The following is a 57,671-nucleotide window of genomic DNA, read 5'->3' on the forward strand; positions in this document are numbered from 1 at the left end:
GTCGCGCGACTTCTTCCACGGGGCGACGCGGTCAGGTGTTCCAGCGGCTCCGACGCATTCGCGGTCTGCACGAATTTGTTTCGTTTCTTGTATTGTCCCTGAGTCTGTTCCCTTCCGTCTCCTTCGCTCTGCCCACCGACCCGCAGGTGCAGGCTGGTTCCGCATCGGTCAATCAGGACACCGCGACTCAAATGACGGTGAGCCAGAGTTCGCAGAAGGCCATCATCGACTGGGGTTCCTTCAACATCGGAACCTCGGAGCATGTGGACTTCCAGTTATCGCACGGCGCCAACGGGGTGACGCTGAACCGCGTCATCGGCGACGATCCATCATCCATTCTCGGCAAGCTGACTTCGAACGGCATGTTCATGCTCATCAACCGAAACGGCATCATGTTCGGCAAGGACGCGCAGATCGACGTTCACAGTCTGGTGGCGACCACCAACGACATCAACAATTCAGATTTTTTGAGCGGCAATTATAATTTCAGCATCGCCCCCGACATCGCGGCGACGGTGGTCAACCGGGGAACCTTGTCGGTTGCCCAGGGCGGACTCGCCGCGCTGGTGGCTCCGGGCGTCATTAACGAAGGCGTCATCAACGCGCGACTCGGTCGCGTATCGCTTGCAGGCGCGAATACCTTCACCCTCGATCTCTACGGCGATCAACTGGTCAACCTTGGCATCGGCAGTGAAGTCGCGCAATCGGTCTTCGGCGTGGACGGCGCAAAGCTCGACTCGCTGGTGAAAAACTCCGGCAGTATTCTGGCGGAAGGCGGCATCGTGCGCATGGACGTGGCGGCGGCGCAGGGCATTGTCGATAACGTTATTAATATGAGCGGCATCGTTCAGGCGCAGTCGGCGACGCAACAAAACGGCAAGATCATTTTATCCGGCGGCGACAACGGCATCGTCAGCGTGAGCGGCACGCTCGACGCATCAGGACGCGACAGCGGCGAGACCGGCGGCGACGTGCATATTCTCGGCCAATACGTGGCCTTGATGAGCGGAACCCTGGTCGATGTCTCCGGCGATCTGGGCGGCGGAACGATTCTGGCGGGCGGCGATTATCAGGGACAGGGCACGGTTCCCAACGCCATCGACACCTATGTGGACGCCAACGCGCAATTCTTCGCCGACGCCCTCACCAACGGCGACGGCGGTCGGGCGATTTTCTGGGCGGATCGACGCAATTATTTCTTCGGGCGCGTCAGCGCGCGCGGCGGCTTGCTGGGCGGCGACGGCGGCTTCGTCGAAGTCTCGGGTAAAGAAGAACTCTATTTCGACGGTTCGGTCGATCTGATGGCGGACAACGGCAAGACCGGAACCCTGCTCCTCGATCCGGCGTCAATCATCATCGCCGACGGTTCGGCGTCTTCAGGAACCAGCGGCACGGTCACCTTTGGCGTGAGCGGTAACTCCTTCAGCATCACCGGCTTCACGTCCGGCAGTCAGACCACTATTTTTGAAACGACTCTCGAAGCGATCTCGGCGACGACCAACATCATCCTGACCGCAGACAACACCATCACCATCAACGACCTGAGCGACAACACGCTGAGTCTGGCGCAGACTTCAGGCAATTCCGTTTCGTTCATAACAACGACCGGAAATATCTCATTCGCCGATACCAGTGACACTCTGCAGACACAGGGCGGAAGCATCGAGCTGACGGCGGGGGACGGCACGCTGACGCTGGGAGGATTGACCTCCAACAACGGCTCGATCATTCTGAAGAGCAAGGATATTGATGTGCAGGGTTCGATCAACAGCGGCACGGCGACGACGACCATCCTCGCGCATATATCCGGTAGCAACGCGACCATCGGACTCGGCGACGCTTCCGGCAATACCATGACGATCAGCGGAACCGAGCTGGGACGAATCAGCGCCGGCAATCTGGTGATTGGCGATTCGCTTGCAGGCAACATCACAGTTGACAACGTGACCGCGGCGAACAGCAATAATATAACGGGAACCGTTACCCTCAATGCAAACGCGGATAACTCCAGCGTGACCTTCTCGGGAACCGCATCAACCTTCAACGCGCTGACAGTGAACGCCGACGACGGCATCGCGGTCAACGTAGCTCTGACGACGGATACCGGCGCGCTGACGCTTGACGGCGACTCGGACAACGCCGCCGATTCCAGCGATAACATTTCCATCGCCAGCGGTTTGACCATCACCTCTGCAGGCTCCATCACTCTGGACGCAACGACAGGCGGCATCGCCCCGGCGGGCGCGGTGACTGTGAACGCGGCCAACGGCGTGACTGTGAACGACAATTTCACCTCCGGCGGAACGGTCACGATAGACGCGGATACAGACAATAGCGGAACGGGAACCTTCACGCTGGCGTCGAGTAAAACATTATCCTCTGCGAACAACGCTCTCAGCATCACCGCCGACGACATGGCGATCAACGGTTCGATCACCAGCGGTTCGGCGAACCTGTCCCTGCTCGTTTCCGACGGCGGCACGATTGGGCTGGGCAGCTCCTCCGCAGGACTCAACCTGAGCAATACCGAATTACAGAATCTGACCGCCGCAACGCTGATTATTGGCGACTCCACGGCAGGGGCGATCACCGTGGCGAGCGACGTGACCCCCGGCGCCAGCGCAGGCACAGGCGTGACCTTGTTGCATTTGAAATCCGGCGTGGGCGTGACGGCGACGGCGGGCGGCATCATTGAAGACAATCTGGTCATCAGCACCGCAGGCGACGTGACCTTCAGCGACACGTCGACCAACGTCACCAACTTGGCGATGGATTTATCGAATGGTAATATCGCATTCACCGAAGCCGACGGTTTCACGGTGACGACTCTGGACAGCGTGACCGGCATCGATACCGATAGCGGCTCTGTGTCTCTGACCGCGACGACGGGAACCCTGACGGTTGGCAATGCAATTGAAGCAAGTTCGAATATTTCACTCACTGCTGACAAGATGGCGATTGGAGCTTCGGTGACGGCCTCCGGTCAAACGGTGACGCTGGCCTCTTCGACGGCAAGCAACGCGATCGATCTCGGCTCCGGCACAGACGCGGCGGCGAATACGCTGGAACTGTCCAGTTCGGAACTGAATCAGATTACGGCGACCAATCTGGTGGTGGGATCGACCAGCGCGGGCGCGGCGACGATCAGCGCGGATATCACGCCGAGCAACGCAACGAATTTACATATCAAATCCGGTTCAACGGTCACAGGCACGGCGGGCGGCGTGATCGCTACCGGTCTGGCGGTGACGGCGGCGGGTGATGTGACGATCAACGACGCCAATACCAGCATCAGCAATCTGGCGATGGATTTATCGACGGGCAACGTTGTCTTCTCTCAGGCGAACGGCTATTCCGTTACCACAGTGGACAGCGTGACCGGCATCGATACCGACAGCGGAACGGTTGGTCTGACCTCGACGGGCGGAACTCTGACCGTCGCCAACACGGCGGCGAGCAACGATATCGAAGCGAGTTCAAATATTACGCTGACCGCCGACAAAATGGCGATTGGCGGCGCGGTGGCGGCCTCGGGCCAAACCGTGACGCTGGTTTCCAATACCGCAAGCAACGCGATTGATCTGGGTTCTACGACAGACGCGGCGGCGAATACGCTGGAATTGTCCAGCGCGGAACTGGCTCTTATTACCGCAACGAATCTGGTCGTGGGCACGACCAGCGCAGGCGCGGCGACGATCAGCGCCGACGTGACGCCGAGCAACGCCACCAATCTGCATCTTCGCACCGGCTCCACGGTTACGGGGACTGCGGGCGGCGTGATCGCGACAGGACTTGCAATCGAAGCGGGAAGCACGGTTGCGATTTCCGACGCATCAACGGATGTGGATAATCTGGCGATCTCGGCGGCGGGGCAGACGGTCTCTTTCACCGATGCGGACGGCGTGGATATCAATACGGTCAACGGCGTAGCGGGCGTGACGGCGACAACGTTTAATTTGACGACAGGCGGCGCGATCACCGACACAACGGCTTCAACGATTTCCGGGACGACGACGCTGGCGGCGGGTTCCGCCAACGACATCACCCTCGATCTGTCTACGAATAACTTTGGCACGGTTGTGGTTTCCAGCGGCAACAACGTGAGCCTGCGCGATGCCGATGCGATCACCCTGGGTGCGTCGACGATTTCAGGCACGCTGGGCCTGACGGCGGGAACAGATGTGACGATAGCGGGCAATGTGACCACGGCGGGCGCGACCACCATCGACGCGGATTCTGATGACAATGGAAGCGGCGATCTGACAGTCAACGCTTCGACTACGCTTTCGACCACCAACAATACTTTGTCGATCACCGCTAACGATCTGATCCTCAGCGGCAACATCAACACGGGAAGCGCCGCGACCACGATACTGGTTTCCGACTCCGGGACCATTGGACTCGGCACGACGGGCAACCTGGCGATTTCCAGCGCCGAACTGGCAAACATCACCGCGACGGGCCTGACTCTTGGAAACACTTCAGGCGGGGCGATCACCGTGGGCGACGGCTCCAATACGATTTCTGCGGCAAACAGCGATAACATAGCGGGAACGCTGACTTTGAATTCAGGCGGCACGGTGACCTTCGCCAACAGCACGACCTTCAACGCTCTGGCGGTGAACGCAACCGGCGCGATCACGGTGAACGGCGGCATGACGATTGACACGGGCGCTTTGAGCCTGGCCTCTGCGGCGGGAATCACGATCAATTCCGATTCCAGTTTGACGGGAACCGGAAGCGTGACTTTTGACGCGGACTCCGACAATAACGGATCGGGAGATTTCACTCTGGCGAGCGGGCAGACCTTCACCACCGGCAACAACACGCTTTCGATCACCGCCAACGACATCATTTTGAACAGTTCGAGCGCGATCAACGCGGGAACCGGATCGGCTTCGATTCTGGTCTCCGACGCGGGAACTATCGGGCTGGGAGGTACGGCGGGCGACCTGACGCTGGACGGCGGCGAATTGCAACTCATCACAGCGGGCACATTGACGCTGGGCGATTCGACCAACGGCAACATCACCGTGAACGGTATCAGCTCTGCAAACAGTACAAAGATTGGAACCATGACCTTGGTCGCTGACAAGGCGGGAAGCGCGATCAATTTCGCTACCGCCGCTTCAACTTTTAAAGGTTTGACGATCACCAACGGCACGGGCGGGATTTCTTTCGCGCAGAATGTGACGGCGAACGGCAATCTGTCTGTGACTTCCGGCGCGGCGATCACCGATACCGGAACGTTGACCGCGACGGGAACCGCCAGTTTCACGACCAACGTGGCGGACGCCGCGATCACTCTGGATAATACTTCCAACTCTTTCACCGGCGCGACGACCTTTGCGACGACGGGCAGTTCCGGCAATGTAACCGTAAACACCGACAGCGCCCTCACGCTCGGCGCCTCCACCGTTGGCGGAACCATGATCGTAGACGTGGGCGGCGGTAATTCACTGAATGTGACTGGCGCGGTGACTTCTGGCGGAGCCATGACCTTGTCGGCGGATGACGATGCGATATTCACTGCGGCGGCGGATCTGACCTCCGTCGGTTTGACGGTGACAGCCGATTCAGACGCGACTTCGGATGCGGGCTCTGGCGGGGCAATCACTTTGGTCGATGGAACGGTGTTTGACGCAGGATCGGGAACCATCGCCCTGAGCGCCGATGAAAACATCTCACTTGGCAAGCTGATCACGACCAACGCCACCACTTCGGCGGTGACCTTGACCTCGTCCAGCGGCGGCGTCTTCGACGTCAACACCACGGCTCTGAATATTCAAGCCCCGTCGGGTCGATTGACGGCAAACACGGTCACGGGATTTGGCGCGACCCTGAATCCCATTGAAATCCAGGTGGATTCGGTCAGCATCACCAACAGTTCTTCCGGCAATATCGAAATTTTTGAAAGCGATGATTTGAATATCATCAACGTCACGCAATCTTTTGCAAGCGCGCTCAACAGCGGTGAAGGTAATATCACCATTTCTTATAATGGATCGATCACCGGTCAGGCAAATGCCACGGTCCCATCCGGTTCCTTCGGTCTGGTTTCTTTCAATCAGCGCAAGATTCAGGACGCCAGCCTTCTTCCGTTTGGAACGACGGGCAAGACCGTAGGCGATGTCGCTATTGAAGAGACGGTGCATGCCGCCAACTCTGCCGGCGTTCAGTTTTCTTCGAATTTATCGGGCCTTTCAGGCGGGAGCGGGTCGAAATCGACTTCCAGCAATCTTCCTGGGCTTGGTTTCGATCAAGGCCCCTTCAAGGTCAACGTGTTCTCCGAATCGATGGGTCTGGTGGAAGTTGCGGACGGAGCGGGCGGGGCCTATGAGGATCTGGGCGTGAACACGGTGAACGAAATCTGGGGAAGCCCGGCGCCAACGCAGAAGCGCAGACAACAGCAACGCCGCCCTCTTCAAGAGAACACGGCGGAACAGCGCAACGATTCTGAAATCGGTAATGACGACGGCACAGAAGAAAGAAAAATTTCGCGTCGTCAGCCCAAAGCCGTGGGCGAAGTCAGTCAGCGGGTTCTTCCGGTCCGATAAGAAAATCTCATTCCCACAAGGCCCGGCATTTTGCATCGTCGACTTCAACATGAACGGTGACGGAATGCATCCAGGGATGCGGGATGCAGATGAAATGGTATTCGCCTGAATACAGAAACAGCGAAGAAGCGTCGGCTTCCTTTCCGGCCGGAAGGTCGGCTCCCTGCCCCCATAAATAAATCGTTTTTTTCTTTCCCTTGTCCTGGTATTCAAATTGATGATCGACCTGGTCGATGTTGATGAATTCCACTTCCTGGCAGTCCCTTATCTCAACCCGTTCCTCCGAAAACTGCGAACCGACCACATAGATGGTTTGCTTTGCATGAGCATTGGAAGAAAAGAGAGAGACGGACAGTGCGACGAATACGAGAGTTTTTAATACGCAGAATCGTTTCATGATGACACCTGAGATAAATTTCGAGGATGGTTGAACGGGGAATTTACAAACTAAAACGGGTCAGGAGGTTAATCGGATATTATACTTTTTAGCGAGAATGCCCTGCGTTTGCCGGGCTTTGTTCGCCCAGTTTTTATTTTCCTGATCTGTGTACAGGCGCAGAGATTCCTGAATGTGTTTCACGGCGTTCTCGCCGTCGTTCATTTCATCATAGACCAGCGCCAGATTGAAATAAACCCCGGCGTCTTCATTGTCCAATTGCTGGGCGCGTTCCAGATATTCGCGCGCGCTCTGGTAGTCTTTGACTTTGATATAAGCCGAAGCAAGTTTGTTGAGGCCTTCCACCGATTTCGGATCGTGTTGCACCGCTTCCTTGAGAATGGGAATGCTTTCCTGGATTTTGCCCTGCCTCAGAAAAATCTCGCCGATAACAAGGTAAGCCAATCCGACGGTTGGATCTTTTTTGAGGGCCTCTCTGCAGAATTTCAGCGCGTTATCAAATTGGCTTACCTGGTAGTAGGCGCGACCTTTGATAGCAAGAAAATCGCCTCGTTCCGAGTCAATCTCCAGCGCTTGCTCGGCTATGGCGATGGCGTCATTCACGCGATTCTGAATCAAGCTGAAATGTGCGCTGAGGCGAAGTCCCGCAAGGTCTTGCGGGTGCGCCGCGACATATTCCTTGATGATTTTTCCGGCGCTTTCGTAATCTTTTTTATCGAGGAATTCCTGAGCCTGCGCCAGTTGAATACCAGCGTCGGCTTCCTTGGTTTCGGCGCTTTCTTCACCGCCGCATGCGGTCAACAAGGTCAACAGAATCGCTAGCAAAATACTCGGCAGGAAATGGGGCAAAGCAAAATTTCTCATTTGAATCCAAGGTTGGAATTGGGCTGTTTTCAATGTAATTGAAATCAGGGAAGCGGTCAAATTTAAGGAATGTAATTGAAATTAGAGGCGGTTTTACAATGACTATCTAATTCTCTGCGAAGATGTCATTCGCCGATCAGGTGCAAGAGGAGCGTTCTCGTGTGCGGTGCACGGCGGTGTTCATACAGGTAAAGGCCTTGCCAGACGCCCAGCGCAAGTCGATGATTTCGAAGAGGGATAGACAGTTGCGTTTGCGTGAGAGCGGATCGGATATGAGCGGGCATGTCGTCTGAACCTTCCGTCGTGTGCCGATAGTCGGGGTCGTTTTCCGGGACGAGTTTTGAAAAGAATCGTTCCATGTCATGCAGGACGTCGGGGTCGGCGTTTTCCTGAATCAACAACGATGCGGAAGTATGCGCGACGAACAGAGTGAGAAGTCCTGTATGAAATCCAAATTTCTCGGCCCAGGCCTTGATTTTTTCCGTCACGTCGATCAGGCCCTTGCCATTCGTCGAGACCTTAATTTCTGTAAATTCCTGTTTCATCAAATAGTTCCAGTTTAGCGATAAATTGATTATACTGAAAATCGCGGCTTCGGAAGAGAATCTTCAATGCCGCCATTGTTTCGTCAGGTTTTTTGAGCCACGGCAATCTTCGCAGGAGGAGTCTATGAGCATTCCAGCAGAACAGGAAGTCAGTTTCAAGGACAGCGTGAATTTGAGTTTCGATCTTGCTGTGGCCACCTTGGACATACCCAAGGGCATGGCCGATTACATTCGCAACGTGAACAATGTCTACCAGGTGCGCTTCCCGGTTGTTATCAACGGCCAGATCGAATCCTTCATCGGCTGGCGCGCGGTACACAGCGACCATAAATTACCGTCCAAGGGCGGCATTCGTTTTTCTCCCTTTGTGAATCAGGATGAAGTGGAGGCGCTGGCGGCTTTGATGACTTATAAATGCGCGCTGGTTGACGTTCCTTTTGGCGGCTCGAAGGGCGGCTTGTTGATCGATCCAAAGAAATACGAACGGCAGGATATGGAGCGCATCACCCGACGCTTCGCCTACGAATTGATTCAAAAAGATTATATCAGTTCCGGGGTCAACGTCCCGGCGCCGGACATGGGCACGGGGCAACGCGAAATGGCGTGGATGGTGAGCACCTACATGGCGCATAAGCCGGACGACATCAACCATCTCGCCTGTGTGACCGGCAAGCCGGTTGCGATGGGCGGTATTCGCGGTCGCGTTGAAGCGACGGGGCGCGGCGTGGTCTTTGGATTGCGGGAATTTTTTCGTCATCCTGAAGACGTCAAAAACGCGCGCATGGAAGGTTCTCTGGAAGGAAAAAAAGTCATCGTCCAGGGCCTCGGCAACGTGGGCTATCACACCGCAAAAATTTTACAGGAGGAGGACGGCGTCACCATCGTCGGCGTCATCGAATTCGACGGCGCGATTTATAACGAAGGCGGACTCGACGTTGAAAAAGTATTCCTGCACAAGATCGCCAGTGGCGGCGGCGTGAAAGGCTATCCCGGCGAGTGCGAATATATTGAAGAAGGCGCTCTTCTTCTGGAGAAGGAATGCGATATTCTCATTCCAGCCGCGATGGAGGCGGTCATCAATCAAACCAACGCCGCGCGCATTAACGCGAAACTGATTGCGGAGGCCGCGAACGGTCCGGTGACCTTCGCCGCGGAAGCGATCTTGAAAGAGAAAAAAATCGTCATCATCCCCGACGTGTATCTCAACGCGGGCGGCGTGACGGTTTCTTATTTTGAATGGATTAAAAATTTATCGCATATCCGCTTCGGGCGCATGCAGAGGCGTTACGAAGAGAACCAGAATCAATTGATACTGGAAGCGATCCAGTCCTCGGGCGCCAAGGTCGCGCAGGAGTTGATCGACCGCCTGAAGAGCGGCGCGGACGAGGTCGATCTGGTTCGCTCCGGTCTGGACGACACGATGCGCGGGGCCTTTCAGGCGATTCGCGAACGATACTGGAGCGACGACAAGGTGGACAGCTACCGCATCGCCGGAATGGCTTTGGCGATTGAGAAAATCCACACCGGTTACAACGCGATGGGCATCTACCCCTAAACTCCTATGCCTGAATTGAAGGACAAACGCGGCTCTGCGGGCGCGCGCGATCCCGGTCGCATCGGCTGGGTGTGGGCGGTTTATCTGTTACTCCTGCTGGCGGCCCTGCCGGTCTGGCCCCTGCCGGGTATGATCTGGGGACTGCCCGCCTGGGCGGTTACGACGGTGGCGGTGGCGGCTGTGACGAGCGCCTTCACGGTGTTTGTCTTGCTGAAAGTCTGGGACGAAGCGGAAGAGGATCTTGATGAATCCTGCTGAGTCCCTACCCTTTGGCGTTGGCGCGCTGGTTGCGGTGGGTTTTTATGTGGTCTTCCTCCTTGGCATTGGCGCTTTTGCCTATTCAAAAACGCAGAAAAATAATTTTGGTGATTTTTATCTGGCAGGCCGCAACATGGGCCTGCCTGTGTTGTTTCTGACCCTGTACGCGACACAGTACAGCGGCAACACCTTCCTTGGGTTCAGCGGCGCCGCCTATCGCGAAGGCTTCAGCTTTCTCGTGTCGGTGCATTTCATGATCGCGATCGTCATCGCCTACCTGATTCTCGCGCCGCGCCTGTTCCGCTTGAGTCGCAAGCATTCCTTTGTAACGCCGGGCGATTATATTTTTCATCGCTACCAGAACCACGCCCTGAGAATCATCATCACGCTCTTCATGACCATCGCCGCCTGCAATTTTTTATTGGCGCAGATGAAAACCCTGGGCACCGCCTTCGCCGGAATTTCTCAGGGGCAGATACCCATGTGGGCGGGCGTGGTCGGTCTGGCGGCGATCATGCTGATTTACGAATCGCTGGGCGGCATGCGTTCGGTGGCCTGGACCGACGCCTTGCAGGGCAGTCTGTTGCTGGCGGGCTTCATCGCTCTCATTTTTATCGCGTTTTCGGAAATCGGCGATTTACAGGGAGCGGTCGCCACTCTTGCGGCGAATCCTGAAACGCTCAAAAAATTACAGCCGCCGGAGGGCGAGGGTCTATGGCGCTGGCTCAGCTTCATCTTCATGGTGGGACTGGGCGGAGCGATTTACCCGCAGGCGATTCAGCGGATTTACTCGGCGCGCAACGGGGTCACCTTGAAACGTTCGCTGGCTTTCATGGCGGTCGCTCCTTTGACGACGGCGCTGATTGCGGTGGTGGTCGGCGTTTTGATGGCGGCTCACAGTCCCGGACTGGAAAATGTTGTGCAAGAGGGAACGAGCAAGGCGATTTCTCCATCGGAGACGGTTCTGCCTCTGCTGTGTTTGAAGATCATGCAGTCTTCGGAATGGGGTTACTGGCTGGTGGTGATGATTTTCGCCTCCCTGCTGGCCGCCGTCATGTCCACCGCCGATTCGGCCTTGTTGACCGTCAGTTCGATGGTGTCGAAGGATATTTACGGAGCTTATATTCGACCGAACGCGGATCAAACGCAATTGACGCGCATGGGCAAATGGATTTCCTGGGGGCTGATGGCGCCGGTGGTGTGGATGGCCCTGTCCTATGAAGGAAACCTGATCCATTTGTTAAAGATCAAATTTGAATTGCTGATCCAATGCGTCCCGGCGTTTTATCTCGGACTGCATTGGGAGCGTTTGCGCGCCCGTACCGTTCTTTGCGGCATCGCGGCGGGTCTGGTCGTCACTTTGGGGCTGATCTGGTCCGGTTCTCTGGGGCTGGCGTCTGCCAATCATCCCTTGTGGGGAGGCGTGCATGCGGGCATCTGGGGGCTGGGGGTCAACCTGCTGATCTGCGGCTCGGATTTTTTTAGACAGAAAGCCCCGGCAGAGAGATGACGCGGGTCGCGTTTATGGTATGATACGCTCAAAATTACCGTTCCAACCCGCTCATAGAAAAATCTGCAGAACGATCTGGATCGTCGCGTTTGTGGTATGATACGCTCAAAATTTCAACTCCAACCCTGCTCATAGAAAAATTTTCATGACCGAATCATCGAACGCGGATTCCTCTGAATACGCGAAAAGCGGAGTATCCAGCCGAGGCGCCGAGGACGCGCTGTCCGGAATTTTAGGGCATGTTCTGCCCACGCGCGAGTTCAACCCGCGCAACCCACTGGTCGCCGACATCGGTTATTTCGCCAATGTCATGGATATCGGCAACGGCATGGGGCTGGCCTTTGGAACCGACGGCGTCGGCTCGAAAATCATCGTCGCGGAATTGATGGATCGTTACGACAGCATCGGCATCGATTGCGTGGCGATGAACGTGAACGACGTGATTTGCATCGGCGCCCGCCCGATCAGCATGGTGGACTATATCGCCTGCTCGCACACCGACCCGGAGATATTCACGGCGCTCGGCAAGGGGCTGGCGGAAGGCGCGCGTCAGGCGGATATTCATATCTCTGGCGGCGAAATATCGCAGATACGCGAAATCATCAAGGGCGTCGATCTGGTCGGCGCCTGCGTCGGGCTGGTGCCTATAGACCGCATCAACATTGGCAAGGACGTGGCGCCGGGCGATTTGATCGTCGGCCTGGCCTCCACAGGCGTGCATTCGAACGGATTGAGTCTGGCGCGTCGCGTGTTGCTGGGAGAAGACCCGACGAAACAAAAAGAGCAGGCGCGTCGTTTTGAAGAACGGCTGGGGACGACGGTGGGCGACGAGTTGTTGAAACCGACGCAGATCTACGTCAAGCCGATCATGGAAATGCTGGATAGCAACTTACGCATGAAAGCGATGGCGCATATCACCAGCGGCGGTTTTGGCAATCTCAATCGCGTGGCGGCGGACAATATCCGCTTCGTCATCGACCCGGTTCCGCCGCGTTCTCCGGTGTTCGACTACATTCAGGATTGCGCCGAGATCGAAGATGCGGAAATGTTCGAAGTGTTCAACATGGGCGTGGGATTTTGCGTGGTGGTGGAAGGCGCGAGCGATGTGGAGCAGGTCAACGCTATTTGCAAGCGCCACGGCATCGACTCCTGGGTGATCGGTCAGGTGGAGGCGGCGGTCGGCAAGGAAGTGACGATTCCTGCGCACGGTCTGATCTGCAAGGGACAGACGTTTACAAAAATCTGAATTCAATGCCTTCCTGAATTGTGGAATGAATTGAATTTTTAGAAGCGATTGCGATACGGATGTTTAAACGGGAACCAGGTTATCGAGAGATGCGAAATTTTTTAATGCGATAGATTTTTACTAGAGGCGATTGCCAATGCTGGTGTTCAAACGAGATATAAGCAAACGAGAAACGGGACCTCTGCCGGAAGGCTTGAGCGAGGAAGAAGCGAAGTACGAGAGCTATCACCGCAAATTGTTTCCTTATACGATAGTGCGCGGCGGGCTGGACCTGGCCTACAAGGAGATGGACGACATGATGGACTATGTCGAAAACGATCACACGCCGCCTGCCGGTTCTTCACGACGCGATTTCCCTGCGGATATTCCGGCCTGGTACCGATCTAGATTTCCCTGGTCGGCGAATTTTCTCAGCATGGAAGAGACGCATTCTGCTTTGGTGATCATGGCGAAGGCGATGGATTCCTTCGGCACGCGCGAAAAAATGAAGACCATTCACTGGATGGTCTTGTACGACTGCGTCCATTTCATTGTCGACCTCTACAACAAACTCCTCGAAGATTCTGCCGACAAGGCGCGCGACATCAACCTCAGCAACGGCGTCGCCGTGGACTTTGACGATTTCATCAACCAATACTGGTTCGATATTGATTTCGCCCTGCTCTCCAAACCCGATTACCCGCATCAGGTTCACGCCGAGCGCAAGGGCGAGATTGAATACTGGGTCGATGATTTGATGATCGACGGCACAGAGCCGTTGAAGGCGATGGAAGAAGCCGCGCGCGAGTTCAAACTCGATCCGGCGACTCAGGCGTTACTGCGGCGCGATCCGGTCACGCCGCAAATGCTGGAGTTGGAGTCCGTCCGGCTTTAGCTTCCTTTTTAGAAATTCCTACTGCTCGCGTCGGCCAATGTCGGTGCGGTAATGCGCGTCGTCCCATTGGATGGTCTTCACCGCCTTGTAGGCTGTGTTGATCGCCGATTCCTGGCTGGCGCCCAGGGCCGTCACGCCCAGCACCCGACCGCCGCTGGTGACGATTTCCCCATCCTTCTCTTTGGTTCCTGCGTGGAAGGCGACGACGTCTTTCAACGCGCCGACTGCATCCAGACCTGAAATCTTTTTTCCTTTCTCATACGATCCGGGATAACCGCCGGACGCCATCACCACGCAGACCGCAGTCTCCGGCTTCCATTCAATCTGGCATTGATCCAGCGTGCCGTCGATGCAGGCTTCGAAAATGGGGATCAGATCGCTTTGCAGGCGCATCATCAAAGGTTGGGTTTCCGGGTCGCCAAAGCGCGCGTTGAACTCCAGCGTTCTGGGACCGTCGGCGGTCAGCATCAGTCCTGCATAGAGGATGCCGCGAAAGGGTCGGCCTTCGCTTGCCATCGCCGCAATGGCGGGTTTGAGAATCGTTTGCAGGACCTGTTCGCGCAAGGTCTCGGTGAGGATGGGAGCGGGAGAGAAAGCGCCCATGCCTCCCGTATTAGGGCCTTGATCGCCGTCGAAGACGGCCTTGTGGTCTTGCGCCGAGTCGAGCGGCAGAACCGTCGAACCGTCGGCGAAGGCGAGCACGGACACTTCGTGTCCGATCAATAATTCTTCGATGATGATGCGATCTCCGGCGTCGCCAAAGGCTTTTTTCTGCATGAGTGTTTCCACCGCCTCAACCGCGCTTTTCGCATTCTGGCAGAGCAGGACGCCTTTTCCTGCGGCCAGTCCGTCTGCTTTCACGGCGACGGGATGCGTCAGGGTCTCGGCGTATTGCCGGGCCTGCTCCGGATCGTCAAAGGTTTCGTACGCGGCGGTGGGGATGTGGTACCGTTTCATCAGGTCTTTGGAGAAAGCCTTGCTCCCTTCCAGTTCAGCGGCGGCTTTGCTGGGGCCGAAAGCGCGTAGACCCTCGGCCTGAAAGCGGTCGACGATGCCGAGCACCAGCGGTTGTTCCGGGCCGACGACGGTGAGACCGATGTCATTCTCTTTGGCAAATTTGAGGAGAGCGTCGATATCTTCAGGATCGATAGGCAGATTGCTTGCGATCTGCGCGGTTCCCGGGTTTCCCGGAGCGCAGTATATGTTTTGAGCCAGCTCGCTTTGCGCCATTTTCCAGGCTAGAGCATGCTCGCGTCCGCCGCCGCCTACTATTAAAATATTCATCGGTTCTCTCCAGGGTCGTCGGGGGTGGAATTAATAAGAGGGTGTTATCCCGGCAGAATTTATATAAAATGCCGTCCTGTTGCAAGTTTTTCGGAGAGTTTTTTATGTTGCGTCTGGTTCAGATTGAAAAATCTTTTGGCGACAAGCCCATCATCCGCAAGATTTCGCTGGAAATCGAATCGGGGGAACGCTTTGTTTTGCTCGGGCATAGCGGTTGCGGCAAGACCACCTTGTTGCGCATGGTGGCGGGTTTTGAAACGCCGGATGCCGGACAGGTCTGGTTGGAAGGGGAAGACGTGACGCGCACGCCGGTGGAGCAACGCCCGGCGGGTTTCATTTTTCAAAACTATGCCTTGTTCCCGCATATGTCGGTTTACGACAACATCGCCGTCGGCCCAAGAGTGCGCGGCGTACCGGAGGCGGATATTCGTCGCGAAATCGACGTCTTGCTGGACATCACCCGCTTGGGAGATTTGCAACACGCTTTTCCCGGTCGCCTGAGCGGAGGCGAGTCGCAACGCGCCGCCATTGCCCGCGCACTGGCCAATCGCCCCAAGATATTGCTTCTCGACGAACCCTTGTCCGCGCTCGATCTGGAGTTGCGCAAATCGCTTCGCGACGAACTGGTGGAATTGCAACGTTCCCTGAAAATCACTTTTCTATTTGTTACGCACGATCAGGAAGAGGCGATGGGCCTGGCCACTCGCATGGCGATCATGAAAGACGGCAAGCTCCTGCAAGTGGGCGCGCCGCAGGAATTGTACGACCGACCCAGGAGTTCTTACGTCGCCGGGTTTCTGGGCGAAACGAATCTGTTTCCCGGTCGGGTGGCCGGCGTTGAAGCGGGGAAAGCCACGATTCAGCTAAAATCGGGTCAGCGTCTGATTGCCGATGATGAGGGTGCATTGAAAAGCGGGGATTCGGTGACCTGTCATATACGACCCGAGCGATTGCGGCTGGTTCAAAATGCGGAGGACGCCGCGGCGAATTTTCAACTGAAAGGCATTGTGGAGAATTGCCAGTTTCTCGGAGACGCTTTGCGCCTGACCCTGCAAATGGGCGGCGGGCCCTTTTTCGCGGCGCGACTGCCGCGCGGTTATCTGACGATCGCCAGCGACCAGTTGCGCTCCGGTCAGGAATTATCCTTGTCTTATTTTCCTTGCGATGTGGTTGCCTTTCGCAAGGACTCGGAGGCCTGATCTTCATGCGACGCTCCCTGCGAATTTTGATGGTTTTGATCTGCTTACTCATGGGATGCTCCGACAGGTCCGAGGCGCCGAAAGCGAAGAGTGATGCAGAGGCAACGCGATGGATTGTGGCGACGGACACGACGCTGATTCCCATGTCATTCATTGATGAAGCCAGTCAGCCTGCAGGATTCGAGATTGATCTGATCCGACAGATCGCGCAGAGAGCTGGGGCGGAAATGGATATCGTTTCCGTCGAGTGGCCGGGATTGTTCGGCGGATTGATTACGGGGAAATACGATCTGGTCATCAGTTCGGTGACGATTCTGGAGGAGCGCAAGGAGCGCATGGCCTTCAGCATTCCCTACCTGACCAGCGGTCTGGCGCTGGTGACGCGGCGCGACCGCGAGGACCTGAATTCGCTTGAAGATTTGCGGCGCGGGGGGATGCGGGTCGGAGCGCAAACGGGAACGACGGCTTCTTTTTTTCTGGAGAAGGAGCCGAAAATCCGAAGCAAGGGCTATCAGGCCTACGGACACGCGATCACGGATTTGATAAACGGCGAACTCGATGCGGTCCTTGGAGAAAGCAGCGCGACTTTGTATCTTAAAAACCAGAGCAAGGAATATTTTGAAAAGGTCAAGATGGTTGGGGAGATTCTGACCAAAGAGCATTATGGCATTGTTGCGAAGAAAACGGATACGGCCTTGCTGGATCAAGTCAACGCGGCGCTGGCTGAAATGATTGCGGCGGGAGAGGTGAAACGTCTTCATGAAAAATGGGAGCTGGGTTTATCCTCTGCGCCGCCGGAGTTGGCGGACGCTTCCGCGAATTGAAAAATTTTCGAATGAATACAACCGGGCGATACGAGAATGATATTGACTGAAAACCAGAACAACAAGCGCTCCAACGCTACCGGTCACTGGGCCTGGAATCTGGCGGTCGGCTTCAGCATTTTTTTTCTGATCTACCTGCCCGCGAAAGACGTCTGGCAGGGAGAGAGCGGCGGCGATTATTACACGCTGGCGACGCTCTTGCCGGCAGGCGTCTATTACACGCTGGCGGTGACTTTTCTGGGCAGCGCCTGCGCGATTCTGGTCGGTCTTCTGGTGGCTCTGGGGAAAATGTCGAAGCGTCCGCTGGTGCAGACGCTGGCGTCTTTTTATACCGAAATTCTGCGCGGCGTTCCTTTGCTGGTACTGCTCTTCTATATTTATTATGCGCTGGGTGAATTTTTGAAAATACCGGCGCTGTTTTCTGCGGTGCTGGGCTTCGGCTTTTGTTACGGCGCCTATATGGCGGATGTGTTTCGCGCCGGGGTGGAGTCGATTCCCGTTGAACAAAAGGAAGCGGCGCGCAGTCTGGGCATGACGGAGCGGCGCGCCCTGCGCCAGATCATTTTGCCGCAGGCCATGCGCACGATTTTACCGGCGGTGAGCAACCAGACGCTGGGCATGCTGAAAGACACCAGCCTGGTTTCGGTGTTGGCGATCAGCGATATCCTGAGAGTCGGCAACGAATACGCGACCAAGCATTTCAATTATTTTGAAACCTACACCTATGTGGCACTGATGTATCTGGCTCTTACTTTGCTAATGTCGCGGGTGACTTTGTATGTGGAAACCCGCTTGAAGACCCGGCAGGAATGGAGATAGGCGGGAAGGGATCCAGAAAAACCTATAACGCTAAAGCCACCCTCACCTGTATCCTCTCCCTGAGGGAGAGGGCGGGTTTCACCCGCAGGAATAGGGCCGATGCGTTTCAGTTGCGCTTAACGAGATAGATAGCAATACAAGACCAGCTTTATGTCTCCGGTCACAGGCCGGGAGCGTTGGGTCTCCGGTCACAGACCGGGAGTGGGAAGGGATCCAGCCCCCGAAGGGGCTGGACAAAACTTTAGATTCGGCAGTCTTTCACCAAATCAAGAACGCGCACCGGGCCGGGAAATCGCGCCCACTGCTCTCGTTCCATTTCGTTGAGCTGGGTCTGCAAGGCTTCGATATCTTCCTTCGACACGCCTTCGCTGATGACCAGTTTGGATGCGGCCCAGCAGTCTGCAAGGCTCACCTGATTCCAGCTTTCATAATTGTGCCCATTGTCTCTCAAGGTGTTTCCCACAACGTGTCGCCCACATTCGTAATAATAGGCGTACTGCTTCATCAGGGAATCCCATTCCGCGCCCAAGCCGTCGTTTTCCCAGATGACGGGGTTGCCGCCGAAGGAATAACCGGCAATGGCGATTTTGGTGACCTCGGGAGAGCTTCGAAAATCAACCCGGTCACCCCGGTAGTCGCTGCAATGAAACGAAGCGGCGGATGCGGTGGTGGCAAATAAAATTGCAGATAAAAATCCAAAGAACAAAATCGATCGTTTCATAACACCTCGTGATTGGTTTGCTGAACAAGACCGTGTCGCTAATTAATGATAATAAATTGTGCGCCCAATATAAAGGAAGCCTCGATATTTTTCAATTATATAGAGCCTGAAAACGGGTTTTTTTGCTAAATCCCCCCTATTTTCCGGATTGTTTCATTTCATTCACCAGTTGACGCAGGGCGGCGCTGTCGCCTGCATTGGGTTCCAAACGCAGATAGGCTTCGAAATGCGGGATGGCTTTCTCCGGTTGATTCTTGAATTGCAGGTAAATGATGCCCAGATTTTTTTGGACGCCGCCGATTTTGGGATGGCGTTCTGCGAGCTTGAGAAAGGTTGCCAGCGCGTCGTCGATATTGCCTCTCTGGATTTGCAGACTCCCGGCGTTGATATGCGGCGAGAGGAAATCGGGATCGGCGGCGGCGGATTGCTGGTAGGCGGCAATCGCGGCTTCAACATCGTTCTTTAACATGTGAGCGTTGCCAAGTCCAAAATAGGCTTTCGCGTTGCGCGGTTGCATCTCAAGAAAGGCCTTGAAATTTTTGATGGCCTCGTCGGGCTGTCTCAAATCCAGCAGGATGAATCCCAGATTGAAATAGGCTTCCTCGAAATAAGGATTGTGCTTGATGGCCAGGCGATACGATTCGGCGGCGGCTTGTTTGTTTCCCGTCAGGTCGCGGGCCTTGGCGAGATTGTAATGCGCCGGGGCGTAGCTCGGGTCGAGCTGAATCACTTTTTCGAAAATCGGGATGCTCTCCTGAAACTTCCTTTGCTTGCCGTAAATATTGCCGAGGTTGCTGAGCGCCTGCACGTAATTGGGATTGAGCGCCAGCGCGGATTTCAATTCTTTGATCGCGTTTTCGTAATCGCCCTTTTTATCGTAGGCGCTGCCAAGATTGTTGATGGCGCGCAGGTGGTTCGGGTATTTCTGTTTCACGTCGGTCCATAGCGTCACTTCATCCTTCCAGACTTCATTGCGCAAAACCGTTCCCGCCGTCAACAGCAGGAGCAGGGCGGCGATCCCGCAGGCGAAAGCGGCTTTTGCGATGGCGGTTCGCGTGGCGGCTATTTGCGAAGCGGCGCGCGTCAGAAGAGCCGAGGCCAGCAGGCAAAAGCCGATCATCGGCAGATAGGTCCGGTGTTCGACCATCACGTCGAGCAGAGGAATCACGCTGGAGGTCGGCGCCAGCGCGACGAGAATCCACAGCAAGGAAAAGCCGGAAAGAGCGGCAAGGGCGTTCGACTTGCGCAGGATCAGCCAGCCGCACAGAGCAATATAGAAAACGAGGATCAATATTCCCGGTAGAAGTTTCAGGCTGAACGCTCCGGCGACCAGATCGGAGTCCAGAGACAAATTCAGGGGAAGAAGCATCTTGCGAAAATATTCCAGCGGGATCACTTGCGTCTGAATCAGAAAATAGGCCCAGGGCGTGGCGTCGTTTTCCGTCGCTGTGACCAGCCCGCCGCCCCAGCGCGCTTTATAAATGATCGCGGCAAGGATCGTCAGAGCGCCGCCTGCAAGCCAGCGCCAGGAGGCTCGCAACCATTCGCTGGGGCCGGAGCGAGACACGAAGAAATAATGGAACAGAACCATTGCCGCGGGCAGGGTGACAACGATCTGTTTGGACAACATTCCCAAGGCGAAAAAGAATCCTGCGCCCAAAGCAGGGCTGAGCGAAGGCGCGTTTGAGGATTCTTTTGCCGTCGTTCGGGAAAAATAGAAAAGGATCGCGCTCAGGTAGAACACCGTCGCCATGACAGAAGAGCGGCTTGAGATATAAGTGACGGATTGCGTGTTGAGCGGATGAAGCGCAAACAGGCAGGCCGCGAGAAACGGAAATCCCGAAGGAAGCGGCTCGACCAGAAGGCGCTGGATCAATTGCGCGAATCGGTAGAGCAGGAACACCGCGACGATATGCATCGCGATATTGAAAGCGTGATAACTCCAGACCTCGAACTCGCTCACGGCGTAGTTCAGGTTGAAGGACAGGATCACCAGCGGTCGTTGCCAGAAACTGAAAATGAAATCCGGGATTTTGTCGAGTCCGCGAATCCAGGGCTTTTCGAGAATGGAAGGGATGTCGTCGAAATGAAAAGAATGCCGCCAGGTGTTGGCGTAAGCCAGCAGGGTCAGGAGCGCAAGGCTGATGTAAGGGGCGGCGCGTTTCACGTTCGTTTCGCGAGTTCGTAAAAATGCGATTGAATTTTTTCCGCCGCCGCGTCCCATGAAAATTCAGCGACGGCGCGTTGACGGCACAAAGGGCCCAGATCGAGAATCGTTTGCGGATCGTTCAGGAATTGCAGTAGCCCGTCTCGCATCGCCTCCGCCGAAGCGTCGCGAAAGAGCAGGCGATCATCCACCGCGCCGAGCAATTCGCGCGTCGCTCCGACCGGCGTGCCCAGCACGGGCAGACCGGAAGCCATCGCCTCCGCCGTCACCAGCCCAAAACCCTCGATGCGCTCCGTCGGCAAAACGAAAACATCAGCGGCCTGATAATACAGTGGAAGCTCCTCTCTGCTGAGCAGGCCCATCAGACGCACCTTGTCCTGCAGGCGCCACTCGACAATGCGACGCTCCAGGGTTTCGCGCACCGGCCCCTCCCCGGCGATCAGCGCCAGAAAAGTTTTATCCGGCTCCTGTTCGCAAACCTGCGATAACGCCCGCAACCAGTTCTCCAGACCCATGCGATGATGCAGGCGCCGCACCGTCAGCAAGATCGGTCGATCCTCCGGCAGATTCAGTTTGCGCCGCAAGGCGCTTTTTTGCTCCGCCGATTGCGGCGGGTGAAACTCCTCCGCATCGACGCCGCTGGAGACCACCCGCGCAGGTCTGTCATGAAACGGGAAATAGCGACGCAGGCGCCGCTTCGAATATTCGCTCAACACCAGAAAGAGCCGCGAATGCGACAGGCAGACCCACTCCATAAAGCGCACCGCCAGCAGAGCGGGCGCCGCCTTCAACCAGTCCAGCCAGACCGGAGCGTGTTGCTTTGTTAGTTGGCGGTTGATGATTTCCTCATCAAACCAGGAACTGTGAAAATGATAAGCCATCGGAACTTTCCAGATCGCCGGACAGGTCAGCGCCAGAAAACCCACCAGCGGATTGTGAACATGGATCACATCAATCGGCCCTTCCTGCAACAATCCCTCAAGCTGTTCAGCGATGCCCGCGCGCAGAGCGAACAGCGATTTCGCAGAGGTCTTCGGGATTCTGAAAATCCGCACCCCCTCCAGCTTCTGCGCATCCGCCAGCTCATCCGAAGGCTTGCAGGTGATCAGCGCCACCTGATCGCCGCGCTCAACGAAGCGACGGTTCAGCTCATAGCTCACCCGCCACGCTCCGCCCACCGCATCCGGGTAGCTATAATATTGTAAGGAAAGAATTTTTAACTGTTTTGCTTGATCGAAAACCATTTCAGGATCATAATGAGAAATAGCCTATAAATCAACCAGCATGGCGCGTTTGACGCGACTTGCCTTGCTTTTAACGGCGCTCGATTCTATGTATATAGATGAAGGTTTAATATAAACATCCCCGAATTCGGGGGCGAAACGGTTTCGACGAGAGGTAATGATACAAGGGTTGCATGTGCGGGATGCCGTTGGCCCGTTAAAAAACGGCGAAAACATAATCGCTAACGATTATGATGTTGCAGTAGCTGCTTAAACAATAAGTTAGCTACCGTTTCCGCTCTCTAAGCCTGCGGGGGAGATGGAAACGACATTTAGCGGGCTGGTCTGAACGGTAGGCTTCTGGCCGTTTGGACGAGACTTAAAGAAGCTGGCGGCGGGGACATCCTGTTCCTGGGAGATTCTTGCCGCGAGATCCAAAGCAGGAACTAAACATGTAGACGCCTTTGCTTGAAAACTTTCGGACGGGGGTTCGACTCCCCCCGCCTCCACCATTTGACGATCCAGTAAAATTCAGAGAAGTCCATAAGCCCTAGGAAACTAGGGCTTTTTTGTTGCCTTGAAGTCCGATGTGTATCAATGAGGTGTGTTGACATCTGGGGGCAACTGGGGGCATACTTGGGGGCATCTGACCCTGTTGCAAAGGAGTTGCCCCAAATGTCGCTAACCAACACCTCAATCCGGAACGCCAAGCCAGAACTAAAAACCCGAAAGCTTTATGATGAACGTGGCCTTTATTTGGAAATCTCCCCAAATGGCGGAAAATGGTGGCGATTCAAATACCGTTTTGAAGGGAAAGAGAAGCGCCTATCTCTTGGCGTTTACCCTGATGTGAGTTTGAAGGATGCGAGGGAAAGGCGCGAAGAGGCCCGAAAGCTGGTTGCCAACGGTATTGACCCCAGTGAGAACCGCAAAGTCCAGAAAGCCGTGCGGGAAGGGTTTGCAGAAAACAGTTTCGAAGTGGTGGCGCGGGAATGGTACGCAAAACATTCCTCAAACTGGTCTGCCGGGCATGGAGACCGAATCCTTCGTCGCCTTGAAATTGACGTGTTCCCCTGGATCGGGGAGAAACCAGTTGGATCGGTGAAAGCCCCGGAATTGCTGTCGGTGATCCAGCGCATTGAAAAACGCGGAGCTTTGGAAACTGCGCATCGTGTTTTAGGAAACTGTGGACAGGTCTTTCGCTATGCCGTCGCCACAGGTCGAGCGGAACGCGATCCATCCGGCGATTTGCGCGGAGCCCTTCCCCCTGCCAAAGTGAAGCATTTGGCGGCAGTTACCGAACCCAAACAAGTCGCTGATCTTTTGCGAATGATGGACGGCTATGAAGGAACGCTTACGGTGAGTTGCGCCCTGCGCCTGGCCCCTTTGGTGTTTGTGAGGCCCGGCGAACTGAGAAAAGCGGAATGGGCGGATGTGAATCTAGAAAACGCGGAATGGAGCTATATCGTAACGAAAACAGATATTCGTCACATCGTACCCTTATCACGGCAAGCTCTTGAGATATTGCGCGAGATACATCCCCTGACAGGGCACGGTCGCTATGTATTTCCCAGCGCCCGCGCCGGAGGACGTCCGATGAGCGATAACGCGATCCTTGCGGCCATGCGACGCATGGGAATCCCTAAAGAAGAAATGAGCGGCCACGGATTCCGCGCCATGGCCCGAACGATTCTGGATGAAGTATTGGGAGTACGCCCGGATTTTATAGAACATCAACTCGCCCACGCCGTGCGTGATCCCAACGGACGCGCCTATAACCGAACCGCGCATCTCGAAGAACGCCGCAAGATGATGCAACAATGGGCCGACTACCTGGACCAGCTCAAAGCTGGTGTGGATGTGATCCCGGTTCGGCAAGGGATTTGAAAGTTGCTTTAGTTAGGAGAATGCAGGATATGATAGCTTTTCAATTACCAGTATTAAAAGTTACATGATAATTGATTGCTTCCATTTTAAAATTACCCTTATCAAGCGTAGGGTTCTTGAGGCAAAAAACTTTGGGTTTTGATGTTATTGTGGAGAAAACAAAATAGATGTAATAATTACCTAGCGATTTACTTTTCTCAAATTCATTTGCGGAAATGTAAAAACCTCGACCTAAATTTTTGCCAGTTGTTGCTTTAACTTCAATGTAGCGCTTCGCCCCGTCGGTTTCGTATGAAAGTATATCGTAACCAGCTCTATCATCTATATCCGCTGTATATATAATTTTTTTAACAAGGTCTTTTCTACCCCCAGCAGACAACCTTTTTTTCTCAAGTTCTAAGACTATCTTTTCCCCCGGGGTGCCAATAGATTTCAAATTACTGAGATGTTTTTCGTAATCTCTGGGCGGTTTCTTCGCCATCTCTTTCGATGAATTTTTTCCTTCAGGAAATTCATCGATAAATTCGGAGCCTTGAAGGGCCTTGTCTAATATGGGGAGTGTTTTTGGTGAATCCGAGTCAAGTGTAGAGCCTTCAATTTCAGGATTAAACTCATCATATAAAAACCTCATGAAGAGGCATGGGTGTTCTGCTAAAAGTTTGGGCCACGTTTTTCTGTAATCCATTAACGCCCGTTGCATCTCCGGTGGGCTTTCAAATTTGCCGGAAATATTAAGATGGGCTAGAAAATGTTGGAGGTGGTCTTTAGAATATATTGGCGCAAATTTTTCCGGGTAATAAATGAATAAAAGTTTTCCTTTAAAATTAGGAGAAATCTGGTTTGCACGGATCATTTCGAAATCGTCTCTTTCTGCAGATTCGAGCAAATTTATGATTTCGGATTTTACTGCTTCAAAAACATCATGCTCATTGCTTCCCCAACGTTTTGCAAATCTGTATTTTTGTTGGCTGTCAGCTTTGGTCCTGCCAAAATAGATGCCAAACTTGCCAGCAGTAGCCCCAAGTATTCTGCCAAGACTGTCCAATTGGCGTTCAAGGCGGTAACAAAATGAGCGATTCTCTTTACCCATTCCTATTACATATTGGTCGAGTTGCAAGCTCATTAACTTTTTAATAGGATAATCTCTTACAAATTCCTTGCGCAGTTTTTCGGTCTTTTTCCATTCGTTAGAATTGGATAAAATTGGCACGCGCTCCCGAATTCTTGTCTCTATTTCTAGTCTATTCATTTGTGAACCTCTTTTGAGACCAAAGGTATTTCATTAAATTTTTGCCGCCTTTGTCACAGTCAGGATTTTGGAGAGCATCATTCCTATGTATTCATCATCTTCCTGAAATAGGATATTTCTAAATTCGATCTCCGATTTATCAAGGTTCCATAAAAGTTTCATAGTGTGTGAGGGGGTATTGGAAATTATGAAGCTGTTTAATTTCACTTCGGGATCACCCAATCTATCCTCAATGTCTTTTATGGTTTTATAGAATTCAATTTTGGGGTCGGTCGCGCCTAGATTACGAATCCCCTTGGGATCGACAAAGGAAACAAATTGCTTTTCCTCATCCAAAACCCAGACAATAAAATCGGGATGAAAATTTCCGGCTTCGAAAAAACCGACTCCCCTTCCACGACTTAAATTTCTTAATAGATAAAGCTCTCTTCCCTGTAGCAAATCCGGATCCGTATCATAATAATTTCTTAAATCGTCCACAAAGGTTTGTTCTCCCTTGTTGAGCGCTGCAGGACTGATTTCAACCGCCGTTCCGGAAAGATGAAGCAAAGGCTCATAAAGATGCTGGCCAAACCAAATAGCTTTCATTCCGCCAAATTCCCAAGGCTTTAGTTTTCCAGTTGTGATTAATTCTTTTAGCTCTTTTAACTTTTCAATGATCTCCTCCTGGGACTCCTCCAAGAGAATGCGATAGTAACCATCCTCAAAATCATCATTTGCAGGAGGAAAATTGGGGTCAGGTTCATCTATGTACCGGTATTCCAGGTGGGGAAGCTCCCATTCCTTTTTGCGAAACGAATAATACCGCTCACAATATTTCTTTAGTAGGGCTTCCGCGATTTCCTGCCAAAGCCGTACTTTTTCAAACGAGTCCAGGGCCAATTCATTTTCCGGGATCAATAACCGGTACCAACTCTGGTCCAACAGAAGGTCTTGAATGTTCTCACGCGAAATATTTAAATTGTGCCAGGCCCTTTCGGCTTTATACCGGAGCAATTCGAAATAAAGCGCGTCAAAATCCAAAAAGGCTATATGAAGTTTCGATAAGCAGGCCTCGTTGGGACGGTCTTCCTGTCCCCCTCCGGTTGCATCACGGGACTTTATAGCTTGAATCTTGGGATACCAATTCAGCACCACCTGATTTGTCTGCAAATAACGTGTGGAGGGATCGGTGATGGTGTCAGGTTTTTGAAGGGATGGAATGGGCCCCAGTTTTTTAAACGCATCCCCAAATTCTGTACTCACTCCATTGATAGATTTTTTGAGTCTGATAATTTTTAACTGCTTGCTACCTAGATTGCGGATTACCGGCAGGAGAAACTCTATTCGATCATCGTTGGTTGGAAGTCCTTCTTCCTCAAGAAATTCACGGAACTGGGCCATATAATCCGCTTTGATTCCAAAAATATTCAAGGTCTCCAATATACGAATGTTGCCGGGGCGTTTGACTTCCTCTGGTAATTGAATCTTTCCGCTCCGCTTGAGGCTTTTCCAATAGCCCTTAAGCCGAACGCCGCGCCCAAAAAGCTGGATGATCTGAGAACCTTCTGTGCTTCCCACATTCATGAGTCCCATGGTGCTCACCCGCCAGCTATTCCAGCCCTCTGTAAACTTTTTGGAACCAACCAGAAGGTTTATGGTTGAACCGGGCTTATTGATATCTCCAAATAAGGATCCAGAAAACTCTAACTCTCCGACGACCAGCCCCTTATGCTCTTCGCATAGTTTACAGAGTTTGGCATCGTCCCCAACGTTGATCACTCCAAAGGGGTCGTTGTCACCCACGCGCAGAGCGATCTCGCCGGTCACCCCTTTCAAATTTTCAATGTGTAAAGCTCCTCCACCTGGCGCATTAAAGACGGTAGATAAAACATCTTCATAAATCTGCTCCGCCGACATACCCAAGGTATTTAAATAATTAAAGCGACCAGCAAAGAGATTCCGGCCATCTGCCGCTACAAGACCTTGATTCAAAATACGCTGTATGCTGTCGATGCTAGCGGCTCGCTCATTTACAAACCGCGCAAGGAATTTTAGAATCTCAACAATGTCTGAAGCATCACTTGTGGAAAGTTTTTTCGTGACTTTGCCTCCCACAAAAATCCAAAGTGGTTTTTCAACATTGAATGGATGAAAAGCCCTTTCCTGTTCTCGATAAAGCCGTTGTTGCTGAAAAAAGGCCAGCAGACAGGCATCGAGATACAGCTCTAAATAATTGTCCTGGGTTTCGGGGTCCAGATTGAGGATTTGGTAATCCTTCCCGTACCCATCGCCATAAAAATATTTGTAGGAATAATCAAACAGAACACACCGCGAATATTGTTTGATTAGCTCAGAGCGACCTTTAACCGCTTGACCAAAGGTAGCGGAATATTCAAAGGAAAACCCTTTCTCACAAAGAGCATTGCGGAACCGCATCCAGGCCCCTTCCTCGATGATTTCCTCTTCCATTTCCTCGGCTTCAACAATTTCATCAGCCCAGTCTGCCTCGGATTTTTGGCCATCACGGAGCGCAATTAAACGGGCGTGAAGACTTTCCAGGGTTCCTGCTATCGCTTGAGAAGAGGACGCGAGAAGTTTTCTGAGGATCAATACAGTTAAATGTCTTTGTCGGGCAGGAATGGCATACAGGTCTTCCTTTTGGAGATATTGGGAAATTGCATTGTAAAGTTTAAGCTCATCATCGGTGGGGTGAAAGTGTTGAGTCAGGGCTTTTCTCTCTGTGTAGCGTACATATTCCAATACCTGTTTTCTTAAAGTGCGCTTGCAAATTCCCGAAATGCGTTGCCTGAGTTCTCCCAGGTTGCCACCGGCATTAACATATTTAGACCGGTACGAATTGGGGTCTCCAAAGAGATGGTCGTCAATCAGAGTGGCTAGCCCATACAATTCCATCAAGCTGTTTTGAAATGGCGTGGCTGTCAAAAGAAGTTTTTTTCTGCCTTCAGTGGCCCATCGGATAGACTGTCCCATTTTATTACTGAGGCGATAGGCATTTCTAAGCTTATGGGCTTCATCAATGGTTACAAGATCCCATGGGACCATCCTGATTTCATCTTCCATTCGGACTGCATAATGATAGGAGAGAATAATAATTGCCTTCTGCTCAAAGGGCTTTGCGATTCCCTTATTCTGAAAACTTTTATAGGTTTTTGCATCAATCACCAAAGCGGGTAGATTGAATTTTTCAGAAAGCTCCATAGCCTACTGTTTTCTGATCGAGGCTGGGCAAAGAACCAACAACCGACGCTTTCCCTCCGCCCACTTTTGGCAGAGAACAATTCCGGCCTCGATGGTCTTTCCTAATCCGACTTCATCAGCCAGCACGACCCCTTCGGATAGAGGGGATTGCAGGGCAAACATTGCGGCTTCAATTTGATGAGGATTAAGGTCCACTGAAGCGTCAAAAAGGGATTTTGACAATTGATCCACTGCTCCTGGAGGCGATTGGCGAGTAAGGTCAAAAGCAAAATATTTAGCGTGGTAGTTAGTGATCATTTCGCGTTCAATGTATACCAAAAATTTGCCCGAGTTGATTTTACTTTAAAAAGTACTTTCTCCAAAAATCTGCTTCCGATTCTCAATTAATATTCTATCGAAAATCGGATATACTATGATGGTTTATAACATTTGATGGGGTACTTTACCAATGGCTCGTCAATATTCCCACACCCAATTTTTCCGCAGGGTTCCCAATGTTCTGTTGGGGCGCTATTTTCAAATAAAGAAAAAGGTATTGCTGGACTTAGTCTTCAACGAGTTGACGGAAACCAGGGTGGAGCCTGTTTTTGAAGCTTTCAAGGCTTTGCCGCATGATCAACAAGAGAGTATCGAAGCGGAGTTTCAGGACATCGACAACATGGCCTGCCAGGGTGGAGTGATGGCTCTAACCGACGAGGCGTCTTTTCATGGGAATACCCATTTCACGGAATCCATTGCCAAAGTTAAAGGGTTTCATGGAAAAATCATGTGGGCTTTTCTCGAACATCCGAATCTGTGGGCCGGAGCTACATTGTTTTTGCATTCGGACAATATCGCGGAGTCTTTCTGGAAAAAACGTAACGATCTGCCGCCAACTAAGCCAAACGTAGCAGAAGAATTTATCAAAAGCTTGGCTCAGGAGATCAGTCAATATTTCTATAGCAAGGAAGGTCGGGGCCGAAACTGCAAGGTCGAAGTTTTTCATCGTAATGGGAAGGAATATTTCTTCGCATACCCGGAAGACTTTGCTCAGTCGGGTGTGGAATGGGTTCGTAGCCAGCTTGCCAATCGAGCGCGTCATCCTGCCTTTGAGATCATCTTCGTTTATACCAAAGAAGAAGGTTCGCTGGACATCTACGCCCCGCGCAATACCAAGGCCATTCCAAAACTACAGCAAATTTTTGCTGAGACTATCCTTGAATATAACCAGTTGGATGAATTTGGCGGTGACAAACGTGTTTATGATTTAGATAAACTGGCGAAGCGGGATTTTATTTTCAAATTTTCACCAGATAGCGGGATTGAAGAGGTCGCAATCAAAAAACTTCGCCTGAGCCTTAAAGTTGGCGATAAGCGCCGGGTAACGGTTGAGGCGGACCCTGTACCGGATGCGCTGGCGATCTATGATCTGATCGAGCAACTCAAGCTACCCCCTCACTATGTTACCCAGGCAGAGATTAAAGTTACTTTTTCTCCAACGCCCGGAGTTCGGAGCCGGACTCGTACCTTCCGGGTAAGTTATCCCAATTCATGCGCCTTACGTCACGACGGAAGAGATTTGGTGATTCGTAAGATGCTCGCCGCTTCTGGCATCTAGCCGGAAGATATCAAAAAAGAAAAAACAAAACCATTAGAACTCAAAGCCCAGGAAAATAAATCCGGAGAAACAAAAATCGAAGTGAAGAAACCTGAAGAAACCTGAAGAAACTAAGAGCAATCTATGACCTTAGATGATGTCCTGGAGGATATTATTGTACTCCTTGGCTCAGAAGGAGATTGCAGTCTGGGATGGGAGTTGATTCGGGAGTGGCCTGATGGAGCAATTGAAATTTTTCAGACTGCCGAATGGCTCAAAGACGTTAATTCTGCAAAGTCGGTTGTGTGTCCGGGATGCGAAGAAAATTGTTTCATGCCCGTGCATACATCCTCAGGAAAAACTGAAAATTCTTTCAGCGCCTATGTCGCCTGCGACCGGTGCGACGATATGGGGCGGATACCCATCCCGCCAGAATATCTTCAGCGGTGGCAACTCACAGAAAAGCAAGTGGCGCTATGGATATCGAGAGAATTAGGCATCAAAGGGCAACTTAGGAAGGATAATGAAACCGGAAATTTTCTGATTGAAGGCGTCCAAGGAAAGAGAAAAACAGGTTGTTTTGAGTTGGTTTGTAATGAACCAACATCTATAAAAATATCCGAGTATTCTCTACCACTCCTTGAGCTTGTTTATTGTGACGGAGATCAACTCAAGTTTGATCGCAGGGCGATCTTTGATCTGATAGATCGACCCCCTCCCTCTGACCGATACAAACCTTCAACAGCCAGACGTGAAGTCAATAAGCTGGAAACCCAAGCCCGACATAAAAGCTGGCAGAAAGCCTACCGTGAGTTGAAAAGAAAAAATCCGAAGAAATCTGATAATTGGTGCGCTTTGCAAATATCCAATATGGATATTGCTCAAGGACGCGATTCAGAAACCATCCGTAAAAATATGAAAAAGTAAAAAAGTTGGGCGAAAAGTTTTCGCGCAAATTCCCCAACCCTAACTCCTATAATTTAAAGTGTTTTCCCTCCGTAGTTTCTTGCCGCTGGCATGATCCATTGATCATGCCAGATCATAATCGCCCTATTCAACAGCGTCCTTAAGTGTGTTGTGGTCCAGACCCTGCTCTTTTAACGCCCAAATCTCCCAGCCAAACTGGTTTCCGTAAAGTTTAATAATCCTTTTTGGAGATCAGCAATGACTTATCGAATCTTAAGACTTCCCGAAGTTATGGCCCGCACCGGGCTCTCCCGTAGCACAATCTATCACTACATTTCGAAGGCGGCTTTTCCAAAGCCTGTAAGTCTTGGCGTCCGCGCCGTGGGATGGGTTGAGGGTGAAATCCAGGAATGGTTGCACCTTCAAATAGAATCGAGTCGGAAAAGTGGAGACGCAAGCGGAGGGCGCTCAAGATGACCTCAAAAACAGAAAGACGCTCTGACACACATCATAAAGACCGAAGGACTTTGAGCTCTAAACGCTTTGTCAATATTGCAAAGTTCTTTCAGTCGGGAATTGTCACTTTGGCGTTATGGGGATGGTTCCCTTTTGGATTGGCAGATTGGATCAGCCGATGGGGAGGGCGTCATGACGACTGATATTGTTTCAGAGTTTATAAATGTTATGAGATCCGCTGGCCTGAAACCTCCCGGCTTTATAGAACCCGGAAAACTGTATCGGTTCCCCGGTTCCGGAAAGGGCAAGGGCAATACTGCGGGATGGTGTCGGTTGTTCGACGATCAACGAGGCGGATGTTTTGGCGATTGGTCCACGGGGTTGGATGAACACTGGCAAGCTACTCGAACAGAATCCTTCAGTCTAAAAGATAAGGCCGTTTTCAATCGTCGGATCACTGAAGCGAGGGTGCAAGTCAACGCCGAAAAGGATATCGAACATACGCAAGTGAATAAAAAGGCGGTGACAATATGGGAATCGGCAACTCCTGTTAAGAGCAGTCATCCTTACCTTGTTCGCAAGCGCATATGTGCGCACGGCACACGAACATATAAAGGGGCCTTGCTGATTCCCATTTATCACGGTGATACTTTGTCTTCACTCCAATTCATAACGCCCGAAGGAAGAAAGCAGTTTTTAGCAGGAAGGAGAGTTTCTGGCGGTTTTTATATTATTGGCTCCACTCATAACGCAAAGAGATATTGCGTTGCCGAAGGTTTTGCGACGGGAGCCACAATTCATGAAGCAACAGGGCTCCCTGTTGCCGTCGCTTTTAACGCAGGAAACTTAAGGTCGGTAGCAGTGAACCTTCAGGAATATTACGGCAACCCTGAAATCATTCTATGCTCCGATGACGACGCCAAGACTGAGGGGAATCCAGGTCTTACTAAATCAAGGGAAGCGGCGCAAGCAGTTAATGGCTTGGTTGCAATTCCGGATTTTGGGAATAATCGGCTTGATGGTGCAACCGATTTCAACGATATGGCGGCGCAAGCGGGATTGGATAAAGTAAAGCAGTCGGTCGAGAGGGCGCATCCCAGTGAACCCGTTCCATCAGAGACCGAATATTTGGATTCTAAGGTTCGATGGCCAGATCCTCTTGCGGAAGAAGCCTTTTACGGACTTGCCGGGAAAATTGTAAAAGCAATTGAACCGCACACAGAAGCGGACCCCGTGGCGTTGCTCATTCAATTGTTCATTGCATTTGGAAATATCGCAGGTCGTAATCCGTGTTTTAAAGTCGAGGCGGACCGACATGGAATGAACCTTTTTGCTTGTCTGGTGGGCTCCACTTCAAAGGGGCGTAAAGGAACCTCAAAGGGCCATGTCATAAATCTGTTTAAAAGTATTTCGGCTGAATGGGTTAGCGAGTGCAATCACAGTGGCCTGTCCAGCGGAGAAGGGTTGATCTGGATAGCGCGAGACCCTATAGAAAAACGAAGTCCAGTAAGGCAAAAAGGGAAAATTATCGACTACGAAAAGGAGATTGTTGATGAAGGTGTTGCGGACAAGCGGGTTCTGGTATGGGAAACGGAGTTTGCCAATACCCTTCAGGTGTTAAAGCGAGAGGCCAACACTTTGAGTCCGGTGGTGCGTAATGCCTGGGACGGATTAGACCTTCGCATCATGACCAAAAATAATTCTGCCAAAGCCAGTGATCCTCATATTTCAATCATGGGCCATGTAACCAAGGATGAACTCCAGCGGCATTTGGACACCACAGAATGCGCTAATGGTTTTGCAAATCGCTTTTTATGGTTATGCGTTAAAAGAAGCAACATTCTCCCAGAAGGAGGGCGTATATGCGAAGTTGATTTTTCATCCATGGTCAAGCGACTGACTGAGGCCGTCAAGTTTGCCCAAGAGACGGAAGAAATCATACGTGACGAGGATGCGCGAGCGATATGGATCGGGGTCTATGAAGAACTATCCGAAGGCAAAGCAGGGCTTTTAGGTTCGGTGATTGCCAGAGCAGAAGCACAGGTCATGCGTTTGTCTTGTATTTACGCGCTCCTTGATCGATCTCCAATCGTTAGGGCGGAGCACATGATGGCGGCGTTGGCACTTTGGGAATATTGCGAGGCTTCCGCCCGATTCGTATTTGGCGGTTCTCTTGGCGATCCCGTTGCAGATGAAATCAAACGAGCGTTGGATTACAAACCCGAGGGACTGACTCGAACTGAGATCAGTAATTTATTTAAAAGAAATAAAGCCAGCGATCAGATCGGACGTGCCTTGAACGTTTTGGCAGATGCTGGTCTGGCTTATTGTTCGACCAAGTCCTCAGGCGGAGGACGCCCAACCGAACTCTGGTATTCAATGAAACACACAACGAAAAAAACGAAATCTACGAAATAAGCCATCGCTGGATAATTCTTTATTCGTATAATTCGTTAAGTTCGTAAGAGGATAAAACAATGAGTCGATACCTTGATTTAGCCCGAAGGGCATTAAATGAAAAAAGGAGTCTTCCCGAATCATCTTCTTGCAAGCAAGGTGATGAGGATGTTTCATTTCCAGAACCTTATTTCAGGGAGAATGGAAGTTTGGTGATTCCTTCAAATTCAAATCCCCGTTATCACTGGTGGAATGGCGGTTTGTCTATTCAGGAAACTATTCGGGAGATAAGGCGCAAGAATAAGACCGGATAAAAAAATTTTTACTATTTGATGATTCAACATTCGTGGCTGATATTTGATTTGGGATTGTATTGACCTGTATAGAGTTTAAGTCGATCTGACTGGAGCGTAAATCATAGTTGGTCGTATCTGTAAGCGATTCCAGAGATCTAGAACGGGAATTGGTAGAATCCAGTTAAATTCGATACAGTTTTTTTGTTGGCTCTTCAAAGTTTTTAAAGTAACAATTTTGCTAATGATTTCGGGAAAATATGAGGGCAGGATATGGGCGGTTTGGGTAGCGGGAGGCGATGGTTTTATGGGGCAAATGAAACGACTGGGGACTATAGGGCAATAGACGTGAGGCGTTGGCAGAGAGATAAGTTATTGGTCCCAAATCAGTCCTTCGGATGGAGTTGGTCGCAAGAGGGGCAAAGCGTTGCGTCCATTCAGGTGCATGCTGAAAGGGATAGAATATTCCTTGTCTATCGCCATCGAAAACATGGGGGTGACTGGAAAGACGAAAATTATTCCGTAATGTTGCAATGGACCCTGTGCAATTTTGGCGGGAAAAGGCCCTGGTTTTTGTGTCCTGTAAAAAGTTGCGTTCGCCGAGTCGCAATTTTGTACGGTGGAGAAATATTAGCATGTCGGCGCTGCTATCAACTCGCGTACCCCAGCCAAAGGGAACCTGATTATGAACGTTCAGCAATGCGAGCCGAGAAAATAAGAGATCGACTGGGTTGGGAGCCAGGTTTCCTAAATGGTGAAGGTTTGAGGCCAAAGGGAATGCATGGGCGTACTTTCGAGCGGTTGAAGGCCGAACACGATACCCTGGTATCTCAATCTGTTGCGAAAATGGAGTCCAGATTTGGAATTAATTTATAGAAATCGTTGGTCAACCAGCGCCTTGCAATTCCCTCCAGCCTTTAGCTCCATACTTTCTGAGAACAAATAGATGTGTCGGCTCCTTGAATGAATATTTTTCAGCCATACGTTGCATGAAATTCAACCGGGAATCTTCGTCCTTTTCATCCTCCGCAGTGGGTTCCTCAGGGAATGCCATCGGATAAAGTGTTTTACCATCCTCATAAGTCGGGTTGTCAGGGAAATTATAGTTTGCATACTCATGGTAATATTCAGAAACCGCGAAGTCATAAAATGATTCTTGCTCCGACAGCCCCCACACTGCGTTTGGATCAGCGCCATAGCTACAAAGTAACTCAATCATTTCTGCGTCCATTGCCCACATGGCGCTATCCAGTGGTCCTAATTTTTCAATCCCATCCTCCTCTAATATATTGGGGTCCGCGCCGTTATCTAATAAGAATTTGACAACTTCATATCTCTTGCCATCTTTGTCGTAATTATAGATATTGCTGCAAACTGCCGAGAGTATGGATTCCCCATATTTACTTGTTTCATTTATATCCACGCCTTCCTCTAAGACGGCAGAGATTTTTGAGATATTAAGGGTCTCGCATGCGTCTATTATTTTTTTTCTTAATTCGCTCATTTCTTGTATCGCTATTAATATAACCTTGTTTGGTATCACAACAGGGCCTGAGACTCACCCATTATCTATGTAGGTCGCATTTAAGAAAAATCGGCTATACTTGCCGTCTGTATTCGCCATTTTTTCGGCAAATTACTTAGGCGTTAATTTGTCCAAAGAACTGTGTGGACGAAACGTATTATACTCTTCTCTCCAGGATTTGATCTTCTCCTTTAAGACTTCGTGCTGTTAGCTCTGATCGGTATACATCGGTTTCAGTCGGAGATTTTCGCCCACAAGTTCTTTCAGTCTTTTTAATATACTAGGCTGTGCCGCCATACTTAGACATCCAGTTGTAGTGGGTCGCATCCGATACGCCGCAAATAATAAACAATTTGAATTATCCGGAAAGAAGATTAGTTAATCAAATGGCGCTTAAATCCAATACCCAGCGGGACTACTGTTAGGCGGATACTATACTTGTACATTTAGGGAGGGGTGCATCATCACTGCGCAGTTTTCTGCAAAGAAAATAATACCTGGTTAATTTTCTCCTCCAACTGGTAACTAGTAAATGGTTTGAGCAAATATTGGCTGGCTCCAGATCTAATAATTTCCATTATCATATCCTTCCTGTTTTCTTCAGACACTACAATCACAGGAATATTTTTGTATTTAGGTGTTTCCCGTATCGTAGTAACCAGTTCTAATCCAGACATTTGGGGCATATAGAGATCAGTGATCATCAGATGGATGTCGTCCGACTTCAATATTCTCAAAGCCATGGGGCCACTGGAAGCTTCAATAATATTTGAGGAACTGTAACCCAATTGCCGCGCAACCTTCCTATAGGCCGAACGCATGGTTGGTATATCATCAACCAAAAGTAATTTATCCTCGTCTTTATTTTTCAACATTACAGGAAGCGCTGTTTTAATCTTTTGAATGGATTCTTTCTTAAAAACAAAATCATTCTGTGGTGGAAATCCCTTGAGTTCTTCATTGTCTTTATATTTTTCTTTTATCTGCTTCAGATTGGGCGCCATTTCCAAAAAGCTAGCAACAAGAGATGGGTCAAAATCAATACTGGATCGCTTTTTCAAGAAAGCAAGCCCTTCAGAAATAGAAGCTCCTGCATTGCCATCTTGACTGCGGGTCATTGAATCGAATTGGTCCGCGATAGAGACGATTCTTGCCTCAAGCGAAATCTCTTCCCTTTTCATGCCGTGGGGATATCCTTTTCCGTTCCATTTCTCATGGTGTTGCAAAGCAATCTGCCTTGCCATTTTCATTAGAAGAGAATCACTTCCGGACAAAAGGTCTGCGCCAATGGTTGTATGGCTCTTCATGATTTCCCATTCTTCGAGACTGAGTTCTTCTTTTTTATTCAAGATGGGCAGGGGGACTGCAATCATTCCAATATCGTAGGTGGAAGAGGCAAGTTTGATATTTTGAGCACGTTGCTCTGAAAGCCCAATTTTTTTTGCCAAAAGGTGGCTATAATGACTGACGCGAATATAATTATCCACATCACCTTTTGAAAAGACCCGGTTTGCCCTGCTTAGACACTGAATGAGATCAATATCAGGATCATGGGATTTTCTTGCCAACTCCCGGGCTTTTTTGTTTAGGATTTCTTCCTTTTGATGCCGCGCTGATAACAATCTATTTTTCAACTTCAGGATATTCTTAATTCTTAAAATCACTTCGGTGTAATCAAAAGGTTTGCTCAGGAAATCATTTGCCCCTTCGCTCAAGGCTTTCATCCGGATAACAGATTCATCCTCAGCCGTCAAAACCATGATCACTGGTGGAACGATGTCCTCATTCGCATTAATTTCTTGCATAATCTGGAATCCATCTGGCGCGGGCATTCTTAAATCAAGTAAAAGAAGATCTGGATGAAAAGAATGGTACACTTCAGTAAATTTTTTTGACTTCTGTTCGCTTTTATAATTGTTGAAACCAGCCGATTCCAGCGTTTTCTCAAGGAGTCTGATATTTGATATTTCATCATCAATGATCAAAATCTTACTGTTGTAAATGTCAAAATTGGCAGTCATTTTTGGAACTCAAATAAATATTATCAATAACTCTAGTTAAATCGAGTCGAACGGTAATTGCTTCAACAGTCGGAAAATCCCTCCATAATTTTTAAAAATTCAGGCAGACTTGTTTTAAAAATTTTGACCAGTTCGGGGTCAAACATTATTCCTGAGTTATTCTCCATCTCAGTTACCGTGTCTTCAATCGACCAACTTTCCTTGTAGGGACGTTTGCTACAGAGGGCGTCAAAGACATCGGCGAGTATTACGATTCGTCCTTCAATGGGTATTTCTTCCCCTTTCAATCCTTTAGGATAACCGCCTCCCGCCCACTGTTCGTGATGGGTCAAGGCGATGGTTTCAGCCTTAAGCATGATTTCGGAAGTGCCGGATGAGAGAATCTGACCGCCTATTTCAGCATGGGTTTTCATGATTTCCCACTCCTCTTCTGTTAATTTCCCTGGCTTTAACAGGATGCCGTCTGGGATACCAATCTTGCCCACGTCATGCATCGGACTTGCGTGTTGTATCAATTTGCATTCCTTATCAGACAATCCTGCCGCCCTTGCAAGGATTTCGCTGTAAAGACTCATTCGTAGTACATGCATGCCAGTTTCATTATCCCGGTATTCAGCGGCCTTGCTCAATCGTTGAAGGGCCTCCATACGTGAGACTTCAAGTTCATAAGTTCTCTCGCTCACTTTTCTGTCGAGTATCTCATTCTGTTGAAGCGCCTGTTTGTATAGCAGGCGGACTGTCATAATATTTTTGATACGCGTCAGAACTTCCACATAACTGAACGGTTTGGATAAAAAATCTATAGCGCCGGCTCTCAATGCTTTCACGCGTATCTCATCGTCCTTTTGAGCCGTCAATACCAATACGGGGGGAGAACTGCCGTTGCTCTGTATCACTTTCTCCATAATTTGAAATCCATCCAAGTGAGGCATGTTCAGATCAAGCAGTAAGATGTCAGGTTCAACTGCTTCATACAGAGCTTCTGCCTTTCTTGAATCTTCCACTGAATGTATGGAGCTATAGCCTTCTTGTTGAAGCATTTTTTCAAGCAAGAGAACATTGGCATGTTCATCATCCACAATCATTATTTTGCCCTGCTTTATAGACTCCTGGCATATCATACTAATACCTCCTGAAAAAAACATTAAGATGCTCAAATTGATCTAAGTTCTGATTCAATCAAGTCAAACAACTTATCAATATCAATAGGTTTGGGAACAAAATGATTGAAACCAGCAAGCAAAGCACGTTCAATATCCTTTTCGGATGCTTTGGCGCTCAGCGCTATGACCGGTATATTTTTTGTTTCAGATAATCTTTTGAGCGTGCGCAATGTGGAATAACCATCCATTCCAGGAAGATTGATATCCATCAATATCAAATCAGGAAGGGTTGCCATAGCCAAATCTATTCCAATGCCACCCTCATGGGCTGTTAATAAATCAAATCCCTTTTTCCCGGAAAACAATTTTTCCATCAACCTGTGATTTGCAGGATTATCTTCAATATAAATGATTTTTTTACTTTCACCGGAGTTTTCGATTAATGCTTCATCAACATTCTCTGGCGTTGGATCATTTAGGTCAGTTGCCTCAGCTTTTTGTAATTCTACAGAGAAACAACTCCCGCCTTCCGAACAGTTTTCGAAGCAGATTGAGCCTTTCATAAGTTCAGTCAATCGTTTGCATAGCGTGAGCCCTATTCCAGTCCCTTCCACATCGCCATTATCGGCATTGAGTCGATCAAAGGGCTGGAATAAACGCGACTGCAATTCTTCAGGGATTCCGACTCCTGTATCCTTGACAGAAATACGGATTGTTGTTTCAGAATTCACTTCACAGCGCAACCAGACTTTTCCACCAGCAGGAGTGTATTTGATTCCATTTGATAATAAATTCATCAATACCTGTTTTAATCGAATGCGGTCGGCATAAGCAAATACGGACTGACCCATAGAAACTTCATTGATCAACTCAATAGAGTTTTTGACTGCAACTTGCTTCATTACATCGGCAACATCATTCAATAGTGAAGAAACACAAACAGGTTCCATCGAAAGCGAAATGTCTCCCTTATCAATTTCAGAGAGCTCCAAAACCTCATTGATCAGGAAAAGAAGCCTTTCCCCGGCCTTACAAATTTCCATGATATTTTCTTTCTGATCGGGCGTTAGGCTTTGATTCGGATTGTTATACGTCAACTGAGCGAACCCCAGTATTGCGTTCATAGGGGTGCGTAATTCATGGCTCATGCGTGAAAGAAACTCAGATTTCGCTTTACTCGCTTGTTCGGCCTCTTCCTTTAATTTGATCATCAATGCTTCTCTTTTTTTACGTACGCCGATGTCTTTGAATGTAAGTACGCAACCCAGGGTTTCATCATCCCTCTTAATCGGGGCTAATGTAAACTCGGCGTCAAAAATTTCGCCAGTATTTTTATGAAACTCATCTTCAACCGATTCATACAAATTGCCCTCTCGAATGATCTGCGCCAGATGCTCTCTTGACTTTATAAAAGAGCGACCGTTTCTGCCAATCGGTTGAACCAGGCTAAAAAAATCTTGTCCAATGGCTTCGGTCTCCTGAAAACCAAGGATTTTGGAGGCAGATGGGTTCATAAAATATACCTTCCCGTTCATATCCAACCGACAAACGCCTTCAGCAATTGAATTCAGAAGTATTTCCAATTGATTAGTGATTTCCAGATTTTTTTGGCGCGATTCGACAATGTCGGAAATATCGCTGATGATGCAACAAATAATGGCGCCCGCATCTATTTTGACTTTACTGGCTCTGATCTCGATTGGGAACCGTTCTTTGTTTTTGGACACCCCCCATAAGTGAGGATCACTCTTGTCACGAACCTTGGCAAAAATCTGATTGAATACCGATGCATGCGTGGATGAATTATCCTGTTGGTTATCGGAGTCCGAAATAATATGGCTTATATCTTTACCAATGATTTCCGACGCTGAGAATTTAAAAACGCGTTCTGCCGAGGGGTTGAATGAAAGGATTACTCCTTTCATATCTGTGAAGATAATTGGATCAATAGAGGATTTGATAACTGCTTTATAATACTTATTTGAAATGGATAAATTGATGTCGGCACGTTTCCTTTTCCAAAAAGACCAAACGCTAATTGCGGTGAGCAGACACAATCCTATGAGTACATCGTAGAAAAGCGCTTGTAACATATTTACAGCGCTGTAGGCTTCTTTCAGATCAATTTCTTTGGTAAATCCCATATCATATTCCGGCAACCAGGTCCATGCGCCCACAACGGGAACACCTCGGTAATCATTATAGCCTTCAACGTTCACGCCGCTGTTCCCCTGCGTGGCCTCTGCGGCCATGAATGTAAGCGGCCATTGATCTGGAGGCGTCTCAGGCGTAAACCCCTCCACTAAATTTCCGCCAGGGTTTCGTATATTGACCGCAAGCAGTGAATGGCTCCATAATTCGTTAGGGATTATTCCAATCGCGCGCAAATGATCAAGAAACCGCGTGTCGGAGAGCATCCTTCCATCCTTGGAAAAGGCATATGCCTCCCCGGTTGACCCTGTGCGCGCTCCCATAAAAATTTTACTGAATTCGGTTTCAGGCTTTAGACGGAAAGCCATGACGCCAATAATTTCATCATGAAGATTCTTCACAGGGTACGAAATAAACATGGTGGGCATACCAGGACGCAACTTTCCATCCTCACCAACCAAATTAATTTCTGAAATAAAAGGGAGGCTAAGGCAGACCTCCCCCTTTAAAGAACGGGAAAAAAAATCTGAATAACCCATCAAATTATTTTCCCCAACAGCGGAGTCAAGCAATGCGGCGACCTGACGACCCGAAGTATTGAACAGGACATAGCCGACAAAATCCATACTCTCGACAATGGGAGCCAGGTGGTTCTTCAACGCAATCGCTTCCTCAAGCGCAAGCAAATCATTTTTTTCAAAATCGTTGTCTTGGGTTTTTTCCAAAATACTCAGAATATTTTTTTGGGTTTGATCTTCATTCATCAAGAAATAAGCGACCCCTTTTTTTTCCTTTACCCATATTTCAAACACTTCTAGCGTAGTGTTTAATGACAGAGACAAATTTTCCGTTATGTTATTCTTCAAATGATTCTGCACTGAATTTAGAACATAAAAACCGGAAGATATAATTAAGGCCATGATTGTCAGCGCCGTAATTGCATATTTGACAAAGGTCATTTCCAAAAACTTCTTATCAATCGTTTTGATTCTTTTAGTCATCTTTCATACCTTTAACAGTAGTGACAACCATGGCGTACATGAACTGTAGAACAGCATATTGTTGCCAATCATAAAGTCATTAGATGTATCCGATGTTAAAATTCAATATCCGTCACCAGATCCTAGACCGATTTGCTTTTAACCGTACTTAGAATGCAACGAGTTAGCGCATACAAATCAACGGGTTTCGTGAGGTAGTCATCAAACCCAATTTCCAACGCTCTTCTCTTGTCTGTTTTCATGGCATTCGCGCTCAATCCAATAATCGGAATTCTGGGAAAATCATCGTCTTCCCGAAGCAAGCGACATAATTCGAGTCCGCTCATACCTGGAAGATTTATGTCTAGTAACAGGATGTCTGGAACATCTCGCTTGACAACTTCTAATCCAATTTCCGCAGTAACAGCTGTTTTGAGCGATACAAGGGGATAGGCGTCTAAAAATTTTTCAATCAAAAGTAAATTAGCGGGATTGTCTTCAATATATAAAATCTCTATCTCCTCCTGAATAGAATTCAAACTCTCAGGAGGCGCTGAATCTTTGTTAATGGAAGTGTGTTGTTGTTCCTTAAATTGTACTTTTTCGCATAGCGGCAAGGAAACCTCGAACGAACTGCCTTTGCCCAGAGTACTGGTTACCCTTAAGGATCCTTCCATCGCTTCGATCAGTTTTTTGGTTATGGACAACCCAATGCCAGTGCCTTCTATTTGCGAACCTTCTGCATCTCCTCGATTGAAGGGTTCAAAAATATTTTTAAGGCTTTCCTCGCTGATTCCCAATCCGTTGTCAACAACAGTAAAAAGCACATGTTTGTTTGAAGTTTCATCGATGTCGCAGCCAAGAATAACCGTCCCATTAGGTCTGTTGTATTTGAAGGAGTTTGACAGCAAATTCAGGAGCACTTGCTTGGTCCGGGTTAAATCACCTTTAAAAAATATGTCTCTTGGGCAATTGTTATTAACTTCCAGTTTTATGTTTAGCTCGCTACCCATCGTGCGTACAAGGTCGTGTATTTCTTGAATCAGATCGTACGCGACAATGGGTTCCATCGATAAAAATGTTTTTTCGGCTTCAATTTTTGAGAGGTCAAGAATGTCATTGATCAAACCAAGAAGGTGCTTTCCGGCTGAAAGGATTTGTCCGATGTTTTCATTCTGACTCTCAGTTAAAACTTCGTTTGGATTTTGTTGCATCAATTGTGAAAACCCAATGATGGCATTCAAAGGCGTTCTCAGTTCATGACTCATGTTCGCTAAAAATGTTGACTTCGCATGGTTAGCCTTTAACGCTTCATTCTTTGCTTCAATCAAGCTGGTTTCATAGGTTTCTCGCTGGGTTACATCCCTGATGCTGGAAGTATAGAGGCGCTGTCCATCAATGGTAATATGGCTGATTCCCATCTCCCCGGGGAATGTCTGTCCATTCTTTCGACTGCCAATGATTCGCATGTTTGAGACCAGAATTTTTTTTCTCGGCTCCGAAATATGCTCTTTAATTGTATCCATGTAGGCCCGAAAGGAATGAATGTCCATGATTTTCTCAAGAGACTTTTCGATGATTTCCGCGAAAGTGTATTGAAACATTTTTTCAGCGGCCATATTGAATGATAAGATTGAGCCGGATTTGTCAGTGGTAATAACTGCGTCCTGAATATTATTGAGAACGGAATGAATTCTGATTTCACTTTCGGCGAGTTTATTTTTGGATACTTGTAATTTTCTAATTAAATCCTCTTGAATGATTTTCTGTTGGTGTATCTGCAGAAAAACATTCACCTTGCTAATCAGAATATCCGGGTCCAGAGGTTTTGACAGATAATCAACCGCTCCACTTTGGTAGCCTTGGAAAATATGATGCTGATCATTATTGATCGCCGTTACAAATATAATTGGAGTGTCTTTGGTTCCCTCATATTCTCTTATCAGAGCGGCCGTTTCAAAACCATCCATCCCATCCATCTGGACATCCAGTAATATCAGAGCCAGGCTATGACGCAGGATGATTGAAAGAGCCTCATTTCCCGAATTAGCGCTGATGATGTTCGCATCCACCCGACGAAGTAATTTTTCCAGAGCAAATATATTTTCTTGCCTGTCATCAACAATTAAAATGTTAGGAGTGAAAATTTTGCCATTCATTGAGTAACCTCCCCTTTTCTCATTAGATCTTGTAATAATCCCCCAATTTGTTCAGCGGCAACTATGTGATCTACCGGGGTAATTTCAAGCGCTCTGGCTGGCATGAATGGCGACTCTGCCGTTTCTGGATCCTGAACAATGGCGAGGCCACCCGCGTCTTTTATGGCTTTCAATCCCTTCGCGCCGTCTGCGTTGGCTCCTGTCAGCAAAATACCTATCAGGGACTGTCCATAAGCTTCCGCGGCTGATTGGAACAGGACATCGATGGAGGGTCGTGAATAATTTACCAGCGGGTCGATGCTTAAACTGAAGCTTTTATCTGTTTCGATTAGCAAGTGATAACCTCCTGGAGCCAGATAAATATTTGAATGCATGGGCACGATCTTTTCTTCGGCTTCTGATACGTTTAAATTAGCAATATGATTTAATGTGTTAGCTACCGAGCCATTGGAACCCTTCCACACATGTTGGACGACAACAATGGGAACCGGGAATTCTGCGGGTAAATCTTTCAACAATTGACCTAATACTTTAAAACTACCCGCGGATCCACCCAGGACGATCATCTCATACTGTTTAGTTCCCATTGGAGCCCGTTATTTTTCTGAAGATTTTTTCTTGCTTAAAACTGACCTCATACTGAGGAGCGAGTTCAGAAAACTTGATTGTTTCCTTACTGCCAAGGCAGAGAAATCCCAAAGGACTCAAGCTGTCGGTAAACAACGTAAAGACCCGTTCCTGCAAGCTTTTATCAAAATAAATCAGAACATTACGGCAGATAATGACATTCATTTCGCCAAAAACTCCATCCGTCGCAAGATTATGCGTAGAAAAAACTATATTTTTTTGCAGGAAGTCATGCAATTTGAAATATCCGTATTTTTCCTGGCAATAGTTCCTGAAGGATGATTTGGGCGCCGTTTCCAAATAGTTTTTATTAAAACTCTCCAGCGCATCAGATGAATAAATCCCTTTTTTTGCAACGTCCAGAGATAAGGAATTGAAATCGGTTGCATAGATGATACTGCGTTCCAGAAACTGTTCCTCATGCAGTATTATTGCCAGAGAGTAAACCTCTTCTCCAGTCGAACAACCGGCGTGCCAGATTTTCACAAAAGGATAGGTTTTTAGAATCGGAATGATTTGTTTGCGAAAAGCTATAAAAAACGGTGGATCACGAAACATTTCGGTGATGCCAACAGATATGGTCAACATGAACATATCAAAGGCATCCTTATCTTTTAATAAAAGAGGAATCAAATCAGAGTAGCAATCGACATCTTTTTTTTCCATGTAGATTTGGATTCTCCTCCTCAGTGAGGCTTTACTATAATTTCTTAAGTCGACGCCATACCTCCGGTACATGCCTTCGAGAAGCAAATCCAGTTCAATTGCCGCGACTTCAACAGGAGTCATTTTTCCACCATCAACAGTACGCGCATCAACGTCAGCAACATGTCAATATCAACTGGCTTTGGAATATAATCATTCGCACCTTTTTCCAGACATTTTGCCCGATCCTCCATCATTGCCTTTGCCGTCAATGCAATGATGGGAAGATTCGAGAACTTTTTTTGAGCCCTGATCTCTTCCATTGCCTGGTACCCATCCATCACCGGCATCATGATATCCATCAACACGATATCAATGCCCGGATCCTGCGCCAGTTTCTCCAGGGCCATTTTGCCGTTATCTGCCATGGAAACGGTTAATCCCTGTTTCTTTAAAACTTTAGACAGGGCAAACGTGTTACGCATGTCGTCATCGACAATCAAAACATGTCTCTCCTTAAGAGGATCCTGCTTGATTATATTTTTGGAGCGGATTTTCTTTTGTTCATCCGTCATCTTGGATTCGACGCTGTGTAGAAATAGCGATACTTCATCCAGCAACCGTTCTGGAGAATCAGCGCCCTTGACCACAATGCTCTGGGAATATTTTTGCAGTTCGTTATTTTCTTCCTGGGTCAGTTCTTTTCCTGTGTACACAATGATGGGAGGGCACCTGAGAGATTCATCGTTTTTAATAATCTTGAGCAGTTCAAATCCCGACAAATCTGGCAACTGCAAATCCAGAATCACACAATCGAATTTGCTGGAGTTGATCTCATTCAAAGCGCCTTTTCCTGTGGCGACGCTGACCGACTCAACATCTTTTGAACCCACCAGTTTCTTGATGGCTTTTTGGCTTCCTTCATCATCTTCGACTATCAGAACGCGTTTTATCTTTGTTCTGATTAGTACTTCAATTTCAGAGAGCGTGTTTTTCAAATCCTCTTCACTGACAGGCTTCATGAGGTAGCCCATGGCCCCTTTTTCCATGAGGTCAACCTTGTCATCCCTGCCGGAAATAACATGTATCGGAATGTGACGAGTCGTCGGGTTATATTTCAATTGTTCCAATACATTGGCCCCGTCGAGATCGGGGAGTCCCAGATCTAACAAGATAACATCGGGTTTAAATTTATTGGCCAGGGTGAGCCCATCCTTTCCGGTTCCCGCGGTAAGGCACTTGAATCCCCGTTTTCTTGAAATTTTGACCAGAATTTTTGCAAATGTCTTTTCATCCTCAATGATCAGAATGGTCTTGTCTCCAGAGCCTAGATTTTCACGGTCATCAGGGACATAGGATTCCGCAATCGTTGCAGTTGCCAATGACGTTTTGGGATCTAAATCCGAATCTTCTAAAGAGTCTTCTACCGGCTCAGACTCAATAACCGGCCTTACGACTGCTCCTTTAACGGGGGTATTTTCTTCTGCATTTTCTCCCTTATACACCGGGGGAAAACAAAAGGTGAACTCGCTACCCTTGCCTTTTTCACTTGAAAAAATAATATCTCCGCCTATCAACCGTGCCATTTGCTTGGAAATGGTAAGGCCCAGGCCGGTTCCGCCATGCCGTCGACTCGTTGAACCATCTTCCTGCCTGAAAGCTTCAAATATATTCCTTTGACTTTCTTGTGAGATGCCAGCGCCTGAATCCGCTACAGAAATGGCAAGACAGGATGAATCATTCAAATGAGGAGGTAGTTCCCCGATAACATCTTCCGGTTTTAAAATTCTGATGGAAACATGACCTTGTTCAGTGAATTTGAATGCATTCGAAAGCAGATTTTTTAGAATCTGTTTGACCCGCTGACAGTCTGTTTTCATATAATTCACATGCCCGTTACGCTTCTCGATATTAAAATCGAGTTTCTTCTGCTTGGCTAATGGAGCGAACTGTCTTTTTACTTCACCAATCAGGGCATCCAGATTCTCTTCATCCAGTACAATTTTCATTTTACCGGCTTCAATTTTTGACAGATCCAAAATGTCGTTGATCAATTCCAGCAGATCCCTTCCGCCCTGATGAATGACCTTCATTGATTCCAGTTGTTCTTCAGTCAAGTTTTCGTTGTCGCATTCCAGTAAATCCTTGGACAGGATAAGCAGGCTGTTAAGAGGCGTTCTGAGTTCATGCGACATGTTGGCCAGGAATTCAGATTTATACTTGCTCGCCGTCTCGAGATCCTTGGCTTTATCTTCCAACATCTGATTGAATTTTTCGATCGCATCGGTTTTTTCTTTTACTTCTCTATTTTTTTGTTCCAGGTATTCTGTTTTTTCTTCCAGTTCCTCATTCTGAGCCTGAAGTTCTTCGCTCTGGTTTTTTAATTCTTCTTCGCTTTGTTTTAAAATTTCAGCTTTTTCTTCCAGTTCTTCATTTGTGGTTCTCAATTCTTCAGATTGAATCTGAATTTGCTGATTTAATTCCTGGGCTTCCTTCAGAAGATTTTCAGTGTTAATCCTTCCTTCAATGCTTTCGAGGATGACTCCCAACGTGCTAGAAATTTCATTCAACAGATTTTCCTGTTTTGGTGAAATATCATTGACGGTTCCGATTTCAATCACTCCCTTGACTTCATCTTCAAATACAATCGGAGTTACTATAATGTGCCTGGGCTTGCATTCTCCCAGACCGGAGTTAATCTGCACATAATCGTCCGGGACATTACTGATCTGGATGGGTTTACGCTCCAGGGCACATTGCCCCACCAGACCTTCGCCAAACTGATAAGCGTCTGAAAGGTTTTTACGCCTGGTATAAGCGTAAGAACCTATGAGAGACAAATGATCACTCCCATTCCGGGATGCTTGATAAAAGAGACCGAGTTGCCCGTCAATTCTCGTAGTCAACTCTCCTATCAAGGTTCCTGCAAATGCTTCTATAGAGTTCAAGCCCTGTAACTTTCCTGTGACTTCGGATAAATTCGATTTAACCCAATTACTTTCAGAGATTTTTTCGCTTTCTTCTTTCAAGCCTTCAGTCAGTTTTTTCAGATTGACCTGCATCAGACTCATGGCGTCTCCCAACAACTCCATTTCCTTCATTCCCTTCAAATTAAACTTAAAATCAAAGTCTCCCGAGGAAATAGCGTTGGCCGCGTCAATGGTATTGGTCACAGCCCTTTGAATGGAGCGCGCAACCAGAATGGATATAATAAGCGCAAGGAGGATTGCAAAAGCGAGCAGTGTCCATTGCAACCGAATCATGCCTGAAACCAGGCCCATAACGGCTGAGAGGCCCTTATTCGCTTCAATTTTATTAAAATCAGCAATATTTCTGGTTAACGCTGTGATCTCATTGGCTAGGGGCACCGCATTTTGTCTCAATAATTTGATGGAAATATTCCAGTCTTCCCCCTTTCGATAGTTAAACATCTTTCCTGGCAAAGGGCTGAAGGCTTCACGTAACTGTTCGATTTTAGTGAAACCTTGCAATTGTTCTGAAGTCATTAATTCTTTTTGCTTCCTCAGTGATTGGTAGGCATTTTCATTCGTCGACCAATTCGCATTGAATTGTTTTTCGAACTGCTGTTGTCCAGATATTAGAAAAGCCCTGATATTGGCCAGACTCATGGCCCAGGACCCTCGGAAGTTTGCCATATCCATCAACAGGTCTTTTCTCGCTTTATCGCTTTTAAGCTTTTGCTCGGCATCAATCATGCCAGTAACCTGATCCACAATGGCATTTGCCTTGGGCAAGGCTTCAGCCTGAAGAATTTTCAAGGCCGGTTGGTTGTCATCCGAACTTGCCATATTTTCAATTTCAGCCTGAAATTGCTCAAGACGTTGCAGTTTTAATTGAAGCTTTTCCAGATCCGATAGTGCATCTGAATCGTTTCTTAAAATCATTTTCAGGGCGCTGAAATCGCTATAGATATCCTCTTCCCATATTTTTTGTCTCTTTTCTTTGAGTTGATCGCTTCCGACCAAAAGGTAACCCCTCAGCGCTGACAGGGAAGCGTAGATACTGTTCTGTAATTTAGAACTATGCATTGCCGCAGGAAATTGGATATCCATATTTTTCTGGCTCAATTCGCGGATAGAATTCAATTCCTTTGCTGACGTAAATACAACGACCAGGATAATACCCATGATCAGGGCATATCCGATGCCAATTCTTTTAGATATTGAATTCAAGAACATTGTCTTAAATCTCCACATGAATGTTCGCTAATAGAAGCAGTTGCCCGCCAAACATAGATAGATCACAATAATAAACATTAATGGTTGTGGTAATGGTAATATTGTATGGCATAAACTTGATTTTGTAAATAGTGATAACTTGCCAAAAACTTATCAATCCGCTTATTTCGACAGTAGCGTATATCCCTGTTATCTGAAGGACAAACTTCTATTGGCTCTAGGCCTGAGACCATCAGTCTTGCATTGTTGCTTCGGAATGAATTAGTTATTTTCATATACTGATTTAGGTTCTTTTGGATGAGACCGTATTTCATCTATTCTGTATAGATACAACATATATCCATGTCATCCAGATCAATATGCGGAAAACTCCATAGATAACAGGTGCAACGCACTAAATTGACATCAGCATTCATCCTGCCCCCGCATAGGACAAAGTCCTATTCTCCATTATCTCCAGTATCTCCAGTATCGCCAAAACATGTGAGACAGGTTCGTAAATGATTGGGAGTACGCGTATAGTGGCAATGCAAATGATCTTAGACCGTTGCAATACCTATATACTTTGAGGGGAATTTCATATGTTGGAGAGAGCTAACGAACAACTAGAGGGAAATTGGGTCCAAACCAGGGGGCTATATTGAAAATTTTGATGAGAAGCAAGGATTGTCCACTGAAGATATGAGACTTGGAATAAATATTCTAAGTTGTTCTTCGTGGGGTGGGGGGGCAACTTTGGGGGCAACTTAAAAATAGCGATCTGGGTTTGCCATTAAATATAGGCATTTATTAGTATAATTCGGTAGACCCCGCCACCATCTTCGCCGGAGAGGCTGATAAATTCTCTCCGGTTTTCTCACCCCGGTCAGTTCAGCAACCATGGTTTGGAAAGCGCTACATTAATCTACCGATTCTGAATAAAACATCCTTCTGGCCCCGATACTCTTTTCCTGAAATTCTTTTCGTTTATGAAGAGCCTGTCTATATCGTCCGTGTATTTCTATTGACGAGCCTCCCGAATTCAGTAATAAAGCAGGTTCAATACTATTCTGGAGACACAAATTGAAAGCCGCGCTTTCCCCTTTATTTGCTCTTTTACTTTCTGCCGCGTTTCTTCTCACAGGTAATGGATTGCAGGGCATCCTCACTCCTATCCGGGCAAATATGGAGGGGTTTTCAGCGATGGCCATTGGCTTTTTAGGCTCGACTTACTTTTCCGGCACGGTGATCGGTTGTCTGGTGTGTCCGCATATGGTCAAACGGGTGGGGCATATACGTTCATTTGTCGTGCTGGCGGCGACGGCTTCGGCGGCAATACTCATCCAGGCTCTTTTGATTGATCAGGCGGTTTGGGGCGCCCTGCGGATGGTGATGGGCTTTTGTTTTGCCGGTCTCGCCATGGTTATCGAAAGCTGGCTCAATGATAAAACCAATAACAATACGCGCGGTCAGGTTTTATCGATTTACACGACAATAAACTTTACGGTCATTACTGTGGGCCAGCTGATGTTGAATTGGTCTCTGCCCTCCGGGACAACCTTGTTCATAGTGGTTTCCATACTGCTTTCCATTTCTATCCTGCCCGTTGCCCTGACACAGGCGATGGCCCCTCCGCCCCTGCTATCTGTCAAACTTCGGATTCGCTGGTTGTTGAACACTTCGGTCATGGGCTGCGCGGGTTGTTTTTGTGTTGGGCTGGCCAACGGGGCGTTTTGGACGCTGGGACCCGTATTCGCTCTGGAAAGCGGCATGTCTATTCCATCGGTGACCATTTTTATGAGCGTCGCCGTTCTGGGTGGGGCCGTTTCGCAATGGCCTATAGGGAAAATTTCTGACGCCGTGGATCGTCGCAAGGTCATTGGCTTTTGTTGCTTGCTGGCAGGGAGCATGGGGCTGGGCCTGGCCTGGGCGCATGGGCATTCCGTCAGCGCCACCCTGATTCTGGTTTTTATGTTTGGCGTGTTCGCATTTCCGCTTTACTCCTTGAGCGTCGCGCATGCGAATGACTCGGTCGATCGTGAAGATTTTGTGGAAGTCAGTAGCGGCCTGCTTTTGATTTTCGGCATCGGAGCGATCACGGGACCGCTGGTGGCTTCCAAGTTTATTCATCACTTCGGTCAGCCGAGCCTGTTTGTCTACACAGCGCTGATCCATGGTTTAACGGGGGCTTTGGCCTACTATAGGATCACGAAACGGGAACGGGTTCCCGCCGAGGAACGGGAAGATTTTATCCCCGTTTCACAAACATCGCCGGAAGTGAATCTGCTCGACCCGCGTTCAGGCAAACATCCCTAGAACGGCGGAACAATTATTTGAGGGGAAGGACTACTCAGCCGGAAGACCTTGCGCTTCGGCCTCGATCTGTAGCCACGCATCCGCCAGATGCTTCGCCCATGCGGCGGCCGTCTCTGCGGTCCGAATCTGGTCCTGGCGAATTTCGATCATCACGCTGGGCAAGCCGCGTCCCCAGCCATGCAGGGGAATCGTGTAGTCGATAAGGTCCTCGATCTCGTAGGGCTGATTGTCGCCGACCGAGACATCCACACAGCCAGCGAGCGCGCGAAGCATGAGCCTGGCAAGGCGCGGGTCGCCTCCGTAGCACACCCCGACGGGCCAGGGCCGGTGCATGCCATCCAGAACCGGCGTGAAGCTGTGAATGCTGAGCAACAGCGTGTTGCGTCGGGAACGCTCGTCCAGCAGTGTGCTGATGGCACGATGATAGGGTTCAAACAGTTCCCTGCGGCGGCAGGCTCTTTGCTCCGGCCCCAGTCCCCGGTTGCCCGGAATGGAAACGCCCGCGCTTTCTTCATCAATAGATTCCTCGTTGTCCGGCGCGCGGTTGCAGTCGATCACCAGACGCGAATAGCCGCTCAACACCAGCGGCGCATCGAGACGCGCTGAAAGACCGCGGGCCACCTCTGCCGCGCCCGGATCCCAGGCAATATGTTCTTCGAGTTGATTCGGATTAAGACCCAGATTGGCAAGTCGGCGGGGAACGAGTCTGGAAGCGTGATCGCAGATAAGGACCGTATTGCTACGTCCGTTCGCATTGACGACCTCGACCGCAGGCGGCTCTTCAGGGTCCAGCAGGAACGGTGCGGTATCGCCGGAGACTGTCATCTGCAGACGCTTCGGGCGCGGCGACGCGTTTGCATGACTTGTCCTGTCATACGTTTTGCTCCATCACCTCGTCGGCGCGCACCAGAAAGCTTTTGAGCTGATTCTCGCCAAAGGTGTGGCTGATGGAGACATCGGCGGCGTCGCGACCGCGGGCGATCAGCACGCGACCGATGCGCCTCGCATTGTTGCGGGGATCAAAGATGTGCCAGTTCCCCCCAAGATAGACCTCGATCCAGGCCGCAAAATCCATCGTCCCATAAGGCGGCGGAATACCGATGTCGCTCAGGTAGCCCGTGCAGTAACGCGCCGGAATGTTCATGCAACGGCAGAATGCGATGGCAAGATGCGCGTAATCGCGACAAACGCCCGAGCGCTCGTTGTAGGCTTCCGAGGCCGTCCTCGTGAAGCGGGCGTGCTCATAACCAAAAACAATGTGCCGGTTGACGAAATCGCAGATCGCCTGAACGCGACCCCATCCCGGGGGTGAATTCTGGAACAGGTTCCAGGCCGCCTCCGACAGCAGGTCGGTTTCGCAATAGCGGCTTCCCAGAAGGAAGACCAGCGCCTCTTCGGGAAGGTCCTGCACCGGGTGCTGATACGCCTCGGGGGCCATCTCCTCCAGTTCTCCGCTATCGTAGATAAGCGCGTCGGTGGAGATGCGGATGTCGCCCTGCGGGGCAACGATCCGGCTACACCAGTTGCCGAAACTATCGCGATAGCCTTTAATCGAGGTGCGCGGGCTGGTGACAAGGTGGTCGGCAATGATCAGATCGGAGACGCGGGTGTAATGGACGTTCAGGGTCAAAATCATCGGCGTCGGTTTGGGGCAGGTATAGATTATTTCGTATCCGATCCGCATCTGCATATGGGCCTCTTGTTAAATATAAGGTGAAAAAAAATAACGAAGTGGCGGTGGTCAGTCACGACGGGTGATCGTATGAAGGCAGATGAATCCTGTCCCGGTCCGGGCGCCCCAAACAGGCAGGACCCGTCACCCTTTGACTATAGCAGATTTAGAAAGCAGTTATCTTAATTCGTAGGGGTGTTTAGGGAGAAGGCGGGCCGGAGCAATGCGGCGATTCAATTATATTGGACAGTAAATACTATCAGGCGACGGCTTGTTCGACGAGGGCGTCTGCCAATTGACTTTGAATGGTTTGAGCTTCGCTGAGGCGGCTTTTTAGCTGCTCGCAAAGCGCCATGAGCTCATCGACCTTGGCGACAATTGTTCTTTGCGTATCATAATTAGGTAACCAAACTTCAATGTTTTCTACGACCTTTTTTGTTATTTTAGGCATGGATTCTGATGTTCCTGTCATTTGCTGCCACATCTTTTCCCTGCTTGAGGGTGATGCCAAAACTAATGATAAGTATTCTGGCATTACATATTCTTTTGCACGTATTTTCATCATAAGATCCGGGTAAATAAAAGACACAAAGTTATCTTTGATTAACAAGTTACATCCGACATAATCTGAAGAATTGCCTCTTTGAATTAAAATATCCCATTCCCTAAGTCTCAGGTGTGATTCTGGGGCAATTTCTTTGTCAATATATTTTGACTCTGTGAGATCTAAATATCCTTTTGATGTGGCTCCTAATTTTAATACTTTCATGTTTGTTTTGTAGTTCACTACTTTTGGGGACATTCCATTTCGTGGCCCGAATGAAATTAAATTTAAGACCAGTTCTTTTTTTGCGGATACGTCAAAATTTACTAATTTACCTGAAGCAGCTAGTTCTAAAATGATCTTCCTGAAAATAATAATACTGTCTTCGGTGGTGAACAGGGTGTCGAAATGTTCTGCGATTCTGGCCCAGTTCCGGGCGAAGTCTTCGGCGTTCTGACTATCCGTTAAAGTCGCCAGCAGGGTGTTCACTAAAGTCTGGTGCGCGGTGATGTTGTTTTCGGTTTCCTCCTCCAGCTGATCGCAAAGAGCCATGAGCTCTTCCACTTTGGCAACAATGCGATGTTGTTCGGCAAAAGGGGGGAGACCAATAACATAGCCTAGTAATTGCTCTTGTTTAATACCAGCAACAGTTGTGCCGGTTCCTTTTATCTTTAGCGTAGAATATGTATTTAAAAAGAAATCGATATTTATGCAGGATGTCAGTTTGACGGCCTTTAAATCTTGATTGTACGCAATTGGAGTTGCCGCAATTGCAATTTTCCCTAACCCCATTCGAGTGCATATTAGAAGATCGTCTTTATCAGCAAGCCTACTCCCATTTTTCAAACCGGTCTCTGTAATTTTATCCTGAGTACTAGAAATATATCTTTCCTTACCCAAATCCTTCACACTTGCCCAAGAGATATTGCCATCCCAATAAGTGGTGTTACTTTTACTCGGTGTCCCTCCACTGAATATTGAATTAAATAAATCATTAAATCGCACCCACTCCCAACCTTTCGGAAGTTCAAAGGGTTTTTCTTTATCACTAATTGGTGGCAGTTGTTTTTGTTTTTTGATTTTTCCTTCTTTAATGAGGCGCGCTTTTTCGGCGGCGATTTTTTTCAGCAAGACGGAGGCGGGTTCGTCCTTGGGGTCTTGCGGGACGAGTTTGCCGCGCACGGCGAGTTCAAGAATCAATTCGCGGAGTTTTTTAATGCCGTACAGGTTGATCTTTTTGCTGGAGCCTCGACCGGCGGATGATTTTTTTTCGATCGACGCGGTCCAGATATCCAGATGATTTGTGATCAGCTTTTGAATTCCGGGCATCAGTTTTTCCTGTTCAAGGCTTCGGACAAGATGTCTTTCAATTGATCGCGCAGGTTCTGGATTGTTTTTTGCTGGCTTTGGTAGGCGGTCAGTAGTTTTTCCGGATTGTGTTGGACTTGCTCGCCGATATGCGGGTTTTTGATGTCGAGGTTGTAATTGCGCTCGATGATTTCTTCCAAGCTGACTTTCCAGGCTTGTTCGTTTTCCACCCTTGCTGAAAAGCCGTCTTCCTCTTTGCCCCACCAGTCGATCTCGGTTTGAAATTCTTCGAAGCGCATGGGTCTGGTTTTGTTGTAGCTGGTCACGCCTTCGGGGTAGGGGTGTTCGTAAAACCAGACCTGTTCCGTCGGTTGCCCTTTGGTGAAAAACAGAATATTTGTTTTGATTCCAGTGTAGGGATTGAAGACGCCATTGGGCAGGCGCACGAGGGTGTGCAGGTTGCATTCTTTGAGTAATGCCTCTTTCAGGCGCGTCTTCATGCCTTCGCCAAACAGAAAGCCGTCTGGCAGTACGATGGCGGCCCGGCCTTCTTTTTTGAGTAATTTGACGACCAGCGCCATGAACAGGTCGGCGGTTTCCCGGGTGCGCAGGTTGGCGGGAAAGTTGTTTTCGATGCCGTCTTCTTCCATACCGCCAAAGGGCGGGTTGGTGACGATGACGTCGACGCGGTCTTTCTCGCCGTAGTCTTTGTAGGGGCGGCTCAGTGTGTTGTCGTGCTGGATATTGCTTGGCGTGTCGATGCCGTGCAAAATCATATTGGTGACGCACAGCATATGCGGCAGGGATTTCTTTTCGACGCCGCGTATGGATTTTTGCAGGGTTTCGGCGTCGCTTGCGGAGTGAACGTATTTTTCGCGTTTATGGTCTATCGTGCAGGTGAGAAAACCGCCGGTGCCGCAGGCCGGGTCGAGCACGGTTTCGTTTAATTTGGGGTCAACGCGATTGACGATGAACTGGGTGATGGCGCGGGGCGTGTAGAATTCGCCTGCGTTGCCTGCGCTTTGCAGGTCTTTGAGGATTTGCTCGTAGATGCTTCCGAAGGTGTGGCGGTCTGTCGTGTTGTTGAAATTGATCTGGCAGATTTTGTTGATGACCTGACGCATCAATGTGCCGGACTTCATGTAGTTGTAGGTGTCTTCAAAAACGCCGCGTATGACCTGGGCGCGTTTGCCTGCAGGCCCCTGAATGGGTAGTTTTTCTTTCAGGGCCGGGAATAATTGCAGGTTCACAAAATCTGACAACTCTTCGCCGGTCATGCCTTCGGGGTCTGCCGCCCAGGACCGCCAGCGCAGATGATTGGGAAGCGGGGACTTGAAATCATCCTCGGTGAGTTCCAGTTCTGTTTCCCTATCGTCTAGAATTTTAAGAAAGAACATCCAGACCAGTTGGCTGATGCGCTGGGCGTCGCCATCGACGCCGACGTCTTTGCGCATGATGTCCTGAATGGATTTGATGACTCCTGAAACATTACTCATTGCGTGTTGCCTTGGTTGTACAGTTGGCGTTCTAGCTCTTCGATAGCGGCTTCGTAGTTTTCTTTGCCGCCAAAAATATTGTTTATGATTTCAACAGTAGTTCCGAAACTGGTGAAGGGTTTCAACTGAAGAACCTTTGCGTTTTCTATCGTTCCGATGCCTTCATCGGCATATTTGTCCAATAGCGCGTTCAGGACAGACCTTGCCTGCTCGCCATATTGCGTGAAGTAATTGCGTTTTTTTACGTTCTCCGCGCGCTCTCTTCGGGTGAGCGGGGGTTGATCATAGGCGATATGGCAGATGAGGTCAAAGTCTCCATAATCTTTGCCGACATCTGCGGCGAGATTATCCAGAACAATTCCGTATTCTTCCAACTCATCAATAATCGCTTGTTTTTTTTTCGCGCTGTTCCAACGCTGAATGAAATCATCCAGAGATTCGAACTCCGATTGAATTTGCTTGCGACTGAAATCCTTGTAGGATTCCGTAATCAATTTTCCGTCGGGCCCGATGTATTCGACGCGTTCAGCGATGATTTTTGCCGGAACGCCGCTCACGTGAATCTTCTTTACGCCTTCTTCGCCGTCGTCATCGTCGCCATCATCCTCTTCATCTGGAGAGGGGTCCGGCGGGACGGGATCATCGTCTTCCCCTTCCGGTGTGTAAATGACGACGGGGTCGCCGTCGAAATCGGGGTCGCGAAATAGTTCCGTCGCCCTTTTAAAATCCATGATCGTGAAAAAGTATTTATTGTTCTCTTCGTCCACTCGGGTTCCGCGTCCGATGATCTGCTTGAAGATGGCCATGGACGAGATGGTTTTGTCCAACACGATGAGCTTGCAGGTTTTTGCATCGACGCCGGTCGTTAACAGTTCGGAGGTGGTGGCGATAACGGGGAATCTGCTTTCCGGGTCTATAAAGTTATCAAGCTGGGCTTT

38 protein-coding genes, 1 other RNA gene and 2 pseudogenes (2 of these 41 cut by a window edge) are annotated in these 57,671 nt (G+C 49.2%); 18 read left to right on the forward strand and 23 right to left on the reverse strand.

Features of this window, described 5'->3' with window-relative positions; translation table 11 throughout:
* Positions 1-6,557, forward strand: partial view of a filamentous hemagglutinin N-terminal domain-containing protein gene (locus tag G3M78_05075; protein QPJ64793.1) — the 3' portion only. It extends 94 nt beyond the left edge of the window; 6,557 of the gene's 6,651 nt are visible here — the last part of the coding sequence; the start codon falls outside the window, past its left edge; it ends in the stop codon at positions 6,555-6,557.
* A 7-nt stretch (positions 6,558-6,564) separates the two neighbouring features.
* Here G3M78_05075 and G3M78_05080 read toward each other — a convergent pair whose 3' ends face one another.
* The 3 genes from G3M78_05080 to G3M78_05090 form a co-directional block, all read right to left on the reverse strand.
* Entirely contained in the window at positions 6,565-6,954 is a 390-nt protein-coding gene (locus G3M78_05080) for a hypothetical protein (protein QPJ64794.1), read from the reverse strand.
* Positions 6,955-7,014: 60 nt separating this feature from the next.
* A complete protein-coding gene (locus tag G3M78_05085) occupies positions 7,015-7,818 on the reverse strand; it encodes a tetratricopeptide repeat protein (GenBank protein QPJ64795.1) in 804 nt (267 codons plus the stop codon).
* 125 nt (positions 7,819-7,943) lie between these two features.
* Positions 7,944-8,363 (reverse strand): YjbQ family protein, encoded by a 420-nt coding sequence (locus tag G3M78_05090; protein QPJ64796.1) that lies wholly within the window; start codon positions 8,361-8,363, stop codon positions 7,944-7,946.
* 124 nt (positions 8,364-8,487) lie between these two features.
* Here G3M78_05090 and G3M78_05095 point away from each other — a divergent pair, with 124 nt between their 5' ends.
* The 5 genes from G3M78_05095 (at position 8,488) to G3M78_05115 (ending at position 13,806) form a co-directional block, all read left to right on the forward strand.
* Complete coding sequence (locus tag G3M78_05095) at positions 8,488-9,918, forward strand: Glu/Leu/Phe/Val dehydrogenase (GenBank protein ID QPJ64797.1); 1,431 nt, start codon at positions 8,488-8,490, stop codon at positions 9,916-9,918.
* Positions 9,919-9,924: 6 nt separating this feature from the next.
* Positions 9,925-10,176 (forward strand): hypothetical protein, encoded by a 252-nt coding sequence (locus tag G3M78_05100; GenBank protein QPJ64798.1) that lies wholly within the window; start codon positions 9,925-9,927, stop codon positions 10,174-10,176.
* Positions 10,163-11,686, forward strand: a complete 1,524-nt coding sequence (locus G3M78_05105; GenBank protein QPJ64799.1) for a sodium:solute symporter family protein — start codon at positions 10,163-10,165, stop codon at positions 11,684-11,686. Before G3M78_05100 ends, G3M78_05105 begins: the two co-directional genes overlap by 14 nt.
* A 145-nt stretch (positions 11,687-11,831) precedes the next feature.
* Positions 11,832-12,932 carry a phosphoribosylformylglycinamidine cyclo-ligase gene (gene purM / locus G3M78_05110; GenBank protein QPJ64800.1) on the forward strand — a complete coding sequence of 367 codons (1,101 nt, stop codon included), beginning with the start codon at positions 11,832-11,834 and terminating at the stop codon, positions 12,930-12,932.
* Positions 12,933-13,068: 136 nt separating this feature from the next.
* Positions 13,069-13,806 carry a hypothetical protein gene (locus G3M78_05115; protein ID QPJ64801.1) on the forward strand — a complete coding sequence of 246 codons (738 nt, stop codon included), beginning with the start codon at positions 13,069-13,071 and terminating at the stop codon, positions 13,804-13,806.
* A gap of 18 nt (positions 13,807-13,824) precedes the next feature.
* Here the strand turns inward: G3M78_05115 and purD are convergent, their stop codons facing one another.
* The gene (gene purD, locus G3M78_05120) at positions 13,825-15,090 is read right to left on the reverse strand and encodes a phosphoribosylamine--glycine ligase (protein ID QPJ64802.1); all 1,266 of its coding nucleotides are present in this window, start codon (positions 15,088-15,090) and stop codon (positions 13,825-13,827) included.
* A 104-nt stretch (positions 15,091-15,194) separates the two neighbouring features.
* Here purD and G3M78_05125 point away from each other — a divergent pair, with 104 nt between their 5' ends.
* From G3M78_05125 to G3M78_05135, 3 genes are read left to right on the forward strand one after another with little or no spacing between them, the layout of a single operon-like run.
* The gene (locus tag G3M78_05125; GenBank protein ID QPJ64803.1) at positions 15,195-16,289 is read left to right on the forward strand and encodes an ABC transporter ATP-binding protein; all 1,095 of its coding nucleotides are present in this window, start codon (positions 15,195-15,197) and stop codon (positions 16,287-16,289) included.
* Between the two features lie 5 nt (positions 16,290-16,294).
* Positions 16,295-17,113, forward strand: a complete 819-nt coding sequence (locus tag G3M78_05130) for a basic amino acid ABC transporter substrate-binding protein (protein QPJ64804.1) — start codon at positions 16,295-16,297, stop codon at positions 17,111-17,113.
* A 36-nt stretch (positions 17,114-17,149) separates the two neighbouring features.
* The gene (locus G3M78_05135) at positions 17,150-17,932 is read left to right on the forward strand and encodes an amino acid ABC transporter permease (protein QPJ64805.1); all 783 of its coding nucleotides are present in this window, start codon (positions 17,150-17,152) and stop codon (positions 17,930-17,932) included.
* Positions 17,933-18,173: 241 nt separating this feature from the next.
* Here the strand turns inward: G3M78_05135 and G3M78_05140 are convergent, their stop codons facing one another.
* The 3 genes from G3M78_05140 to G3M78_05150 all read right to left on the reverse strand — a co-directional run bounded on the left by G3M78_05140 (position 18,174) and on the right by G3M78_05150 (position 22,064).
* Positions 18,174-18,653, reverse strand: coding sequence for a hypothetical protein (locus G3M78_05140; GenBank protein QPJ64806.1), 480 nt, complete (start codon positions 18,651-18,653; stop codon positions 18,174-18,176).
* 136 nt (positions 18,654-18,789) lie between these two features.
* A complete protein-coding gene (locus G3M78_05145; GenBank protein QPJ64807.1) occupies positions 18,790-20,820 on the reverse strand; it encodes a tetratricopeptide repeat protein in 2,031 nt (676 codons plus the stop codon).
* Positions 20,817-22,064, reverse strand: a complete 1,248-nt coding sequence (locus tag G3M78_05150) for a glycosyltransferase family 4 protein (protein ID QPJ64808.1) — start codon at positions 22,062-22,064, stop codon at positions 20,817-20,819. The genes G3M78_05145 and G3M78_05150 overlap by 4 nt, the downstream gene beginning before the upstream one ends.
* A gap of 129 nt (positions 22,065-22,193) precedes the next feature.
* Between G3M78_05150 and ssrA the strand changes: the two genes are divergently transcribed.
* Positions 22,194-22,555, forward strand: a transfer-messenger RNA (tmRNA) gene (gene ssrA / locus G3M78_05155).
* A 163-nt stretch (positions 22,556-22,718) separates the two neighbouring features.
* Positions 22,719-23,930, forward strand: coding sequence for an integrase arm-type DNA-binding domain-containing protein (locus G3M78_05160; protein QPJ64809.1), 1,212 nt, complete (start codon positions 22,719-22,721; stop codon positions 23,928-23,930).
* A 40-nt stretch (positions 23,931-23,970) separates the two neighbouring features.
* Here the strand turns inward: G3M78_05160 and G3M78_05165 are convergent, their stop codons facing one another.
* Together G3M78_05165 and G3M78_05170 are read right to left on the reverse strand one after the other, a co-directional pair.
* Positions 23,971-25,179 carry a DUF3883 domain-containing protein gene (locus G3M78_05165; GenBank protein QPJ64810.1) on the reverse strand — a complete coding sequence of 403 codons (1,209 nt, stop codon included), beginning with the start codon at positions 25,177-25,179 and terminating at the stop codon, positions 23,971-23,973.
* A gap of 33 nt (positions 25,180-25,212) precedes the next feature.
* Positions 25,213-28,677, reverse strand: a pseudogene (locus G3M78_05170) (DEAD/DEAH box helicase).
* Between the two features lie 151 nt (positions 28,678-28,828).
* On the opposite strand from G3M78_05170, the gene G3M78_05175 reads away from it, so the two are divergent.
* The 6 genes and pseudogenes from G3M78_05175 (at position 28,829) to G3M78_05200 (ending at position 34,029) form a co-directional block, all read left to right on the forward strand.
* The gene (locus G3M78_05175) at positions 28,829-29,977 is read left to right on the forward strand and encodes a hypothetical protein (GenBank protein ID QPJ64811.1); all 1,149 of its coding nucleotides are present in this window, start codon (positions 28,829-28,831) and stop codon (positions 29,975-29,977) included.
* A gap of 123 nt (positions 29,978-30,100) precedes the next feature.
* Positions 30,101-30,883, forward strand: a complete 783-nt coding sequence (locus G3M78_05180; GenBank protein QPJ64812.1) for a hypothetical protein — start codon at positions 30,101-30,103, stop codon at positions 30,881-30,883.
* A 237-nt stretch (positions 30,884-31,120) separates the two neighbouring features.
* On the forward strand, positions 31,121-31,339 hold the full coding sequence (locus tag G3M78_05185) for an AlpA family transcriptional regulator (GenBank protein ID QPJ64813.1): 219 nt from the start codon (positions 31,121-31,123) through the stop codon (positions 31,337-31,339).
* Between the two features lie 171 nt (positions 31,340-31,510).
* Positions 31,511-32,320, forward strand: a pseudogene (locus G3M78_05190) (toprim domain-containing protein).
* A gap of 39 nt (positions 32,321-32,359) precedes the next feature.
* Complete coding sequence (locus G3M78_05195) at positions 32,360-33,736, forward strand: DUF3987 domain-containing protein (GenBank protein ID QPJ66770.1); 1,377 nt, start codon at positions 32,360-32,362, stop codon at positions 33,734-33,736.
* Positions 33,737-33,795: 59 nt separating this feature from the next.
* Positions 33,796-34,029 carry a hypothetical protein gene (locus tag G3M78_05200; protein ID QPJ64814.1) on the forward strand — a complete coding sequence of 78 codons (234 nt, stop codon included), beginning with the start codon at positions 33,796-33,798 and terminating at the stop codon, positions 34,027-34,029.
* A gap of 865 nt (positions 34,030-34,894) precedes the next feature.
* Here G3M78_05200 and G3M78_05205 read toward each other — a convergent pair.
* The 9 genes from G3M78_05205 to G3M78_05245 form a co-directional block, all read right to left on the reverse strand.
* Positions 34,895-35,512, reverse strand: a complete 618-nt coding sequence (locus tag G3M78_05205) for an ankyrin repeat domain-containing protein (GenBank protein QPJ64815.1) — start codon at positions 35,510-35,512, stop codon at positions 34,895-34,897.
* Between the two features lie 132 nt (positions 35,513-35,644).
* Positions 35,645-35,716, reverse strand: a complete 72-nt coding sequence (locus tag G3M78_05210) for a transposase (GenBank protein QPJ66771.1) — start codon at positions 35,714-35,716, stop codon at positions 35,645-35,647.
* Positions 35,717-35,997: 281 nt separating this feature from the next.
* A complete protein-coding gene (locus tag G3M78_05215) occupies positions 35,998-37,554 on the reverse strand; it encodes a response regulator (GenBank protein QPJ64816.1) in 1,557 nt (518 codons plus the stop codon).
* Positions 37,555-37,616: 62 nt separating this feature from the next.
* The gene (locus tag G3M78_05220) at positions 37,617-38,675 is read right to left on the reverse strand and encodes a response regulator (GenBank protein QPJ64817.1); all 1,059 of its coding nucleotides are present in this window, start codon (positions 38,673-38,675) and stop codon (positions 37,617-37,619) included.
* Between the two features lie 32 nt (positions 38,676-38,707).
* Entirely contained in the window at positions 38,708-41,809 is a 3,102-nt protein-coding gene (locus tag G3M78_05225) for a PAS domain-containing protein (protein QPJ64818.1), read from the reverse strand.
* A 122-nt stretch (positions 41,810-41,931) separates the two neighbouring features.
* Positions 41,932-43,947: a response regulator gene (locus tag G3M78_05230; GenBank protein ID QPJ64819.1), complete on the reverse strand. Its 2,016-nt coding sequence runs from the start codon at positions 43,945-43,947 to the stop codon at positions 41,932-41,934.
* A complete protein-coding gene (locus tag G3M78_05235; protein QPJ64820.1) occupies positions 43,944-44,534 on the reverse strand; it encodes a chemotaxis protein CheB in 591 nt (196 codons plus the stop codon). Before G3M78_05235 ends, G3M78_05230 begins: the two co-directional genes overlap by 4 nt.
* Positions 44,524-45,363, reverse strand: coding sequence for a protein-glutamate O-methyltransferase CheR (locus G3M78_05240; protein ID QPJ64821.1), 840 nt, complete (start codon positions 45,361-45,363; stop codon positions 44,524-44,526). The genes G3M78_05235 and G3M78_05240 overlap by 11 nt, the downstream gene beginning before the upstream one ends.
* Positions 45,360-49,418 carry a response regulator gene (locus tag G3M78_05245; GenBank protein ID QPJ64822.1) on the reverse strand — a complete coding sequence of 1,353 codons (4,059 nt, stop codon included), beginning with the start codon at positions 49,416-49,418 and terminating at the stop codon, positions 45,360-45,362. The genes G3M78_05240 and G3M78_05245 overlap by 4 nt, the downstream gene beginning before the upstream one ends.
* Positions 49,419-50,480: 1,062 nt before the next feature.
* Here G3M78_05245 and G3M78_05250 point away from each other — a divergent pair.
* Positions 50,481-51,713, forward strand: coding sequence for an MFS transporter (locus G3M78_05250; protein ID QPJ64823.1), 1,233 nt, complete (start codon positions 50,481-50,483; stop codon positions 51,711-51,713).
* A gap of 30 nt (positions 51,714-51,743) precedes the next feature.
* Here the strand turns inward: G3M78_05250 and G3M78_05255 are convergent, their stop codons facing one another.
* The 5 genes from G3M78_05255 to G3M78_05275 form a co-directional block, all read right to left on the reverse strand.
* Positions 51,744-52,538 carry an N-formylglutamate amidohydrolase gene (locus tag G3M78_05255; protein QPJ64824.1) on the reverse strand — a complete coding sequence of 265 codons (795 nt, stop codon included), beginning with the start codon at positions 52,536-52,538 and terminating at the stop codon, positions 51,744-51,746.
* Between the two features lie 46 nt (positions 52,539-52,584).
* Entirely contained in the window at positions 52,585-53,403 is an 819-nt protein-coding gene (locus G3M78_05260) for a transglutaminase family protein (GenBank protein ID QPJ64825.1), read from the reverse strand.
* A gap of 241 nt (positions 53,404-53,644) precedes the next feature.
* Positions 53,645-55,258 carry a restriction endonuclease subunit S gene (locus G3M78_05265; protein QPJ64826.1) on the reverse strand — a complete coding sequence of 538 codons (1,614 nt, stop codon included), beginning with the start codon at positions 55,256-55,258 and terminating at the stop codon, positions 53,645-53,647.
* Positions 55,258-56,733 (reverse strand): N-6 DNA methylase, encoded by a 1,476-nt coding sequence (locus tag G3M78_05270; GenBank protein ID QPJ64827.1) that lies wholly within the window; start codon positions 56,731-56,733, stop codon positions 55,258-55,260. The genes G3M78_05265 and G3M78_05270 overlap by 1 nt, the downstream gene beginning before the upstream one ends.
* A protein-coding gene (locus tag G3M78_05275; protein QPJ64828.1) for a DEAD/DEAH box helicase family protein crosses the window boundary here: on the reverse strand, positions 56,730-57,671 show its final stretch. It continues 1,410 nt past the right edge of the window; the window shows 942 of its 2,352 coding nt (coding positions 1,411-2,352); its start codon lies off the right edge, out of view; the stop codon is at positions 56,730-56,732. The genes G3M78_05270 and G3M78_05275 overlap by 4 nt, the downstream gene beginning before the upstream one ends.

The organism is Candidatus Nitrohelix vancouverensis, assembly GCA_015698305.1.
Classification (GTDB): domain Bacteria; phylum Nitrospinota; class Nitrospinia; order Nitrospinales; family VA-1; genus Nitrohelix; species Nitrohelix vancouverensis.

Excerpts from the sequence above, each read along its gene's own strand:
- purD (QPJ64802.1), bottom strand. The coding sequence starts at position 15,090 with ATGAATATTTTAATAGTAGGCGGCGGCGGACGCGAGCATGCTCTAGCC.
- G3M78_05260 (QPJ64825.1), bottom strand. The coding sequence starts at position 53,403 with ATGCAGATGCGGATCGGATACGAAATAATCTATACCTGCCCCAAACCG.
- G3M78_05125 (QPJ64803.1), top strand. The coding sequence starts at position 15,195 with ATGTTGCGTCTGGTTCAGATTGAAAAATCTTTTGGCGACAAGCCCATC.
- G3M78_05245 (QPJ64822.1), bottom strand. The coding sequence starts at position 49,418 with ATGTTCTTGAATTCAATATCTAAAAGAATTGGCATCGGATATGCCCTG.
- G3M78_05225 (QPJ64818.1), bottom strand. The coding sequence starts at position 41,809 with ATGACTAAAAGAATCAAAACGATTGATAAGAAGTTTTTGGAAATGACC.
- G3M78_05180 (QPJ64812.1), top strand. The coding sequence starts at position 30,101 with ATGACCTTAGATGATGTCCTGGAGGATATTATTGTACTCCTTGGCTCA.
- G3M78_05215 (QPJ64816.1), bottom strand. The coding sequence starts at position 37,554 with ATGACTGCCAATTTTGACATTTACAACAGTAAGATTTTGATCATTGAT.
- G3M78_05080 (QPJ64794.1), bottom strand. The coding sequence starts at position 6,954 with ATGAAACGATTCTGCGTATTAAAAACTCTCGTATTCGTCGCACTGTCC.
- purM (QPJ64800.1), top strand. The coding sequence starts at position 11,832 with ATGACCGAATCATCGAACGCGGATTCCTCTGAATACGCGAAAAGCGGA.
- G3M78_05135 (QPJ64805.1), top strand. The coding sequence starts at position 17,150 with ATGATATTGACTGAAAACCAGAACAACAAGCGCTCCAACGCTACCGGT.
- G3M78_05160 (QPJ64809.1), top strand. The coding sequence starts at position 22,719 with ATGTCGCTAACCAACACCTCAATCCGGAACGCCAAGCCAGAACTAAAA.
- G3M78_05240 (QPJ64821.1), bottom strand. The coding sequence starts at position 45,363 with ATGACTCCTGTTGAAGTCGCGGCAATTGAACTGGATTTGCTTCTCGAA.
- G3M78_05255 (QPJ64824.1), bottom strand. The coding sequence starts at position 52,538 with ATGACAGTCTCCGGCGATACCGCACCGTTCCTGCTGGACCCTGAAGAG.
- G3M78_05130 (QPJ64804.1), top strand. The coding sequence starts at position 16,295 with ATGCGACGCTCCCTGCGAATTTTGATGGTTTTGATCTGCTTACTCATG.
- G3M78_05220 (QPJ64817.1), bottom strand. The coding sequence starts at position 38,675 with ATGATATGCCAGGAGTCTATAAAGCAGGGCAAAATAATGATTGTGGAT.
- G3M78_05200 (QPJ64814.1), top strand. The coding sequence starts at position 33,796 with ATGAGTCGATACCTTGATTTAGCCCGAAGGGCATTAAATGAAAAAAGG.
- G3M78_05230 (QPJ64819.1), bottom strand. The coding sequence starts at position 43,947 with ATGAATGGCAAAATTTTCACTCCTAACATTTTAATTGTTGATGACAGG.
- G3M78_05205 (QPJ64815.1), bottom strand. The coding sequence starts at position 35,512 with ATGAGCGAATTAAGAAAAAAAATAATAGACGCATGCGAGACCCTTAAT.
- G3M78_05095 (QPJ64797.1), top strand. The coding sequence starts at position 8,488 with ATGAGCATTCCAGCAGAACAGGAAGTCAGTTTCAAGGACAGCGTGAAT.
- G3M78_05090 (QPJ64796.1), bottom strand. The coding sequence starts at position 8,363 with ATGAAACAGGAATTTACAGAAATTAAGGTCTCGACGAATGGCAAGGGC.
- G3M78_05270 (QPJ64827.1), bottom strand. The coding sequence starts at position 56,733 with ATGAGTAATGTTTCAGGAGTCATCAAATCCATTCAGGACATCATGCGC.
- G3M78_05105 (QPJ64799.1), top strand. The coding sequence starts at position 10,163 with ATGAATCCTGCTGAGTCCCTACCCTTTGGCGTTGGCGCGCTGGTTGCG.
- G3M78_05165 (QPJ64810.1), bottom strand. The coding sequence starts at position 25,179 with ATGAATAGACTAGAAATAGAGACAAGAATTCGGGAGCGCGTGCCAATT.
- G3M78_05175 (QPJ64811.1), top strand. The coding sequence starts at position 28,829 with ATGGCTCGTCAATATTCCCACACCCAATTTTTCCGCAGGGTTCCCAAT.
- G3M78_05195 (QPJ66770.1), top strand. The coding sequence starts at position 32,360 with ATGGCGGCGCAAGCGGGATTGGATAAAGTAAAGCAGTCGGTCGAGAGG.
- G3M78_05140 (QPJ64806.1), bottom strand. The coding sequence starts at position 18,653 with ATGAAACGATCGATTTTGTTCTTTGGATTTTTATCTGCAATTTTATTT.
- G3M78_05235 (QPJ64820.1), bottom strand. The coding sequence starts at position 44,534 with ATGGGAACTAAACAGTATGAGATGATCGTCCTGGGTGGATCCGCGGGT.
- G3M78_05185 (QPJ64813.1), top strand. The coding sequence starts at position 31,121 with ATGACTTATCGAATCTTAAGACTTCCCGAAGTTATGGCCCGCACCGGG.
- G3M78_05150 (QPJ64808.1), bottom strand. The coding sequence starts at position 22,064 with ATGGTTTTCGATCAAGCAAAACAGTTAAAAATTCTTTCCTTACAATAT.
- G3M78_05085 (QPJ64795.1), bottom strand. The coding sequence starts at position 7,818 with ATGAGAAATTTTGCTTTGCCCCATTTCCTGCCGAGTATTTTGCTAGCG.
- G3M78_05265 (QPJ64826.1), bottom strand. The coding sequence starts at position 55,258 with ATGCCCGGAATTCAAAAGCTGATCACAAATCATCTGGATATCTGGACC.
- G3M78_05115 (QPJ64801.1), top strand. The coding sequence starts at position 13,069 with ATGCTGGTGTTCAAACGAGATATAAGCAAACGAGAAACGGGACCTCTG.
- G3M78_05100 (QPJ64798.1), top strand. The coding sequence starts at position 9,925 with ATGCCTGAATTGAAGGACAAACGCGGCTCTGCGGGCGCGCGCGATCCC.